Annotated in this window: 50 protein-coding genes and 2 pseudogenes (2 of these 52 cut by a window edge); 35 read left to right on the top strand and 17 right to left on the bottom strand. The window is 46.9% G+C overall.

Going from position 1 to position 57,671, the window contains the following annotated elements; translation table 11 throughout:
• Positions 1 to 576, bottom strand: the 5' portion of a protein-coding gene (locus L5M11_RS14465; RefSeq protein WP_263192575.1) for a sulfotransferase. It extends 258 nt beyond the left edge of the window; 576 of the gene's 834 nt are visible here — the first part of the coding sequence; it begins with the start codon at positions 574 to 576; its stop codon lies off the left edge, out of view.
• A 408-nt stretch (positions 577 to 984) separates the two neighbouring features.
• Between L5M11_RS14465 and L5M11_RS14470 the strand changes: the two genes are divergently transcribed.
• The 3 genes from L5M11_RS14470 to L5M11_RS14480 all read left to right on the top strand — a co-directional run bounded on the left by L5M11_RS14470 (position 985) and on the right by L5M11_RS14480 (position 4,788).
• The gene (locus L5M11_RS14470; protein WP_263185215.1) at positions 985 to 2,106 is read left to right on the top strand and encodes a Fic family protein; all 1,122 of its coding nucleotides are present in this window, start codon (positions 985 to 987) and stop codon (positions 2,104 to 2,106) included.
• 499 nt (positions 2,107 to 2,605) lie between these two features.
• Positions 2,606 to 2,836, top strand: a complete 231-nt coding sequence (locus L5M11_RS14475; protein WP_076497128.1) for a helix-turn-helix domain-containing protein — start codon at positions 2,606 to 2,608, stop codon at positions 2,834 to 2,836.
• Positions 2,833 to 4,788, top strand: coding sequence for a DUF2075 domain-containing protein (locus L5M11_RS14480; protein ID WP_263185214.1), 1,956 nt, complete (start codon positions 2,833 to 2,835; stop codon positions 4,786 to 4,788). Before L5M11_RS14475 ends, L5M11_RS14480 begins: the two co-directional genes overlap by 4 nt.
• Before the next feature lie 35 nt (positions 4,789 to 4,823).
• On the opposite strand, the gene L5M11_RS14485 is transcribed toward L5M11_RS14480, so the two are convergent.
• From L5M11_RS14485 to L5M11_RS14505, 5 genes and pseudogenes are all read right to left on the bottom strand, one after another.
• Entirely contained in the window at positions 4,824 to 5,300 is a 477-nt protein-coding gene (locus L5M11_RS14485) for a PD-(D/E)XK nuclease superfamily protein (RefSeq protein WP_259566514.1), read from the bottom strand.
• 103 nt (positions 5,301 to 5,403) lie between these two features.
• Positions 5,404 to 5,646 (bottom strand): annotated as a pseudogene (locus L5M11_RS14490) (LysR substrate-binding domain-containing protein); the annotation flags it as partial.
• Complete coding sequence (locus L5M11_RS14495; protein ID WP_263192577.1) at positions 5,647 to 6,954, bottom strand: type II toxin-antitoxin system HipA family toxin; 1,308 nt, start codon at positions 6,952 to 6,954, stop codon at positions 5,647 to 5,649.
• Entirely contained in the window at positions 6,954 to 7,220 is a 267-nt protein-coding gene (locus tag L5M11_RS14500) for a helix-turn-helix domain-containing protein (protein WP_219234683.1), read from the bottom strand. The genes L5M11_RS14495 and L5M11_RS14500 overlap by 1 nt, the downstream gene beginning before the upstream one ends.
• A 291-nt stretch (positions 7,221 to 7,511) precedes the next feature.
• Positions 7,512 to 8,408 (bottom strand): LysR family transcriptional regulator, encoded by an 897-nt coding sequence (locus tag L5M11_RS14505; protein WP_263192580.1) that lies wholly within the window; start codon positions 8,406 to 8,408, stop codon positions 7,512 to 7,514.
• Between the two features lie 296 nt (positions 8,409 to 8,704).
• Here L5M11_RS14505 and yjjG point away from each other — a divergent pair, with 296 nt between their 5' ends.
• The gene (yjjG, locus tag L5M11_RS14510) at positions 8,705 to 9,385 is read left to right on the top strand and encodes a pyrimidine 5'-nucleotidase (protein WP_263192581.1); all 681 of its coding nucleotides are present in this window, start codon (positions 8,705 to 8,707) and stop codon (positions 9,383 to 9,385) included.
• A gap of 148 nt (positions 9,386 to 9,533) precedes the next feature.
• Here the strand turns inward: yjjG and L5M11_RS14515 are convergent, their stop codons facing one another.
• Positions 9,534 to 10,397, bottom strand: coding sequence for a YicC/YloC family endoribonuclease (locus L5M11_RS14515; protein ID WP_263192584.1), 864 nt, complete (start codon positions 10,395 to 10,397; stop codon positions 9,534 to 9,536).
• A gap of 212 nt (positions 10,398 to 10,609) precedes the next feature.
• Between L5M11_RS14515 and rph the strand changes: the two genes are divergently transcribed.
• Together rph and pyrE are read left to right on the top strand one after the other, a co-directional pair.
• Entirely contained in the window at positions 10,610 to 11,323 is a 714-nt protein-coding gene (gene rph / locus L5M11_RS14520) for a ribonuclease PH (protein WP_006079862.1), read from the top strand.
• 176 nt (positions 11,324 to 11,499) lie between these two features.
• Entirely contained in the window at positions 11,500 to 12,141 is a 642-nt protein-coding gene (pyrE, locus tag L5M11_RS14525; protein ID WP_006079863.1) for an orotate phosphoribosyltransferase, read from the top strand.
• A 226-nt stretch (positions 12,142 to 12,367) separates the two neighbouring features.
• Here pyrE and folE read toward each other — a convergent pair whose 3' ends face one another.
• The 5 genes from folE to coaBC all read right to left on the bottom strand — a co-directional run bounded on the left by folE (position 12,368) and on the right by coaBC (position 17,727).
• On the bottom strand, positions 12,368 to 13,018 hold the full coding sequence (gene folE / locus L5M11_RS14530) for a GTP cyclohydrolase I FolE (RefSeq protein WP_006079864.1): 651 nt from the start codon (positions 13,016 to 13,018) through the stop codon (positions 12,368 to 12,370).
• A gap of 270 nt (positions 13,019 to 13,288) precedes the next feature.
• Complete coding sequence (locus tag L5M11_RS14535; protein ID WP_263185191.1) at positions 13,289 to 15,289, bottom strand: alpha/beta hydrolase family protein; 2,001 nt, start codon at positions 15,287 to 15,289, stop codon at positions 13,289 to 13,291.
• A 134-nt stretch (positions 15,290 to 15,423) separates the two neighbouring features.
• Positions 15,424 to 16,017 carry a nucleoid occlusion factor SlmA gene (gene slmA / locus L5M11_RS14540; protein WP_113941097.1) on the bottom strand — a complete coding sequence of 198 codons (594 nt, stop codon included), beginning with the start codon at positions 16,015 to 16,017 and terminating at the stop codon, positions 15,424 to 15,426.
• Positions 16,018 to 16,051: 34 nt separating this feature from the next.
• Positions 16,052 to 16,510 (bottom strand): dUTP diphosphatase, encoded by a 459-nt coding sequence (gene dut / locus L5M11_RS14545; RefSeq protein WP_105251173.1) that lies wholly within the window; start codon positions 16,508 to 16,510, stop codon positions 16,052 to 16,054.
• Positions 16,507 to 17,727: a bifunctional phosphopantothenoylcysteine decarboxylase/phosphopantothenate--cysteine ligase CoaBC gene (coaBC, locus tag L5M11_RS14550; protein ID WP_263185244.1), complete on the bottom strand. Its 1,221-nt coding sequence runs from the start codon at positions 17,725 to 17,727 to the stop codon at positions 16,507 to 16,509. The genes dut and coaBC overlap by 4 nt, the downstream gene beginning before the upstream one ends.
• A gap of 122 nt (positions 17,728 to 17,849) precedes the next feature.
• On the opposite strand from coaBC, the gene radC reads away from it, so the two are divergent.
• The 5 genes from radC to L5M11_RS14575 all read left to right on the top strand — a co-directional run bounded on the left by radC (position 17,850) and on the right by L5M11_RS14575 (position 21,345).
• Positions 17,850 to 18,527: a RadC family protein gene (radC, locus tag L5M11_RS14555; protein ID WP_263185190.1), complete on the top strand. Its 678-nt coding sequence runs from the start codon at positions 17,850 to 17,852 to the stop codon at positions 18,525 to 18,527.
• Between the two features lie 121 nt (positions 18,528 to 18,648).
• The gene (gene rpmB / locus L5M11_RS14560) at positions 18,649 to 18,885 is read left to right on the top strand and encodes a 50S ribosomal protein L28 (protein ID WP_006079870.1); all 237 of its coding nucleotides are present in this window, start codon (positions 18,649 to 18,651) and stop codon (positions 18,883 to 18,885) included.
• Between the two features lie 6 nt (positions 18,886 to 18,891).
• Positions 18,892 to 19,065, top strand: coding sequence for a 50S ribosomal protein L33 (rpmG, locus tag L5M11_RS14565; RefSeq protein WP_006079871.1), 174 nt, complete (start codon positions 18,892 to 18,894; stop codon positions 19,063 to 19,065).
• A gap of 322 nt (positions 19,066 to 19,387) precedes the next feature.
• Positions 19,388 to 20,707 (top strand): amino-acid N-acetyltransferase, encoded by a 1,320-nt coding sequence (gene argA, locus L5M11_RS14570; RefSeq protein WP_105251176.1) that lies wholly within the window; start codon positions 19,388 to 19,390, stop codon positions 20,705 to 20,707.
• A 119-nt stretch (positions 20,708 to 20,826) separates the two neighbouring features.
• Positions 20,827 to 21,345: a PH domain-containing protein gene (locus L5M11_RS14575; RefSeq protein WP_263192586.1), complete on the top strand. Its 519-nt coding sequence runs from the start codon at positions 20,827 to 20,829 to the stop codon at positions 21,343 to 21,345.
• A 49-nt stretch (positions 21,346 to 21,394) separates the two neighbouring features.
• Here the strand turns inward: L5M11_RS14575 and rarD are convergent, their stop codons facing one another.
• Both rarD and L5M11_RS14585 read right to left on the bottom strand, forming a co-directional pair.
• Positions 21,395 to 22,279 (bottom strand): EamA family transporter RarD, encoded by an 885-nt coding sequence (gene rarD / locus L5M11_RS14580; protein WP_198572571.1) that lies wholly within the window; start codon positions 22,277 to 22,279, stop codon positions 21,395 to 21,397.
• A 205-nt stretch (positions 22,280 to 22,484) separates the two neighbouring features.
• A complete protein-coding gene (locus L5M11_RS14585) occupies positions 22,485 to 22,949 on the bottom strand; it encodes a thioesterase family protein (RefSeq protein ID WP_006079875.1) in 465 nt (154 codons plus the stop codon).
• Positions 22,950 to 23,276: 327 nt separating this feature from the next.
• Here L5M11_RS14585 and recQ point away from each other — a divergent pair, with 327 nt between their 5' ends.
• Complete coding sequence (gene recQ / locus L5M11_RS14590) at positions 23,277 to 25,100, top strand: DNA helicase RecQ (protein ID WP_263176766.1); 1,824 nt, start codon at positions 23,277 to 23,279, stop codon at positions 25,098 to 25,100.
• On the opposite strand, the gene L5M11_RS14595 is transcribed toward recQ, so the two are convergent.
• A complete protein-coding gene (locus L5M11_RS14595; protein WP_263192587.1) occupies positions 25,082 to 26,863 on the bottom strand; it encodes a diguanylate cyclase domain-containing protein in 1,782 nt (593 codons plus the stop codon). The two genes, recQ and L5M11_RS14595, sit on opposite strands and share 19 nt — an antisense overlap.
• A gap of 512 nt (positions 26,864 to 27,375) precedes the next feature.
• Here L5M11_RS14595 and leuA point away from each other — a divergent pair.
• The 6 genes from leuA (at position 27,376) to glpK (ending at position 35,719) form a co-directional block, all read left to right on the top strand.
• On the top strand, positions 27,376 to 28,944 hold the full coding sequence (gene leuA / locus L5M11_RS14600) for a 2-isopropylmalate synthase (RefSeq protein WP_263192588.1): 1,569 nt from the start codon (positions 27,376 to 27,378) through the stop codon (positions 28,942 to 28,944).
• A gap of 70 nt (positions 28,945 to 29,014) precedes the next feature.
• On the top strand, positions 29,015 to 30,109 hold the full coding sequence (gene leuB / locus L5M11_RS14605) for a 3-isopropylmalate dehydrogenase (protein WP_263192589.1): 1,095 nt from the start codon (positions 29,015 to 29,017) through the stop codon (positions 30,107 to 30,109).
• 23 nt (positions 30,110 to 30,132) lie between these two features.
• Positions 30,133 to 31,533, top strand: coding sequence for a 3-isopropylmalate dehydratase large subunit (gene leuC / locus L5M11_RS14610; RefSeq protein ID WP_263185243.1), 1,401 nt, complete (start codon positions 30,133 to 30,135; stop codon positions 31,531 to 31,533).
• A gap of 27 nt (positions 31,534 to 31,560) precedes the next feature.
• Positions 31,561 to 32,166 carry a 3-isopropylmalate dehydratase small subunit gene (leuD, locus tag L5M11_RS14615; RefSeq protein ID WP_263185184.1) on the top strand — a complete coding sequence of 202 codons (606 nt, stop codon included), beginning with the start codon at positions 31,561 to 31,563 and terminating at the stop codon, positions 32,164 to 32,166.
• 525 nt (positions 32,167 to 32,691) lie between these two features.
• Entirely contained in the window at positions 32,692 to 34,041 is a 1,350-nt protein-coding gene (locus L5M11_RS14620; RefSeq protein WP_263185183.1) for an outer membrane protein transport protein, read from the top strand.
• Between the two features lie 193 nt (positions 34,042 to 34,234).
• Entirely contained in the window at positions 34,235 to 35,719 is a 1,485-nt protein-coding gene (gene glpK, locus L5M11_RS14625) for a glycerol kinase GlpK (RefSeq protein WP_173247352.1), read from the top strand.
• Positions 35,720 to 35,889: 170 nt separating this feature from the next.
• Here glpK and L5M11_RS14630 read toward each other — a convergent pair whose 3' ends face one another.
• Complete coding sequence (locus tag L5M11_RS14630; RefSeq protein ID WP_168826581.1) at positions 35,890 to 36,225, bottom strand: hypothetical protein; 336 nt, start codon at positions 36,223 to 36,225, stop codon at positions 35,890 to 35,892.
• A 663-nt stretch (positions 36,226 to 36,888) separates the two neighbouring features.
• Between L5M11_RS14630 and mraZ the strand changes: the two genes are divergently transcribed.
• The 15 genes from mraZ (at position 36,889) to lpxC (ending at position 53,979) form a co-directional block, all read left to right on the top strand.
• Positions 36,889 to 37,347: a division/cell wall cluster transcriptional repressor MraZ gene (mraZ, locus tag L5M11_RS14635; protein WP_105251188.1), complete on the top strand. Its 459-nt coding sequence runs from the start codon at positions 36,889 to 36,891 to the stop codon at positions 37,345 to 37,347.
• A gap of 31 nt (positions 37,348 to 37,378) precedes the next feature.
• Entirely contained in the window at positions 37,379 to 38,320 is a 942-nt protein-coding gene (rsmH, locus tag L5M11_RS14640; RefSeq protein WP_131525721.1) for a 16S rRNA (cytosine(1402)-N(4))-methyltransferase RsmH, read from the top strand.
• Positions 38,321 to 38,330: 10 nt separating this feature from the next.
• The gene (gene ftsL / locus L5M11_RS14645) at positions 38,331 to 38,645 is read left to right on the top strand and encodes a cell division protein FtsL (protein WP_105251190.1); all 315 of its coding nucleotides are present in this window, start codon (positions 38,331 to 38,333) and stop codon (positions 38,643 to 38,645) included.
• Positions 38,646 to 38,658: 13 nt separating this feature from the next.
• On the top strand, positions 38,659 to 40,413 hold the full coding sequence (locus L5M11_RS14650) for a penicillin-binding transpeptidase domain-containing protein (protein ID WP_105251191.1): 1,755 nt from the start codon (positions 38,659 to 38,661) through the stop codon (positions 40,411 to 40,413).
• A complete protein-coding gene (gene murE, locus L5M11_RS14655; protein WP_263192592.1) occupies positions 40,410 to 41,912 on the top strand; it encodes a UDP-N-acetylmuramoyl-L-alanyl-D-glutamate--2,6-diaminopimelate ligase in 1,503 nt (500 codons plus the stop codon). The genes L5M11_RS14650 and murE overlap by 4 nt, the downstream gene beginning before the upstream one ends.
• 76 nt (positions 41,913 to 41,988) lie before the next feature.
• Positions 41,989 to 43,371, top strand: coding sequence for a UDP-N-acetylmuramoyl-tripeptide--D-alanyl-D-alanine ligase (locus L5M11_RS14660; protein ID WP_212601187.1), 1,383 nt, complete (start codon positions 41,989 to 41,991; stop codon positions 43,369 to 43,371).
• Positions 43,372 to 44,454 (top strand): phospho-N-acetylmuramoyl-pentapeptide-transferase, encoded by a 1,083-nt coding sequence (mraY, locus tag L5M11_RS14665; RefSeq protein ID WP_006079891.1) that lies wholly within the window; start codon positions 43,372 to 43,374, stop codon positions 44,452 to 44,454.
• A gap of 6 nt (positions 44,455 to 44,460) precedes the next feature.
• Positions 44,461 to 45,780, top strand: a complete 1,320-nt coding sequence (gene murD / locus L5M11_RS14670; RefSeq protein WP_263179005.1) for a UDP-N-acetylmuramoyl-L-alanine--D-glutamate ligase — start codon at positions 44,461 to 44,463, stop codon at positions 45,778 to 45,780.
• Complete coding sequence (ftsW, locus tag L5M11_RS14675; protein ID WP_113941076.1) at positions 45,770 to 46,981, top strand: cell division protein FtsW; 1,212 nt, start codon at positions 45,770 to 45,772, stop codon at positions 46,979 to 46,981. Before murD ends, ftsW begins: the two co-directional genes overlap by 11 nt.
• Positions 46,981 to 48,069 (top strand): undecaprenyldiphospho-muramoylpentapeptide beta-N-acetylglucosaminyltransferase, encoded by a 1,089-nt coding sequence (gene murG / locus L5M11_RS14680; RefSeq protein WP_263179059.1) that lies wholly within the window; start codon positions 46,981 to 46,983, stop codon positions 48,067 to 48,069. Before ftsW ends, murG begins: the two co-directional genes overlap by 1 nt.
• Positions 48,070 to 48,071: 2 nt before the next feature.
• Positions 48,072 to 49,538, top strand: a complete 1,467-nt coding sequence (gene murC / locus L5M11_RS14685; RefSeq protein ID WP_105251197.1) for a UDP-N-acetylmuramate--L-alanine ligase — start codon at positions 48,072 to 48,074, stop codon at positions 49,536 to 49,538.
• Positions 49,539 to 49,689: 151 nt separating this feature from the next.
• On the top strand, positions 49,690 to 50,439 hold the full coding sequence (locus L5M11_RS14690; RefSeq protein WP_168826587.1) for a cell division protein FtsQ/DivIB: 750 nt from the start codon (positions 49,690 to 49,692) through the stop codon (positions 50,437 to 50,439).
• Positions 50,420 to 51,655, top strand: a complete 1,236-nt coding sequence (ftsA, locus tag L5M11_RS14695; protein WP_006079897.1) for a cell division protein FtsA — start codon at positions 50,420 to 50,422, stop codon at positions 51,653 to 51,655. The genes L5M11_RS14690 and ftsA overlap by 20 nt, the downstream gene beginning before the upstream one ends.
• A 33-nt stretch (positions 51,656 to 51,688) precedes the next feature.
• On the top strand, positions 51,689 to 52,876 hold the full coding sequence (gene ftsZ / locus L5M11_RS14700; protein WP_106648312.1) for a cell division protein FtsZ: 1,188 nt from the start codon (positions 51,689 to 51,691) through the stop codon (positions 52,874 to 52,876).
• A gap of 182 nt (positions 52,877 to 53,058) precedes the next feature.
• Entirely contained in the window at positions 53,059 to 53,979 is a 921-nt protein-coding gene (lpxC, locus tag L5M11_RS14705; protein ID WP_011845621.1) for a UDP-3-O-acyl-N-acetylglucosamine deacetylase, read from the top strand.
• A gap of 12 nt (positions 53,980 to 53,991) precedes the next feature.
• On the opposite strand, the gene L5M11_RS14710 is transcribed toward lpxC, so the two are convergent.
• Complete coding sequence (locus L5M11_RS14710) at positions 53,992 to 54,438, bottom strand: DUF721 domain-containing protein (protein WP_106648311.1); 447 nt, start codon at positions 54,436 to 54,438, stop codon at positions 53,992 to 53,994.
• Between the two features lie 27 nt (positions 54,439 to 54,465).
• Between L5M11_RS14710 and L5M11_RS14715 the strand changes: the two genes are divergently transcribed.
• Both L5M11_RS14715 and secA read left to right on the top strand, forming a co-directional pair.
• Positions 54,466 to 55,365: a M23 family metallopeptidase gene (locus L5M11_RS14715; protein ID WP_105251201.1), complete on the top strand. Its 900-nt coding sequence runs from the start codon at positions 54,466 to 54,468 to the stop codon at positions 55,363 to 55,365.
• A gap of 60 nt (positions 55,366 to 55,425) precedes the next feature.
• Positions 55,426 to 57,671 (top strand): annotated as a pseudogene (gene secA, locus L5M11_RS14720) (preprotein translocase subunit SecA) (it continues 473 nt past the right edge of the window).

Raw genomic sequence — 57,671 nt, forward strand, 5'->3', positions numbered from 1 at the left:
AGCGAATACTTCTTGCTGATGCTTTTGATAACAAGCAATTAAGTGCTCACTGCTGGCAGGTTCCGCCACTTTATCTATGGCGAAAGTATGCCTAAAACTGCGCTTTAATATTGGATGGAAACGGCCCGTTTTTTCATCTAAATGGGGTGCCATTTTACCAAGTAACATCTGCATTGAAGGCAACCAAGTATTGATATCGCGGTCGAGATAGACAAACACAGCCTCGGGAAATAATAAATCCAACTGCTGATAATCGCTGAAACAAGGCGTGTCAGACACTGCATCGGCCAGCATAAATGCCTGTTTAGTAAAGGCCATGTGTGCCACTTTTAGCCCTTGCTCCAACAGCGCCACACTTACACTCGTGGTGCCCGTGCGTGGCAAACCTATGATAAAGACTTTCTGCTTTTTCACCTTTATCTGTTCGTCACTGAGCGCATTCGACTGGACTGGATGCATTGCATCTTGCGTCGCAATCGGTGAATGACCAGTAGGTTGAACATTGCCGATACGCTGTGCATTAGCAGTACATTGTACGTGAGTAGAGGTTGGTGAATTGTTGGCGTTATCAGGCATAGGTTAGGCTCAGAATGTGTGTCAGCGGTGCAGTAAAGCCGTAAGTTATCACCTCGGCGTTTCACATTGGCGTGTCAAATCAGCGGCGGTATTATATCTCAGCGCGAAGGCTTTGTCGGTGGCTATACATAAAAGTCACGCACCACTGCAATGCACCCAGTAAAGGCGCACCGTATTGCGTGATAGCTGAAGCATCGCTGCACAATAATAGTAAGTGTGGAAGCCCATAAGGCTTAGAAACGAGATCCCGGATTACCAACAAGGCTCATTTCCCTGCATTGTATAACCATATTGGAATTGATGAGGCGATTATTAGCGCTATTCGACTCATAATGTGAGGCGAATAGGTTTGTTAATCGCCTCATTATGTGAGTAGAATAGGCTTGTTATTCGACTCATGGGGTAGATATGTGGATTTGGCAGCAAGCCGATTGGCCTAAGTTTCATTGGAACACCAGCAACATTGATGCCTTGCTGCGTCAGGTCTATTTCAATCAGGGCCAGTTACTTGGCAAGCAAATGCTAAGCCACGACGATAGCTTATTAACTTCAGACGCTGCACTCGAAACTTTACTCGCTAACATTATCCATTCCAGTGCCATCGAAGGTGAAAAGCTCAATGCTGCTTCGGTACGCTCATCCTTGGCTAAAAAACTCGGCGTGACTGAAGATAAACCGTATCCGACAACAGCGCAAACCGATGGTTTAGCTGACATTATGCTCGATGCTTTAAAAAATTTAGAGACTGAATTAACCCTCGAACGGATATTGGGCTGGCATAAACAGTTATTTCCCCAGGGTTATACATTGTTTAACCCCGTTATTGGTGGAACGCTGCGTGGCGATACACCTATGCAGGTTGTCTCTGGCCGCATTGATAAACCAACAGTACATTTTGAAGCACCCTCTAGAGCGTCATTGGATGCTGAACTCTCGCAGTTTATCGAATGGTTTAATGCTTCACGGCAAGCGCAGGTTTTAGATCCGCTTATCCGTGCGGCGATAACACATCTTTGGTTTGTTACTCTGCATCCACTTGATGATGGTAATGGGCGCATCACGCGTTTATTGACTGATTTGGCTTTGGCGCAAGCGGAGAAACGCTCGATTCGTTTTTACGCTATGTCGGTCAGTATTCTTGCCCGTCGCCAAGCTTACTATGACATTTTAGAGTCTACCCAAAGGGGTGATGTCGATATTACTCCTTGGTTAGTATGGTTTTTTGAAACCCTCAATGATTGCTTACTCAATGCGATGGCAGATGTGAGCAGAACGCTGTTGAAAACTCAGTATTGGCAAAGTGTCGACCAACCTTTATTGAGCCAGGAGCAAGCCAAAGTGCTCAATCGGATGTTAGATGGCGATTTTGAACTAGGGATTAATAGTAGCCAGTATCAAAAAGTCGCGAAGGTGAGTCGCGCCACCGCCACCCGTCATCTTGCGCAAATGGTCGAACAGCACTTTTTAGTGAAAGCCGACGCCGGCGGCCGCAGTACCAGATACTTATTGCCACTTAGTTTGAAACGATAAGGGTTAGGCATGTTATCAAGCACTTGCATTCCAGTGACTCGGTGAATAGAAACCTAGGGTTTCTAAGTTTATGAACGAGAGCCATGGAAGGCGAACTGGCAGTTAAATAGGGAAGTTGTTCAAGTCCTTGGATGCTCAACCGTGACGTCCTGTCACGGATGGTCGCTTCCATGCGAGTGCCTAATCCTGTTAGCCTTCGCGCATATCTGTTAGCTATTAGAACCAATCGCTTAATAGAAATTTGAGATAGATTCTGGCTCAAAGTCGACGTCGGCGGCCGAAGTACAAGGTACTTATTGCCGAGTGGTTGGTAAGTAGATTGCGGAATTTGCCGTCTAAATGTAATCAGCGGCAACAATCATTTTGCATTTTGTGAGTGATTACCCTGTGCGATGTTATGTTCAAATCATTAAGTGCTAGGCATTTGATGTGACTCATAGTCCGTAGACGTATTGTCTACAAGTAAAGATCATCATGAAAACTCTTCAAAGGATTATTCATGGAAGATCATTTGCTTACCTCATTCGGTACTCATCTAAAAAGTTTGCGACTTGAGAGATCTTTTTCTCAGGAGCAGCTTGCATTAAAAGCTGACATGGACAGAACCTATGTCAGCGGCATTGAACGTGGGCAACGCAATGTTAGTTTGATTAATCTTTTTAAGCTTGCCAGTGCTTTAGATATCCCGGCGAAACAACTTCTTGATTTTACCGTTGAGGGATCATTATGACTCAACGAGCATTTTATTCGGCGAGTTTTAAAGATTTTCTATCTGCTGAGCCCGATGCGATTACCGGGCAGATATCACGTTTCCATACTCAGCATTTATTGCATGCACAAACTCGTGCTTGGTGTGCTGAAATTGAAGTTCTCAAACGCTCCTTGGCCGAGAGCGTTGAGCGAGAAGGGCATATTTTCATTGAGTTTATGATCCCACGAATGGGACGACGTGCCGATGTCGTGATTATATTTAAAGGGATTGTTTTTGTTGTAGAGTTTAAAGTTGGCGCAAAAGTATTTACTGCTGCAGATATGAGGCAAACTCATGGATATGCTTTAGATTTAAAAAACTTTCATCGCGGTAGTCATGATAAATATCTAGTTCCTCTGCTTGTCGCCACTAAAGCGACGAGCCAATCGAAAGATCCAGTATTCGCAGGCGATAATGTTGCTTCGACCTTGTGTATTTCACCCAGTGAATTGTTTTCAAGAATGCGCCAAATCGCTGAACGGTTGAATCAACCTACTTTTGACCCAAGCTTGTGGGCTGATTCTGGCTATTTGCCGACACCAACAATTATCGAAGCGGCGCAAGCGCTATATGCGCAGCATAAAGTCGAAGATATAGCTCGTAGTGAAGCCGACACTCAAAATCTTGGACAAACGAGTCAGCAATTACTTCAGTTGATTCACGATGCTCGTATCAATAAGCGAAAAATAATTTGTTTCGTTACCGGTGTTCCGGGGGCGGGAAAAACCCTTGTTGGGCTTAATATTGCGAGTATTCACGCAAACAGGGAAGAGAACGAGTATTCTGTTTTCCTCAGTGGTAATGGGCCTTTAGTGACGGTATTACAGGAAGCCTTAGCTAGGGATAGATCTTCTAGAACTGGTGATTCTATCAGCGAAACCAGAAAGGAGACTGAATCATTTATTCAGAATATCCATCGCTTTAGGGATGAATATCTGAATGGCGGTGTGCCGCCTGAAAAAGTGGCCATATTTGATGAGGCTCAACGGGCGTGGGATAAAGAGCAGGCAAGCGATTTTATGCGTCGTAGGCGAGGTATTGTCGACTTTGATAAATCAGAGCCTGAGTTTCTCATCGAAGTAATGGACCGTCGTCAAGACTGGGCGTTTATTATTGCACTAGTTGGTGGTGGGCAGGAGATTAATAAAGGTGAGGCAGGCCTAGCAGGTTGGTTGGACGCACTTAAGGACAGGTTCTTAGATTGGGATGTCTATTTTTCCACCGCTTTATTGTCTGGTGAGTATGTCTCAATGGGCGTAGACCTGAATGCGGTTTCAAGGGCGAATATCTTACCTAACTTACATCTTGCCACATCCATGCGATCTTTCCGTGCTGAAAAGTTATCGAGCTTTGTTCATTACTTGGTTTCTGGGCAATGCGGACTTGCAGTTAGCCTCTATAAAGAGATAGAGCATGTCTACCCAATCAAAGTCACTCGGGATATAGCTAAAGCCAAAGCTTGGGTTAATCTGCACAAACGAGCCAATGAGTCTATGGGGCTGCTTGCTTCTTCTAACGGCATTAGGCTTAAAGCTGAGGGTATTTTCGTTAAGAACGAGATAGACCCTGCTAAGTGGTTTTTAAGTGGTGCTGAAGATATTCGTTCTGCCGAATTTTTAGAGGATGTTGCTACTGAATTTGATGTACAAGGGCTAGAGCTAGACTGGTGCGTTGTGGCTTGGGATGCAGATTACCGTTTCAATGCTCAAGCATTTGAGCACTGGCAGTTTGTAGGAACCAAATGGCAAAAACGAAGCCAATTAGTTCGGCAAAAATACCTTGAAAATGCTTATCGCGTATTGTTGACGCGGGCTCGTCAGGGCATGGTGATATTCGTTCCTAAAGGCGATAAATCAGATGAGACTCGAGATCCCAATTTTTATGATCATACTTATAAGTACTTGATAGATTGTGGGATTGGTGTGATTTAGTAAAAGAAAGGGTCGGAATTGTTCGACCCTTTTGGTTATTTTGAAACGAAAAAACTAATAAATTCATCAAGGTCACTAAAGACCTTGATTTGTTTGTCTTGAATATTACTTGCAGCAGTTTTTATCCAGTCAAAAGCTTTTTGTTTATAGCCTTTCCCACCTAGTAAAATGACTAAATTGTGCTCTGGCGCGAGGCGAAGAGACTCTAGGAAAAAAGGAAATTTTTGATCGACAGAGCCGCTTTGCTCTTGCTTATGAGCTTCAATTCGGACTGCTCCTAGTGTTTGATGTTGTACTAAGAATGCCGCCTTTCGAATTCCACCATACATATCTGTATAAGGCACACTTTTAAGGAACTCGTTTTGAGACGGAACACCTTGTACTTCACGGAAGCCAAGCGCCACAAGGGATTGTTCTACTTGATCACAAAACTTCTGATTGGATAACATGCTTGCTTCATATTTACCTGAGTCGACTTCAGGTAGATCTTCAAAAAGTGATTCTTGGTTCATTCTCCATCCTTGGTTATTAAATCGCCCTTTAATGTATCATTGAGAGTGGCTGATTTTCAATCAGTTAGAGCAACTACACAAAATTGTTCTATCACTTTGAAATTTATCTTAACTTGCCACTCCCCAACAACTCCATCAAAAACTCGAGCAATACACTCACCTTAGTCGGCAAATGTTTTCGCTGTGGATAAACCGCATAAATGCCATGTTCGGGGAGGGGATGGTCTGTGAGCAAGGCTTGTAGGCGGCCTGCTTGTAAGTCGGCGTCGATCATGAAACAGGGTAGGTTGGCTATGCCTACACCATCGAGTGTGGCTTGGTGGATGGCATCACTATTTGAGCGCTGTTATAGCAGTCGCCTTACCCTATGCTCTAACCCGTTCAGGATGCTGTGCTGGATATGTGGGGGGAAATCATCTGGCAGTTGCGCTTGTATCCGTTGGATAACCATAGGCGTTTTTTCAACAAACTCCTCAAGAAGCTCGTTCATGGCTTGTTGACTAAAGCCGACTCGATTTGCTGTAGCGAGAAAATGGTGGGGAAAGATTTGTTCAATCTGGTATTTTTTCCCTTTAGTGGCTGTCAGTCCCATGGCCAGTTTCGCATCGCGGATGTTAAGTCCTGTACCACCCAGCACTGGATAAACGGAGATGATGTCGTAGAGTGGGGTAAGCTCGTATTTTCCTTCGGGCCTGATAAATAGCGAAAAGTTTTTAGCGTGGCCGTCTGTCGCCGCCAGTAACCAAAATAACACTTGTGCTTTCATGAAGATGCGCCGATCTCTTTCTGGGGCAAGCGATCCCATCAATACGTACATTATCTCGCTAATGCCTGGTCCGTCTTGGTTCTCGTATTTCCTTGCTGAGGGGATATTGAGGGTTTGGCAAAAATCTTCCTGTGGTAGACGCATCAGCCAACTATTGTCCGCTGCGTAGCGGCGATCGAAGCGTTCAACCGCGAGCGCCTTGATATTCCCAACCTTAAGGATTTCGCAATCGGGAACTGGTAAACCATATTCTCGAGCAATAGACATGCACAGGTACTCGTTTTCGACACTGTCCGATAGATCTAAGGTGTGGGAATGGGTGATTATCTGGCCGATAGGGAGTTTGATTATGTGACTGGTTGGCGTTGAACCATGGGGTAAACACCACTGACCATCATATTTCAGCAGGGCGGTTTTTTCCTGTGCTCCAGCAACTGAGATCCGAAAATCGTCATATTCTTCGAGCATGCCTAATGGGATCTTGGATTGGTAACCTGCTAAGACCCGTACTAGGGCTGCGTCATCCAGTGGTTCACATTCAATTTTTTTAATGTCTTCGGGTTCAATACCTTGTGGTACCAGTTGCAAGGCTCCGACACTATCTTGGCCGACTTTCGTCAGTAAATCGAAGGGTTGGGTTGAACTAGCTTGATAGCGTGCGAGGATACGCTGGCGAATTTCCGGTGAGTCAGGCAGTAAGTTATCAAAGAAGTTATAAACTTCATTGCCCTGATAGTGGCGTTGGCGTAGAGGCATAGACAACGATATGGGGCGATTTCCTAGAATAGTCAGCCAGTCGCTATTGTATTGAAATCGATGGGCTCCTGTCTCTTCTTTAGAGAAAGTACCGACTAGAAAGCCATTCATATAAACGTCAAGTGCTGCCATTACCACTCCTGAGCCCATTGCTTATTGTCAGCTGAGCCTGTATCACTGTCACTCGCGTTGCGAGGTTTGAGTTCTATTTCGAGTTCGAGGGCTGATAAGAGTTTGAAAAATGTATCAAGTTTAGTGCTGTCGGGATTCTGTTCGAAGTTGGAAATAGTGCCTTGGCGTAAGCCAATTTTCTCACCAATTTTTGCCTGGGAGAGTCCCTGTGATTGGCGAACATCTTGTATATAAGCGCTAAGCTGTTTGGTTGTGGTGATCTTCATCTTGAATTCCCATTATTTCCCAATACGCTTTAAAGTATAAACATAACTTAACACGCTATAGCGTATAGTCAATGTTTAAGACGTTACAGCGTATAATTTTTATATACGTTGTAGCGTATAAATAGTGGCTAAAAATGCAAGTGTAGTATTGATTAAAAACATAAATCGGATTATTCAAATGATTCGCTATCAGCCGCTCGAGAGAGTCAGTCAGATGGTCTCTGGTCTATTGTTTATTTTTCATAGGGGGTGAAAGGGAGTTGTCCTTCCTCATTACTGACAAGTGAAAATTTACCCTAACTTGCCACTTGCCAGCTTCTCCATCAAAAATTCAATCAATACACTCACCTTCGTCGGCAAATATTTCCGCTGCGGATAAACCGCGTAGATGCCATGTTCTGGGAGGGGATGGTCTGCGAGCAAGGCTTGTAGGCGGCCTGTTTGTAAGTCGGTGTCGACCATGAAATGGGGTAGGTTGGCTATGCCTACACCATCGAGTGTGGCTTGGTGGATGGCATCACTATTGTTGACTTGATAGTTACCGTTCGGCTGAATGCGAGTGGAGCCCTGCGGGCTTAAGAAGGTCCATTCAACACCATCACGAAAATATGAGTAGAACAAACAGTTATGTTGGCTGAGTTGCTGCGGCGTGTGTGGCGCAGCGTGGCGAGCAAGATACTCGGGTGACGCGCAAATCACACTTAAACAAGGGGCAATTTTACGGGCAATCAGGCTGGAATCTGGCAGTTCGCCGATGCGAATCGCCAGATCGAATCCGCCAGCAATTAAATCGGTGGTCTTATCATCCATCTGCATTTGCAGCTGTATTTTTGGATAGCGGCGCAGAAACTCGGGGATCAAAGGGGCGATATGCAAGCGGCCAAATACCATAGGGGCAGCGATGAGCAGACTGCCCTGAGGCGCTTGCTGTAGCTCTGAAATAGCATCCAAGCCGTCTGCTGCGAGTTTAACTGCAGGGCGAACGTAGTCGAAGTAGCGGGCGCCTGCCTCGGTAAGACTTAAGCTGCGAGTGGTACGGTGCAAAAGTTGAATACCCAGACTTTGTTCTAATAGGGTAATGCGTTTACTCACCGCCGATTTACTCAGCCCAAGCTTTTGACTTGCCAGCGAAAAGCTACCGCATTCCACTACAGTGACAAAGATAGGTAGTGCCGAAAAGTGCTCCATGGTGTCCTTAGATTATCGCAATCCCCTGTCATTATTGTTGATGATACCTCAACAGTCAGTTTTTATTATCGTGGTTATCATTGCCCTTGATGCAAGGTAGACTAATGCACTTGCTGATTGCGGGTGTCGACTGTGAAGCCTCGTTATTTTCGGGCTCATCGCTCATGTTTATCGCTTATCTTGATTACTGCTAGGCAGCTAGCCACAGCATTGCCGCAATCGCCGATGTACCATTCTCGATGCCACTGAACGGCATGGGGATGGGTCTTAGCTATTTTGTCAGAAAGAGAGTTCCTATGTCCTTGCCTTACCAATGGATTTTGTTCGATGCCGATGAAACCCTATTTTATTTCGATGCTTTAAAAGGGCTTAAGTTGATGTTTAGTGAGTTTGGGGTCGATTTTACCCAAGCCGATTTTGACGAGTATCAGTTAGTTAACAAACCACTTTGGGTTGATTATCAAGATGGCAAGATAACTGCCGCAGAGTTGCAAACCATACGTTTCGAACCTTGGGCAGCCAAATTATCTGTCACGGCCATGACGCTCAATAGTGCATTTTTATCAGCAATGGCCGAAATTTGTGCGCCGTTACCCGGTGCCCGCGAGTTATTAGCCGCGCTGCAAGGTAAAGCCAAGTTAGGCATTATCACCAACGGTTTTACTGAGCTACAAACCGTGCGATTAGAGCGCACGGGCTTGCAGCATCATTTTGATATTTTAGTGATTTCAGAAAAAGTCGGTATCGCCAAACCTGATGTGGGTATCTTCGAGCACGCCTTCGAACTCATGGGCCATCCTGAGCGCGAGACTGTGCTTATGGTCGGTGATAATCCGCATTCAGATATCCAAGGCGGTATCAATGCCGGTATTCATACTTGCTGGTATAACGTCCACGGCCATGATGTACCTACCGGTATCACCCCGCACTATCAAGTGAGTTCCCATCAAGAACTGCAAAAAATCCTGTTACTGTAAAGGCTTGTTCACTGAGCCTAGCTCAGCACTTTGCACTCGATATTTTTGGCTAAGAGTGAGTGCTTTAACTGATATTCCCTCAGTGCCATAAAATACAAAAAGCCCTTACATTAAGGGCTTTTTGGTATCTAAAACGCGTTAAAAATCATTACTCAACGTTTTGGATCTGCTCGCGCATTTGCTCGATGAGAACTTTAAGTTCCACTGCGGCTGAGGTGATTTCAGTGCTGATGGATTTAGAGGCGAGCGTGTTCGATTCGCGGTTAAATTCCTGCATCATAAAATCTAAACGGCGACCTTCGCTACCGCCTTTCTTGAGGATACGGCGGGCTTCGGCGACATGGGCTTCGAGTCTGTCCATTTCTTCGGCCACATCTTGTTTCTGAGCCAGAAGCACCATTTCTTGCTCGATGCGGGCAGGATCCAGTTCACCTTTAATTTCTGCAAGTCGGTTGGTGAGCTTTTCGCGTTGATACAACATCACTGTAGGCATGTGCTCGCGTACGACGGCGATTTGCTCGCTGACTCCATCTAAGCGGCTTAATAACATGTCTTTGATGGCTTCGCCTTCGCGGCCACGGGCTTCGATGAATTGATCTATGGCTGAATCGAAGGCTGTCATCAGATCTGCGCCGATGGCATCCATATCTTGTTCACCGCTCGCTAGTACGCCCGGCCAGCGCAGGATGTCGGTAAGATTGACTTCGCCTTGTCCCGCTTCTTGCTTGAGCCAATTGGCAGCGCCTAATAGCTGTTTTGCTAGCGCTTGATTCAACTGCAGCTCGTTGTTGCTGTTGTCTGCCAGTTCGTAGCGCAGATTGACTTCAACTTTGCCGCGGCTTAAGCGTTTACGTAGGCGGTCGCGCAGTACGGGTTCGAAACTGCGGAATTGCTCGGGTAAACGTAGGTAAGTTTCGAGATAACGTTGATTGACTGAGCGAATTTCCCAGGAGGCAGTGCCCCATTGTGCTTTGTGCTCGATGCGAGCGTAGGCTGTCATGCTTTGGATCATGGGTTGTCCTAATGGTTTAATCGTCATAATGAGAGGCGATTATAGAGTCAATGGCTTTAGGATTAAAGGCATACAGTATAAGACCGCAAGTTAATGAGTACTTTGCCTAGATGAGTTTGCCAGAGAATCACCCTAAGCATGGCATCCTAAGGCTCAAGCCCTTATAATATGCAGCCAAAATCGGTCAATGACTCAGAATACAGGAATCTCGCATGCGTCCAAGTAACAGAACGCCAGCACAAACTCGTCCCATCACTATTACTCGCCAGTTTACGGCCCATGCCGAAGGTTCTGTGTTAGTGGAATTTGGCGAAACGAAAGTGCTTTGTACCGCCAGTTTTACTGAAGGTGTGCCACGTTTCCTTAAAGGTCAGGGTCAAGGCTGGGTGACGGCGGAATACGGCATGTTGCCACGTTCGACCCATAGCCGTATGGATCGTGAAGCCGCTCGCGGTAAGCAATCTGGGCGTACGCAAGAAATTCAACGTCTTATCGGCCGTGCTCTACGCGCTTGTGTGGATATGAAAGCCCTAGGCGAAAACACTATCGTGATCGATTGTGATGTGATCCAAGCTGACGGTGGCACGCGCACTGCCTCTATCACTGGCGCTTGTGTGGCCTTAGTGGATGCGTTGAACTGGGCGCGTGGTAAAGGCATCATTAAATCTAACCCGCTTAAATTCCTTATCGCTGCAGTCAGCGTCGGTATTTACAAGGGTGAAGCGATCAGCGATCTAGAATATATCGAAGACAGCGCCGCTGAAACTGACATGAACGTGGTGATGACGGAAACGGGCAAGATCATCGAAATTCAAGGCACCGCCGAAGGCGAGCCATTCAGCCATGAAGAATTACTCGAACTGTTGGCATTGGCGAAGAACAGTATTCGTGAAATCGTCGATGTGCAGAAAGCCGCACTGAACTAATAGTGTGGTGATGAAAAAGCCCCGTCATGTTATAGAGTGCGGGGCTTTTTATTAGCTGCAACTTTTTATCTGCAGCAAGATGCTAGTGTTAGACAAGCCCTGTACCGAATTAAATGTTGTCCAATAAAACATTACCTAATAAAAACCAATAAAAGACAAAGCCGTAAGGAGATATTGTGAAAGCCTATCAACGTGAGTTTATTGAATTTGCCTTAGAACGTCAGGTGTTGCGATTTGGCGAATTCACCCTTAAATCGGGCCGTATCAGTCCTTATTTCTTCAATGCGGGTTTGTTCAATACTGGCCGTGATTTAGCACGTTTAGGCCGTTTTTATGCCGCTGCGTTAGTGGATTCAGGCATTGATTACGATTTGCTGTTTGGCCCAGCTTATAAAGGTATTCCAATTGCGACCACTACGGCGGTTGCTCTGTGTGAGCATCACGATATCGACATTCCTTACTGCTTTAACCGCAAAGAGAAAAAAGATCACGGCGAAGGTGGCAGCTTAGTTGGTAGCGAGCTGAAAGGCCGCGTGATGTTGGTAGACGACGTGATCACTGCCGGTACGGCAATTCGTGAGTCTATGGAAATCATCGAAGCTCATAAAGCACAATTAGCGGGCGTGTTGATTGCTTTAGACAGACAAGAGAAAGGCAAGGGCGAGTTATCGGCTATTCAAGAGGTTGAGCGTGATTTTGGTTGTGGCATAGTGGCAATCATTAAACTAGCCGACCTAATCAGTTATTTGTCTGAAAAGCCTGGGATGGAAGTACAACTTGCCGCTGTAAGCCAGTACCGCGAGCAATACGGCATTTAAGTCTAGTGTTTGGCAGCTTGTATTGAGCAAGCAGCTATTGCTGGCTTGGTGAAATTAGTTAATCAGCCAGCATTGATCTTAGCTAGGTTGAGAAGGGTTTGATTGAGTGGGTATAAAAACAAAAAACGCTGCGATTCTTTAGAAGGAATCGCAGCGTTTTTTTATTGAGTTGTATTGATTGCTATTGATTTCGACACGTTTTAAATAGCGTTAAGTTTCAATACATTTATTTAGACTGGTGCAAAAACTCGGCGCGGGTCGCGGGGTTAGATTTGAAAATGCCGCCCAGCGCTGTGGTAGTGGTCGAACTGGTGGAGTCCATCACGCCACGGGATTTTACACAGTAATGCACGGCATCCATTTTAACGGCAACGTCTTTGGTTTCGAGCAAGGTTTGCAGCGCGACTAACACTTGCTGAGTCAAACGCTCTTGCACTTGTGGACGTTGAGCGAAGAAACGTACTATACGGTTAATCTTTGATAAACCAATGATTTTTTTGCGTGGCAGATAAGCTATGGTGGCAGTGCCATCGATCGTCACTAAATGATGTTCGCAGGTACTGGTGAGGCTAATGTCTTGCACTCGCACCATTTCATCGAAGCCCATCTTATTGTCGATAACCGTGATCTTAGGGAAGTTCGCATAATCTAAGCCGGAGAAGATTTCATCGACGTACATTTTAGCAATGCGGCGCGGCGTATCGGCAAGGCTGTCATCTGACAGATCCAATGACATTAATGTCAGGATTTCTTTCATATGATGTTCAATCTTGTCTTTACGTTCTTCACTGCTGTAAACGCTTGGGAGCATTGGGGTTTCAAGCCCACGTTCTAATAACGCGGCTTGTACTTTTACTGCTGCTTCACTTAATGCCATCTTATCCTCCACTACGTCGTAGCGGCTATAACAGAAAACCTATGCTGAGCATCGAGTGGTACTTGGGCTGTTCAGCATCAGATACAAATTATTGTTATTCTCGCTATGGCAAGAATAGGGGGAGGAGGATAGCGCGAATTGCAGACAATTCATACCGAAAAACGCGTATAGGCCACATGAAAAAGCCGATAGTCCTTATCGGATATCGGCTTTAAATCTGCCACTGCCAATCGAGTTTAGCCTAGTAGTGTCGGCCAGTTTGAGTCAATTCTAAAGTTTCAGATTGGTTTTTAGGAAACTGAGCATTTGTTCATAGTATTTCGCTCTATGCTCATCGTTATAAAAACCGTGGCCTTCATTGTCCATCACCAGTTTTTTGTAAGGATAATCGTGAGCTTTTAGGGCTTTTTCGAGGGATTCGAGTTGAGTTATTGGGGTTCGCTCATCATCTCCACCATGAACTAGCAACAAGTTCGCTTTGAGTTTGTTGACATTATAGCTTGGTGACATTGCTTTAAGTGTCTCTAAATTGTTTCCAAGCACATCTGCTTGATAGCTACTTCCAGATGCTGAGTTTGCAACATCACTGTCATCTTTCCATAGTGGTAAATCGTAGATACCAGCCATACCTATGGCACATTTAAACATATCTGGCGCTAATACCGCGCTTTGCAGGGCACTATAACCACCAAAGCTGCCGCCAGCGATACAAACCCGTTCCTTATCGGCAAAACCTTGGTCAATCACATACTGAGTCGCATCGATAATATCAAATTGAATATCACTGCCCCATTTTTGGTATCCCGCTATCGTAAAATCTGCTGCATAGCCTCCAGAACCGCGAAAGTTAACTTGTAATACTGCTATACCTTGGTTGGCGATCATTTGGGTTTCAGGATTAAATTCCCACCAGTCTCTTCCATTTTTGGGGCCTGTATGAGGGCCACCATGGGGATTGACCACTAGCGGTAGATTTTTAGCTTCTTTTCCATAGGGTAATGTAAGGTAACCATGGATCGTTTTACCATCGCGGCTGGTAAAACTGATGGGTTTGACCTCAGCCATTTGCTCGGGATCGAGCCACTTTCTGGTGGCGGCGAGATACTCGAGTTTAAGTTTTTTCGTATCAAAGACGTAGTAGTCACCAGGATTTCGGTCGTTAAATGCAATGACCACGAGCTTCTCGCCATCCCTAGTTTCGCTGACAATCCGTACTTGGTGACCCGGCAGCGCGGCAAGCAAATCCTTCAGCAGCTTGGCATGGCTGTCTTCGTTATTAACGAAGGCATAGCTTGGGTAGCCATTTTCAAACTCAACGGCGTAGAGTTGTTTATTAGTGCCATTGATCCAAAAATTACTCGGATCGACTTTTTCATCTTGAATAATCTCGGTTTTATCGCCAGTTTCAAGGTTGATTCTGTACACGCCTAAGGTCTCACCTTGGGGGCGGCCAGCGGCATAAATGGTGTTTTTATCATCGGCGAAGGAGATGGGATGAAAATCATTTAAGCCCAGATTGAGTTTGTCGGTATTTACCCATTCGCCATCTTTGCGGTAAAACACTTTAGTGGTGTTTTTACTGTCTTCACCGGCAACGAAGCGAACTTCACCCTGATGGTCTGTCATAAAACGTGCTTGGCCTATGGGTGAGCCAGTGATGCGTTTGCGCGTGCCAGTAAATAAATCGACGCGATAAACATCCTGTGTTAACTCAACATCGAGATTGACCTTATCATTCCAAGGGATGGCATTAACCAGCATATAACGTTCATCATCGGGCAGGGGATCGAGGATAAATGCGCTCGCCCGCATAGGGGTGTTTTTCTTGATATTAGAACCCGTTTGCTGTTCGCCACTATTGTAACCGAATAGGTAAGCCTTACGTGAGCCATCGGCATTTACCGCCATCAATTCTCCGTAATAGATGGGGGTGTCGTGCCAGCCTTTTAGGTATTCCTTCGCTAAAACGATGCGTTCACTGTTAGCCCATTCATAGGTGCCAACCTGTGCGTTACCCGGGAAACGTATCGCATTGAGCAATTTTTTTGTCTGAGCGTCTAAGACTAACAGTACATTTTTACCCTCGACACTGGTAATCGTACTTAAGTATTTGCCTGTTGGAGATATTTTAACATTGGAATATTCATCGCCTTTGCTAAATAACTGCGCCTGCGATAATGCATTCGCGGCTGAAGTAGTGGCAGCAAACGAAGATATAGGCAGCATAGGTAAGCAAAGAGCAGCCAAAGTGGCTAATCGAAAGAGTTTCATCCGACATCCCTGTAAAATTATTGTGATTTTTGTTTCTTAAATGATTTTTGAGAATAAAACAAAAGTGAGAGCGAAACAAGGACGGGCTATAAAAATAAAGGACGCTAAATAGCATCCTTTATTTAAGTAAATCATTAACTTTGCAAAAGCTGGTGTTGGATAAATCGCCACTGTTCATCGAAGTGTGTGGTTGGTTTGAGTTTGAATTCACTTCGTACAAATTGAGCGATGCGGCCTTCGGCAAAGGCTAACAGTAAATTGGCTAATATGGCTTCGTCTAAGTTGAAGCCTTTACCTTCTCGTAGGGTTTTTTCCCGTAAAATTTGCTTTAACTGGGTTTCAATTTTGGCAAATAAGTTACCAATACGACTTCGCAGGCGTTCATTTTCACCGAGTAGAGCATCACCGTTGAGAACGCGGGAAATTCCTGGGTTACGCTCGGCAAAGATCAGCAGCAGTTGCAGTACCAACTGGCAGCGCTTCATGGTGTCTTTTTCGTCATCCATGATTAAATTGATGCGCGACAATAACGACTCTTCGATAAATTCGATTAGGCCTTCGAACATCCGCGCTTTACTCGGGAAGTGGCGATACAGTGCGGCTTCCGATACACCGACTTCTGAGGCCAGTTTCGCTGTGGTGATCCTTTGTCCTGGGTTGGTTTCTAGCATCTGCGCTAGACATTGCAGAATGTGTTCACGACGATTAATTTTTGGGCTTACAGCCATTGCAGTATCCTTGGCTCAATAACGACTTAGGGGATTATTTAGTGCCTGAATGGCCAAATCCGCCTTCACCACGGTCTGAGCTGTCGAACTCATCAACGAGTTTGAATTGTGCTTGTACCACAGGAACAAACACCAGTTGCGCGAGACGATCGCCCATTTCTAAGGTGAATGGACTGTCACCACGATTCCAACAAGATACCATTAAGGGGCCTTGGTAATCTGAATCTATGAGTCCGACTAGATTCCCCAGTACGATACCGTGTTTATGGCCAAGGCCTGAGCGCGGTAAAATCACCGCTGCAAGTCCTGGGTCGGCCACATGAATGGCAATCCCCGTGGGAATGAGCACTGTTTCACCCGGTGCTATGGTTAAAGCCGTGTCTATCATGGCGCGAAGATCCATGCCTGCACTGCCTGCGGTGGCGTAAGCGGGCAAGGGAAATTCTGAGCCGATACGGGAGTCGAGAATTTTTAATTCAATCGGTGTTTTCATGTATTTGTTTTTTCTTTCACTATCAACGAAAGTAATTGCCGTGCCAACGTGAGTTTGTCAGTAGCAGGCAAATCTTGACTGCCGTGCGGCCAGAAAACACGCAGGGCATTAGCATCGGCATTAAAGCCTAGGCCAGCAATGGAAACGTCGTTTGCGGCGATCATGTTCAAGTTTTTACGTTTGAGCTTATCGCGCGCATAGGCTTCTACATCATGGGTTTCGGCGGCAAATCCCACCACAAAAGGACGGTTAGGTAAGCTCGCAACCGTGGCTAAGATATCAGGATTCCTCACCAGCGCAAGTTGCATTTCTTCGGTCGATTTTTTGATCTTACAGGTAGCAATATCACTAGTGCGGTAGTCTGCAACGGCGGCGCAGCCAATAAAAATATCTTTTTTATCAACGTTATCCATAACAGCATCGAGCATATTTTGCGCCGATTCAACATCAATCCGTGTCACGCCTTCTGGGGTGCTGAGATTTACTGGGCCTGAGACTAAGGTGACTGCTGCACCCATATCTGCCGCGGCTTTGGCGAGTGCAAAGCCCATTTTTCCAGAACTGTGATTTGAAATGTATCTGACGGGATCAATTGCTTCACGGGTTGGTCCGGCGGTAATCAGCACCGACTGGCCTGCAAGAGGCTGCGCAGAGACTTCTTTTGTTGCAAAAAAATCACTGGCTAGCTCGGCAATTTCTAGCGGTTCGAGCATGCGTCCAGGACCCACTTCACCACAGGCCTGACTGCCACTGGCGGGTCCCCAAAGTGTCAAACCACGTGATGCTAGGCTAGTTAAATTCGCCTGCGTAGCCAGATTGCGGTACATCTGCTGATTCATTGCTGGACACAGGGCAATTGGCGCCTCAGTGGCAAGACATGTGGTGGTGATTAGCTCATCGGCCATGCCTGCATTAATCCGCGCCAATAGGTTTGCGGTTGCAGGGGCTATGATGACGAGATCTGCCCAACGAGCAAGTTCTATGTGGCCCATGGCTGCTTCTGCTGCAGGATCGAGCAGGCTAGATGCCACTGGATGTCCAGATAAGGCTTGCAGCGTCAGAGGCGTGATAAATTCCATCGCACTTTGGCTCATCACCACACGCACATCAAAGCCACGCTCTTTTAAGCGACGGACTAAATCAGCACTTTTATAGGCCGCAATACCGCCGCCAATGCCCAGCAGGACGTTTTTATTTGTCAGACTCACAGACATCATCCGAGATAGAAATAATGCCGGCAACAATATCACAAAGCGGTGAATTTTAGTGACTCTCCCAGTTCAAAAAATCTCGTCCATACTCAGTAAAGTGAAAATATGTGAGATGACAGGGAGGTCGCATGGGCATTAAAGATTGGCCTGAGGGGGAAGGTCCCAGAGATAAACTGTTACAAAAAGGAGCTGCGCAGTTGTCGGACGCTGAATTACTGGCAGTATTACTGCGTAACGGTTTAGCCGGATTAAACGCGGTTGACCTTGCTAGGTCGCTTATTAGCGAGTTTGGCGGCCTCAGAAACCTGCTCTGTGCCCCAAGAAATCAGGTGTGTCGACTTCCGGGCGTAGGACCTGTAAAATACGCCCAGCTTCAAGCTGCGGCCGAATTAGCGCGGCGTGTAGCGCAGGAAAATCTGCAAAGAGGTCAGGTTTTGACAAATCCCGATTTAACTCGGGACTATTTAATGCGACAATTGGCCGATCGCTCCTATGAAGTGTTCGCAGTTTTACTGCTGGATAGCCAGCATAGAGTGATTCAATTTGTCGAATTATTCCGCGGCACAATAGACTCAGCCTCAGTGTATCCACGTGAAGTGGTGAGCTTAGTGCTGGAGAAAAAGGCCGCAGCAGTTATAGTTTGTCATAATCATCCGTCTGGTATTGCCGAGCCCAGTCAGGCTGACCGACGAATAACTGAGCGATTAAAAAATGCGTTAGCAACCATAGACGTATCCTTGTTGGACCATATGGTTGTAGGTGATCGAGAGATAGTTTCTTTTGCAGAACGAGGCTGGATTAATTAATCTAACACTTGATCTTCACTCTGTGATCGTGTATAAAATGCGCCCTCTTTGTGCCTCGGGCGACGGCCATACGAGGCACATTAATGCTCGAGCGTTAAAATTGTTTTTGGAGAAGATTGACATGTCAAGAGTATGCCAAGTTACTGGCAAGAAGCCGATGGTTGGTAACAACCGTTCGCATGCAAAAAACGCGACCCGTCGTCGTTTTTTACCTAACCTACAAAACCACCGTTTTTGGTTAGAAGAAGAAAAGCGTTTCGTACAGTTACGTGTATCTACTAAAGGTATCCGTCTGATCGACAAAAAAGGTATCGAAGTTGTTGTTGCTGAACTTCGTGCCCGTGGCGAGAAGGTATAATAGATCATGGCTAAAGCTAAAGGTAATCGTGAGAAGATCAAATTAGTTTCTACAGCTAAGACTGGTCACTTCTACACAACTGAAAAAAACAAGCGTAACATGCCTGAAAAAATGGAAATCAAAAAATTTGATCCAGTTATTCGTCAGCACGTTATCTACAAAGAAGCCAAAATCAAGTAATCCTTGGTTAGTGTTTCGAGAAAAGCCCCTTATTTAAGGGGCTTTTTTTTGCATTTTTTTAGTGGCTAGTCATCAAGTTGAGATAATTGCCTCGCAAACTTAAGCCGCTGAATCATCCCCTGTGAAGTTAAAAAAGTGTGAACACTTGCTGAAAATATAAAATAGTGCGGTTCTAAGCACTTTAAATCATCAAATCTGCACTTTAGTGAGAATAAATTCTTTATATGTGAATTAAAATGCAATACCATACGCGAAAGTTAGCGATTCATTCCTGGTGTGTCATAGTGACGCTGCCAGCTCAAAAATGAGGTGTAAATAACGCGTGCGTACCACTGAACTGGTTGATGGATTTCGTCATTCTGCCCCCTATGTTAATGCTCACAGAGGTAAAACTTTTGTGGTCATGCTTGGCGGTGAAGCTTTGGCTCAAAATCAATTCCGCGCCATCTTAAATGATGTCGCCCTGCTGCACAGTTTAGGGATCAAAGTGGTGTTGGTATATGGCGCTAGGCCGCAGATTGATGCTGCATTAGCCGCCAACGGTATTGCACCTGCCTACCACGACGGTGTGCGTATCACGGATGAAGATTCGCTCAAAGTGATTAAGCAAGTTGCGGGTGCACTGCAATTTGATATCACAGCGCGTTTATCCATGAGTTTAAGTAATACGCCGATGCAAGGGGCGCAAATTAACTTAGTGAGCGGCAACTTTGTTATTGCTCAACCACTGGGTGTGGATAATGGTGTGGATTTTTGTCTGAGTGGCAAAGTGCGTCGTATTGATGTGCAAGGCTTAAAACGTCAGCTAGATAATCACTGCATCGTATTGATGGGGCCGATTGCGGCTTCGGTTACTGGTGAAAGCTTTAATCTCACCGCCGAGGAAATCGCGACTCAAGTGGCAATTAAGCTTAAAGCAGACAAGATGATCGGCTTTAGCTCACAGAACGGTATTCTCGATCGTAATGGCGATGTGATTGCCGAGTTGATGCCAAATGATGCGCAAAACATCATGAACAAGCTGGCCGAGCAAGGGTCAGCTTGTGTTGGTACTATGGCGTTTCTCAAAGCCAGTATCGATGCTTGCCGCAATGGCGTACCGCGTTGTCATTTAGTTAGCTACCTCGAAGATGGCGCCTTGTTGCAGGAACTGTTTTCTCGCGAAGGGATAGGCACACAAATCGTCACTGAGAGTGCTGAGCGTTTACGCTGTGCGTCGATCGCTGATATTGGCGGTGTGTTGAACCTTATCCGTCCATTGGAGGAGCAAGGCATTCTGGTGCGTCGTAGTCGTGAGCAGCTTGAGATTGAAATCGAACAGTTCATGTTGATTGAGCGCGACGGTTTAGTGATTGGTTGCGCTGCGCTCTATCCTTTTGAAGAGGACAATGCGGGTGAGTTTGCTTGTTTAGTGGTGCATCCCGATTATCGCGATGCCGACAGAGGGAGCTTACTGCTGAAGAACATTATCAATCAGGCCAGAAACCGTGGTTATTCACGCTTGTTTGCATTGACAACTCGGAGCATTCATTGGTTCTTAGAGCATGGTTTTGTGATTGAAGATGTTGAAGCACTGCCACAGAAGAAGAAGCAGTTGTATAACTATCAACGCCGCTCAAAAATTCTCGCGCTCGATCTCTAAGCCGTTCTAACTCAATCTAATCAATGCCAGCCTAGTACTCATATTAGCGCTGGCATTTTTATTGACATAATATGTCTTTATTGGCAGATTAAGGCTTCACTGCACGGGAGATACTGCCAATGAGTCCTCAATTTTTTGAACTCGCCCCTTTAACCCAAACCTCTATCTTCAGCTTTATCGTCTTATTGCTCGGTTTAGCGGGTATCTTGCTGATGTTATGGCTAAAAAATATGCCTAAGATAGCGAAATCGGCGAGTCTAGGCATATTGTTGGTGATGATGTGCGGATCTTCTTGGGTCTTCTATCAATCTAATAGCGCCGAATTAGTGTTAACCGATACAGAGCTCACATTGGATGTTCCCTTCTATAAAGTGCAGTTATCCCGTGTGGATTTATTGCCCGCCGAGGCACGCATAGTCGATTTGCAACAAGAGGCAGATTTAACGCCGAGCTTTAAAACCAACGGTATAGGCATGCCAGGATTTCAATTGGGCTGGTTTAAGTTGCAGGGGAAAGGCAGGGCATTTTTGGCGATAACAGATAAATCGCAGTTAGTGTTAGTGCCAACGACTAAAGGCTACAGTTTATTACTAACAGTGCCGCAAGGGAGTGAGTTTTTAGCACAATTACAGAAGTAACCATCATATGTCATCACTTCTGCCACTGTGTTTATCGGTGTGATAATGCTTACGCCGTTTTGCGTTTATAGGCCATATCTAAGGTAAAGACGAGCAGCGCGCTCCAGATAAATCCGAAGGTCACGCCTTTTTCGGCATCGAAGGGCTCATTGAATAGACTCACCGCGAGGATGAACATAATACTCGGGCCAATATATTGGAAAAAGCCGAGCATAGACAATGGAATACGTACCGCTGCCCCTGCAAAACACAGCAAAGGAATGGTAGTCACTATCCCAGCCGCCATTAACATCAGATTCAGTTGCCAATCGTTTGTCAGCATGCTTGCTGTCGCTGTGTCTAAGGTTGCGACGAGATAAATCAGCGCTACCGGTAATAACACTGCGGTTTCGACCAATAATCCGGCCTTAGCATCCACATTGACCTTTTTTCGCAGCAGTGCATAGAAACCAAAGGTGCCCGCGAGTGCCAGTGAGACGATGGGAATCGAGCCAAAAGAGATTAACTGGATCAATACGCCAGCGCTGGCGAGTGAAACCGCAAACCATTGCAGTTTACGCAACCTTTCGCCTAGAAATAACATACCGAGTAAGACGTTGAGTAAAGGATTGATGAAGTAACCTAGGCTGGCATCGAGCATGTGATCGTTATTTACCGCCCAGATAAATAGTAGCCAGTTTCCCGCGATCAATATGGAAGTAATGGTGAGAACCATCAACTGTTTAGGCTGTTTAAACAGTAAGCGTAAGCGAGAAAAACCGCCGATAAACTGCATAATGATCAGCATAAACACGAATGACCAAATCACTCGATGGAGCAAAATTTCGGTGGCGGAAACATGGTTGAGTAATTTGAAATATAAAGGCGCAAAACCCCACATACAGTAAGCACTGACGGCAAGTAGGATCCCTTTGCGGTATTCAAGATTTGGCATGAGACATCTTCGAAGAACAACAAGGTGGCGATTGTAGGTGTGTCTGACCGCTGACTCAAGGGTATCGCCGTGTTCTTTTCGTTACAGAATATCTCCGCAATAGATTGAATGGGCGATTAAAGTGAGTAAACATCCTGTTGATCAAGACGTTTACCTTAGTCAATTTTGAGCCCTAAGGCAGTAATACACATCTAAATTTAACCGCCTAACCCACCATATAAGTCCCTGTTCCAAAAGCGATATGGGTGCCTTGCTCATTATGTAGTTCCATGCGGCATACTGAAACTCGATTACCCGCACGAATGACGCTGCCCGTGCCCGTAAAGGTGAGGCCGCGTCCCGGCCGCAGATAATCGACGCGCATATCAATTGTCCCTAGGGTTTGCAGGCGTTGCTGCAGCTCTTCGACCGTCCAATCATCACGACTGGCGACCAGTCCTGCAAAGGCCGTGAGTCCGCCAACCACATCGAGTACCGTTGCTGTCACACCGCCGTGGAGGATTTGCTGGTGGATATTGCCAATCAGCTCAGGCTTCATGTTGATCACGACTTCGACGCCATCAATGTCATAACGCTTGATATCGAGTCCGAGTAGATTATGGAAAGGGACATGTTGATCAAATACTGCTGCGACTCTTCTCAAAGCTTCGGCTTGGATTGGGCTGGTCATTTTGGGGTCCTTGTCACTGAGTGACGGTATTAGGCGTAATTGGATTTGTTATCAACACTGAGATAAACAAAGTGCGGCTTAGAGCAATTAATCTACAGTGAAGCTTACGGCTAATGCAACTCCGTCGCTAAAATGACGACACAGTTTCGGCAGTTTTTAAAGTATTTTACCCCGCGTTCGTTATTTTTGGCTTAGCCCACTAGGGTTAAAATAGCTGCAATCGTGGTGAATTGCCTCGTCTAAAACGCTTTAAATTACCGTTGAATCCTGCATTTTGAACTAGTTTGGGTATAGAATAGGCCCCCTCACTTTTGACATAGAAGATCCATGGAAAAGCTCGTACTCGACACGCATGATGATCCGCTCTCGCAACGCCTCGCACAGGTGTTTGGTTACCGTGACTTTAGGGACGGTCAGCGGGAGGTGATAGAACGTGTCTGTGGCGGGCAAGATTGCTTAGTGATCATGCCAACGGGCGGCGGTAAGAGTCTTTGCTATCAACTCCCCGCGTTGCTGATGAATGGCATCACTATTGTCGTATCTCCATTGATTTCTTTGATGAAAGATCAAGTCGATAGCTTGTTGCAAACCGGTGTTGCAGCGGCTTATCTCAATTCTTCATTGCCGCGAGAGCAGAGCGCCGAAGTATTAAGGCAGCTGCGCCACGGTGAGTTAAAACTACTTTATGTGTCACCTGAGCGCTTATTAACCGCTGATTTTATTGAGCGTATGCAGTCGTTGCAGTTGGCGATGTTTGCCATCGATGAGGCGCACTGTATCAGTCAGTGGGGCCATGATTTTCGCCCTGAATATGCGGCGCTTGGCCAGCTAAAACAACTCTTCCCCTATGTGCCCATGATGGCGCTGACGGCAACGGCGGATCAGGCGACTCGGCAGAGTATTTGCGAGCGACTTGGGATTGACCCGTTCCGTTTACTTTCGAGTTTCGATCGGCCCAATATTCGCTACACAGTGGCGGAAAAGCTCAATGCTGCGAATCAGTTACGGCATTTTTTAACCCAGCAAAATGGCACTAACGGGATTATTTACTGTAGCAGTCGCCGCCGTGTCGACGAGGTTGCCGATCGTTTATGTCTGCAAGGTTTTAATGCTAAGGCCTATCATGCGGGAATGACGCAGGAAGATCGTGGTGCCGTGCAGGACAGTTTCCTTAAGGATCAAATCGATATTGTTGTCGCCACTGTGGCTTTCGGTATGGGGATCAATAAATCGAATGTGCGCTTTGTGGTGCATTACGATATCCCTAAAAGTATCGAAGCCTATTATCAGGAAACGGGCCGAGCAGGACGTGATGGGCTCGATGCAGAAGCTTTTATGTTGTTCGATCCCGCCGATATTGGTCGGGTGCGACATTTGATTGAACAGTCCGAGCCAGGGCCGCAGCAACAGGTCGAATTCCACAAACTTAATACTATGGCCGCCTTTGCCGAGGCGCAGACCTGTCGCCGCCAAGTGTTGCTGCATTACTTCGATGAGAGTGCATTAGAGCCCTGTGGTAACTGCGACATTTGCCTCGACCCGCCTAAGCGTTATAACGGCACCGAAGATGCGCAGAAGGTGTTGTCATGTATTTTCCGTTTAGGCCAGCGTTTTGGTATCAATCATTTAATTGAAGTGTTGCGCGGTTCGAAAGGCGCACCGATAGTCGATCGAGGGCATGACAAACTCACGACTTGGGGGATTGGTAAAGACAAGAGCCATGAGTATTGGCTGAGTGTGATCCGTCAATTGATCCACTTGGGACTGGCGAGTCAAGATGTGACTCGTGGCTCCTCTATTACCTTAAACCCATCGGCACGGCCTGTGCTCAAAGGGGAAGTGGCGCTAATGCTTGCTGAACCGCGTATTCAGTTAACAACCACAAAACGTAAGGCGAGTCAGTCTAAAGCACCGTTGAATTATGACCGTAAGTTGTTCGCACGGTTGAAGTTATTGCGTAGAACCATTGCCGAGCAGCAGGATGTGCCGCCGTATTTAGTCTTTAACGACGCTACCCTCGCAGAAATGGCAGCCATGATGCCAACGAGCGCGGGGGAAATGCTCGCAGTCAACGGAGTGGGCGAGCGTAAACTGAGCCGTTTCGGTGACGCTTTTCTCGATGAAATCGCGGCTTATTTAGCGGGAGAATAATAGTTTGGATTATTCTCATTGACTTTAACCTTGCCCAATTGATTGATACTGGCTCGCTTAATTAAAGACTCTAAGGTATCAAACTGTTGCATCGCCGCTATACCAATATTGACCTTACTTGAACCCTGCCAAGGCTGAATGCAAGCAACTAACTGACTAACGACTCTTTTAGCACCAGTTGCCGAGGTATGCGGCAGGATAATGACAATTTCATCCATAGAATATCGGATTAACTTATCTTGCTCCCGTAGTCTGTGTTGTAGCTCATCCTGTAAGAGAGGTAGGTCAACTTGACGGATCTGACTCGCATTAAACAATAATAAAGACAGTGGGTAATTACCTTGTTTGGCACTGTTTAATGCTGATGTGACTTGTTGGAGCAGCGTTTCCGCAGGTTCATTACCTTCAAGATGTGGGGCACGATTATTCTGTTTATCAATCAAATACCAAATAGCTCCGCCCAATAATGCCATCGCGATTAAGAACAGTGTGCTATAGGCCCAATCGACATTTAGCTCTTGTAAGATTGAATCTTTTTCTGGTGCAGTGCTATTTGGCTCCTGCTGCAGATCTTGTTGATTTAGACGGGCCTTAAACTGCAATATCCGAGCATTATTCATCGCTTGATTGGTGAGCTCGGCCGCTCGATAACGTTTGAGCAAGAAAGAATAGGCTTGTTTAAAATCCCCTTTTTCTAAGTAGTGATCGCTCATGATCCCGTAAAACCCTTTAAGATCTGAGTATTGTTTTAGGTTTTCAGCTTGCTCAATAGCGTGATTCATGAGGATTAAAGCGGCATCTTCTTGATGCTGAGCAAAACGAATTTGGGCGAGTAGGCGAGTTGAACGCATTGTCGCTAATTGTTGATTTTGTTTTTTAAACGTATTAATCGCGATAGAAAGATATTCTTCGGCATTATCGATGCGGCCTTTATCGAGCGCGATTGAGGCCAAAATGGCATAACTGTAGGCGAGTTCAAGTGGCGAACCGAGCTCAGGTAAAAGCGCTTTAGCTTGTTGTTCGAGTTTATCACTGTAATCAAACTCTTGATTATCAAGCGCTATCCGAGCTGCATTGCGTAAAATAAAGTGTAAAACTTTCCCTTTTGCATCGGCACTTTGTATACCTAAGTTGGTGTAATACATGGCTTGGGGGAAATCATGGGTGGCATAAAGTAAATTTCCCATCGCGGCATACACATAGGCCTGTGGTGGCCAAATCCAATTTTGGGTTTGAGCATGAATATCCGGATAAATATCAATCGCGAGGCGTAAATCTTCGATAGCAGAGGAGAAGTTATCAGTGTCAGTATCGAGTTGGCCACGTAAGCGTAAAGCATCGACTAAGGCTTGTGGTTGCTGGTAACGTCGCGCTAGGTTAATGGCTGAATCAAGCAAAGGTAGGGCATTTTGAACATTGTTATAGCTAAGGTTGGCGTCGGCTTGGCAGATCAAAAAGTAAGGTCGTACTTGATCTAGCTTAAGTTGTTTAGCGCTTGCTTCGCCTAATTGAGCGACGTTGATAGCGGCTTCATTTTCCCCTATTTGTAGTAGGTTTTGGCATTTCAACACACTTAATCTGAGTCGATTGATATCTGAGCTTACACTGGTCGCAAATTGTTTTTCTAACGCTGTTATTTGAGTGAGTGCTTTACTGGGATATTGGTAGACGAGTTCAGTGAGTTCATCTAATTGGTCTATAGCACTGGCCCCAAAGGGAAACAGCCATAACAACAGGCTCAGTACCAAGACGCGAAAATCCATTTTGTGCTCCATATAAAATGCGTAAGTTCTAATATCCCTAATCACTAAGGCGGGATTATAACTTTTCTTAATCGTTTTTTGCATAAAAAACTATTTTTTTCTAAGGGGAATAAGTTAACACATCCCAGTGATTTCTGAATCCAAACAGCTGGTTAATTCTGTGGTATCGATCACTAATTTGGGGATGAAACTCACCGTTATTAGCCTTAAGACAGGTTGAATGAGTGGAACATGAAAAAATTAGGGTTGACACTATCGGCTAGGCAAGTTAAATATTAACCGTCCTCAATAATTCAAACAGAATAAATATACAGATTAAATGAATATTATTAGCCGCAAACTCGACCTCCTCCTCCTTCTCTCTCTCGCGGTTTATACGCGGAGGTCTTAGTGTTGCACGCTCGATAAAGAGGCAAAGCATTCACAAACCCCGCACCGATGTTGCGGGGTTTTTTGTATCTGAATACGGCAAAAATTAACTAACGAACGGTGACGTTCCATGGAGAAGCGAGATGTCTAACAGAGTCATAATATTTGATACTACCTTGCGTGATGGTGAGCAGGCGTTAGCCGCAAGTTTGTCGGTCAAAGAAAAACTACAGATCGCTATGGCGCTGGAACGTCTGGGTGTGGATGTGATGGAAGTGGGTTTTCCGGTTTCTTCGCCCGGTGATTTTGAGTCAGTGCAGACCATAGCGCGTACCATCAAAAATAGCCGCGTTTGTGCCTTATCCCGCGCATTGGAAAAGGACATAGATGCTGCGGCGCAGGCCTTGTCTGTTGCAGATCAATTCCGTATCCATACCTTTATCTCGACCTCGACGATTCACGTTGAGAGCAAGTTGAAGCGTTCTTTCGATCAAGTGTTAGAGATGGCCGTAGGCGCGGTGAAGTATGCCCGCCGTTTTACCGACGATGTGGAATTTTCCTGTGAGGATGCGGGGCGTACGCCCATCGATAATCTATGTCGTATGGTAGAAGCCGCTATTCGTGCGGGCGCGCGCACCATTAATATTCCCGATACGGTCGGTTACACAGTGCCCAGCGAGTTTGGCAATATCATTCAAACTTTGTTTAATCGGGTACCGAATATCGACCAAGCGGTGATCTCAGTGCATTGCCACGATGACTTAGGTTTGTCTGTGGCTAACTCGATAACTGCAGTGCAACACGGTGCGCGTCAAATTGAATGTACGATCAATGGCATAGGTGAGCGTGCGGGTAACTGTTCACTGGAAGAGATCGCGATGATTTTAGCGACGCGTAAGGGGATGTTGGGATTAGAAACGGGCATTAATGCCAAAGAAATTCACCGTACTTCTAATTTAGTCAGCCAGTTATGCAATATGCCAGTGCAGGGAAACAAGGCGATTGTCGGTGCCAATGCCTTTACCCATTCGTCGGGCATTCATCAGGATGGCATGTTAAAAGCACAAAATACCTATGAAATCATGACGCCAGAAAGCATAGGTTTGAATCGTAACAACTTGAATATGACCTCGCGCTCGGGTCGCCATGTGATCAAGCATCGCATGGAAGAAATGGGCTATAGCGAGCACGATTACAATATGGATACTCTGTACGAAGAGTTTCTAAAATTGGCAGATAAAAAAGGCCAAGTATTTGATTATGATTTAGAAGCCTTAGCCTTTATGGAAGCGCAGGCCGAAGAAGACAATCACTATCAATTGCAGCAATTAGTGGTGCAGTCTGACTCAACTGAAGGCGTAGCTACGGCGACTGTGCGTATCGAAGTGGGCGGCGAAATTAAAACCGAAGCCGCAACGGGTAATGGTCCTGTCGATGCTGCCTATAACGCGATTGCCCGCGCAACCGATCGCCGAATCGATATCATCAGCTATAAGTTAGGTGCTAAGGGCGTAGGTCAAAATGCCTTAGGCCAAGTCGACATTACCGCGGTTTACCACGAGCAGAACTTTCACGGCGTAGGTTTAGCGACCGATGTGGTTGAAGCCTCGGCACGCGCTTTAGTGCATGTGATGAACTTAACGTGCCGCGCAGACAAGGTCGCCGATTACAAACAAAGCATGCAAAAAAACCGAGAGCTAGGCGGCGTCTAGTCGCTAAAAGCATCCAAAGAATAGCAAGGTCGAGCATAAAGCATTTACATTTAAAGGAGTTGGCTGGCGTATGAGTTATCAAATAGCAGTATTAGCAGGGGATGGGATCGGCCCAGAAGTGATGGCAGAGGCGCGTAAAGTGCTGCGTGAGGTTGAAGCGCGTTTCGATTTGAATATCGAATACACTGAATTCGATGTTGGCGGTATTGCCATTGATAACCACGGTTGTCCCTTACCTGATGCCACGCTAAAGGGCTGTGAAGCGGCTGATGCGATCCTGTTTGGTTCGGTAGGTGGCCCTAAGTGGGAAAAGTTACCACCAAATGAGCAACCTGAGCGCGGCGCGCTATTGCCACTGCGTGGTCACTTCGAACTGTTTTGTAATCTGCGCCCAGCAAAATTGCATTATGGCTTAGAACATATGTCACCGCTGCGTAGCGATATTTCCGCCCGTGGCTTTGATGTTTTATGTGTGCGTGAGTTAACCGGCGGCATTTATTTTGGTAAGCCAAAGGGCCGTCAAGGCGAAGGCGAGAATGAAGAAGCCTTCGATACCATGCGTTATAGCCGCCGCGAAATTAGCCGTATCGCCCGCATCGCCTTTGAAGCCGCCCGTGGTCGCCGTAAAAAAGTAACCTCAGTGGATAAAGCCAACGTACTGGCTTGTTCAGTGTTGTGGCGCCAAGTGGTTGAAGAAGTAGCGGTTGATTTCCCCGATGTTGAGCTGGAACACATCTATATCGATAATGCGACCATGCAGTTGCTACGTCGTCCCGATGAGTTCGATGTGATGCTATGTTCTAACCTGTTCGGCGACATTTTATCCGACGAAATCGCCATGTTAACGGGCTCTATGGGCTTGTTGTCATCGGCGAGCATGAACAGCACTGGCTTTGGTTTATTCGAACCAGCGGGTGGCAGTGCGCCGGATATCGCGGGCAAAGGCATTGCAAACCCTATCGCCCAAATTCTGTCGGCGGCATTAATGCTGCGCCACAGCTTAAAGCAAGAAGAAGCCGCCTGTGCGATTGAGCGTGCCGTCAGCAAAGCATTAAATTCTGGCTACTTAACCGGTGAGCTATTGAGCAGCGACAAGCGTAGCCAAGCTAAATCAACCGCCGAGATGGGTGACTTTATCGCCAATGCTATAAAGGAAGGTGTGTAATGACGACTGTGCCAAAAAACGCGGTGGCAAAAACGCTGTATCAAAAAGTATGGGATGCCCACGTTGTAGCGACTCCAGAAGGTGAAGCGCCGATCATTTATGTCGACAGACATTTAGTCCATGAAGTGACTTCTCCGCAAGCATTCAGTGGCTTAAAAGTGGCGGGCCGCAAACTGCGTGCACCGGAAAAAACCTTTGCCACTATGGATCACAACACTTCGACCCGTAGCGCCAGCTTAGATGCTTTAAGCCCTATGGCACGCACTCAGGTGGAAACCCTAGCGCAAAACTGTAAAGACTTTGGTGTACGTTTATACGACATTCATCATCCTAATCAAGGAATTGTGCATGTGATGGGCCCTGAGTTGGGTATTACCTTACCCGGCACTGTGATTGTCTGTGGTGATTCCCATACCGCGACCCATGGCGCCTTTGGTGCGCTGGCGTTTGGCATTGGCACATCTGAAGTTGAGCACGTTTTAGCGACGCAAACCTTGCGTCAGTTAAAAGCTAAAACCATGAAGATTGAAGTGCGTGGTCATGTCACCGATGGCGTGACCGCCAAAGATATCGTACTCGCTATTATTGGCAAAATCGGCATGGATGGTGGCACGGGTTATGTGGTGGAGTTCTGCGGTGAGGCGATTGAAGCCCTGTCGATGGAAGGCCGCATGACAGTGTGCAATATGGCGATTGAGATGGGTGCTAAGGCGGGCATGGTCGCGCCGGATCAAACCACTTTCGACTACTTAGCAGGCCGCGAGTTTGCACCCAAGGGCGAAGATTGGGCTGAGGCTGTCGCTTACTGGCAAGCCATTAAGACCGATGACGGCGCCGTGTTTGATGCTGTCGTTGAGTTAGATGCCGCCGATATCGCACCGCAATTGACTTGGGGTACTAACCCTGGCCAAGTCGTAGCGATCGATGGCAAAGTGCCTAATCCTCTTGATGAAGCCAACCCAAGTACCCGAGCTAGTATGGAAAAGGCCCTAGAATATATTGGCCTGAGTGCGGGTACGCCTATGACAGACATCAGCATCAACAAGGTATTTATCGGTTCATGTACTAACTCGCGGATTGAAGATTTACGCAGCGCCGCCGTGCATGCTAAAGGTCGTAAAGTCGCGAACGGTGTCACTGCGATTGTCGTACCTGGTTCTGGGCAAGTGAAAGCGCAAGCCGAAGCCGAAGGCTTAGATAAAATCTTTATCGAAGCGGGATTTGAGTGGCGTTTACCGGGTTGTTCCATGTGTTTGGCGATGAACGATGACAGATTAGAGGCGGGCGATCGTTGTGCTTCGACCAGTAACCGTAACTTCGAAGGTCGCCAAGGCCGTGGCAGTCGCACCCATTTAGTGAGCCCGGCGATGGCCGCCGCCGCTGCGGTGGCAGGGCATTTTGTCGATATTCGTAAACCTTACTAATTACCGTAAACCCAAGAGGAGAAGTTTATGCAACCTTTTACGACCCATACCGGGCTTGCGGTCATGATCGACAGCACCAATATCGATACGGATCAGATCATTCCGAAACAGTTTTTGTCTAAGGTGACGCGCGATGGTTTTGGCGTGCACTTATTTCATGATTGGCGTTATTTAGATGATGCGGGCGATGTGCCCAATCCTGAGTTTTCATTGAACCAGCCTCGTTATAAAGGCGCTTCAATTCTTTTGTCGCAGGAAAACTTTGGTTGTGGTTCAAGCCGCGAACATGCGCCTTGGGCGCTGGCAGACTTTGGTTTACGCGCCATTATAGCGCCCAGTTTTGCCGACATTTTTTACGGCAACTCAATCAATAACGGCCTATTGCCTGTGGCGTTAACCCACGCGCAGGTGTGTCAGTTGATGGATGAAGTGGCGGCAGAAGAAGGCGCGCAAATCACGGTTGATCTCACCAGCTGTAAAGTGATTGCACCGTCAGGTGCCGAGTTTAGTTTTACGCTGGCAGAGTCGGCAAGGCATAAGTTACTCAATGGGTTAGATGCAATTGGGCTGACCTTGTCCCATGCTGCGCAAATCCGTCAGTACGAAACTCAAATCCAAGGTTGGCGCCGCTAAACTTTCAGCGCACATTTGTACTCGTGTTGAGTATATATTTAAGCGCCTAGGTTAATACCTAGGCGTTTTTGTTTTGAATCTCAAAACTCTCTTAATTTAATTTATTGTATTTAAAAGCATAAATTTTTATTGTCGTTTTGATACTAGAAAATTTTATTCTCTGCAGTGATTTATGCTGAATTTGTCGAGTTTAAATGATTTACACGTGTTCCAAAGTTTTAATTTTTATCTTGTTGTTTAATATTGATATTTTTTGGTTTATTAATTTAAATCTCACGACTGTTGTGAATGATTTTTGAGTGCTTAAAGGTTAGTCTTTGTTTGAATGGTGATGTGCGTCACTAAATCTGTTTTAAACTTGTATTTCTTTAGAGTTTTTATCTGTTTTATCTCCTTTGGTTGCAAACATCTTCTGCATAAGTAAACTGCTGCGCATTCAATATGGAGTGTTTGCTCTATTTTGCCTGAACGCCGCAGTACTCATCTAAGTAGTACAGATAACAATAATATGATTAGAGAATAACAATGCAAAAACGTCTTCTGACTTTGGCTGTCACTGCAGCCTTGTTAAGTTCAACGACTCAACTCCATGCCGCGGGTTTTCAACTTGCGGAATACTCTGCTACAGGTTTAGGTCGCGCCTTTGCGGGTGAAGCCGCTATGGCGGATAACGCTTCGGCTCAAGGTCGAAATCCTGCAATGCTCACTTATTTAGAAGGACGTCAGTTGTCCGCGGGTGGCATTTACGTTATGCCAAACGTCGATGTGACAGGTGATGTGAGCCTTAGCTCATCGTTAATTGGTCCTAATCCTGTTGTTATGAAAGGTGGCGATGCACTAGATGTAGCTGATGACGCACTTGTGCCAAATTTTTATTATTCAAATCAGCTAAATGATCAATGGACTTGGGGCCTAGCGGTAAACTCTAATTATGGTCTAGCCACTGAATTACCCGCGACCCACGCAGCGGCTATTTTTGGTAACAAGACTTCGGTTACGACCGTTGAATTTAATCCAAACATCGCTTATCGCATCAATGATGCTGTTAGCGTAGGTGCTGGTGTACGTATCGTTTATGGTGAAGGCGAAATCGGTGCCTCATTACCAGGTTGGGTCGATGGTATCAAACCTGCTCTGCCGGCTCCTGTGCAGGCTATGTTACCTCCAGGTGGCACTGAGCTGAAAAGCATGAAGGGTGATGATGTGGGTTACGGCTGGCAGTTAGGTGCGAGTTGGCAAATTAATCCGGCTCACCGTTTGGGTTTTGCTTATCACAGCGGCGTGCAACTGGACTTGGATGGTCATGCCTCAGGTGTGTTGTACACTGGCGGCCAAGATGTGTCCATTGAAGGTTATTTACCGCTTGAATTGCCCGCTTTTGCAGAGATAGCTTCCCATCACCAATTGACCGATAACTGGGCCATGCATGCGAGTGTGAACTGGACCGATTGGAGCGTATTCGATCAACTAGTGGCTTATTTCCCTGGTGAAGTTAAACCTAAGGGCGGTTTAGAGTCTGATTTAGTTAAAGAAGAGCACTTCGAAGATAACTGGCGCTTCGCGCTAGGGACGACTTATCAAGTGAATAACGACTGGTTAGTGCGTGTCGGTGTTGCTTTAGATAAAACGGCGGCAAATGACGAGTGGCGCACAACCACAATTCCAGACTCTGACCGTCTGTGGTTCTCTGTCGGCGCAGGTTATAAGGCAACTAAGAACCTGAACGTTGATTTTGCTGTGACTTATATTAAAGCGACTGGCGATGCGCCAATCAACGAACAGCAAAACCTATTGAACCTCGCGACTGTTAACTTTAACGGTGAAGCAAGCGGTGATGTATGGCTTGCGGGTATCCAAATGAGCTACAAGATGTAAGTTCAGTATGTTAAAAAAAGCCCTGAATCTTCAGGGCTTTTTTATGGCTATAGCATGGTGGAGTGATCTTGTTTTACGGCTTGCTTGCTGGTCACGGCGGTAAATTCCGAATATATTCACTGCATAAGTCGGTGGATCATGTTAATTCTCCCTAGCATAAAAAGGCGGCGGAGAGTTCAGATAGGATAGTAGCGTGCAGAAAAAATACGTGGTGGCCTTAGATCAAGGCACAACCAGCTCAAGGGCGATAGTGTTCGATCACGACGCAAACATTGTCAGCGTGTCCCAGCGGGAATTTACCCAGTTGTACCCTAATCCGGGTTGGGTCGAGCATGATCCCATGGAGATTTGGGCAAGCCAAAGTTCAGTGTTAATTGAAGTATTGGCGCGTGCGGGTATTCACAGCGATGAAGTGGCCGCCATTGGCATTACCAATCAGCGGGAAACCACTGTTATATGGGAGAAGGCCACAGGTAAACCTATTTATAACGCGATTGTGTGGCAGTGCCGTCGCAGCGCTGAGATTTGTGAGCAACTCAAAGCTCAAGGGTTAGAAGAATATGTGCGTGAGAATACCGGTTTATTACTCGACCCTTATTTTTCAGGCACTAAGATCAAATGGATTCTAGATAATGTGCCCAATGCCCGTGAGCAAGCCGAGCGTGGTGAGTTGTTGTTCGGCACTATCGATACTTGGCTCGTGTGGAAGTTAACCGAGGGCAAGGTACATGTTACCGATCCCACCAATGCTGCCCGCACTTTGCTATTCAATATCCATAGCCTGACTTGGGATAATAAGTTACTCGAAGCCTTAGATATTCCCTTGTCTATGTTGCCTGACGTTAAACCCTCCTGCAGCGTGTATGGTACGACACGGATTGCGGGTGAAGGCAGTGAAATCCAAGTTGCAGGAATGGCGGGCGATCAACAGGCTGCGCTTTTTGGTCAGTTATGTGTCGAGCCCGGCATGGCGAAGAATACCTACGGTACTGGTTGTTTTTTGTTGATGAATACAGGGACAAAAGCGGTGCGCTCAAACCATGGCTTATTGACTACAGTTGCCGTGGGGCCTAAGGGTGAAGTGAACTATGCCCTTGAAGGTTCAGTCTTTATGGGCGGCGCGACCATTCAATGGTTGCGAGATGAACTGGGGCTTATTCGTGATGCCAGTGATACTGAATACTTTGCCTCTAAGGTCGCCGATACTAATGGCGTGTATCTGGTGCCCGCTTTTGTGGGACTCGGTGCGCCCTATTGGGATCCCAATGCCCGTGGTGCGCTATTTGGTCTGACACGCGGGGCGAATCGTAATCATATTATTCGGGCAGCGTTGGAATCTGTCGCTTACCAGAGTAAAGATTTACTCGATGCTATGACCAAAGACAGTGGCGTCAGCCTTAAGCGTTTAAAGGTGGATGGCGGCGCGGTCGCTAATGATTTTTTGATGCAATTTCAAGCCGACATTACCGATGTCGAAGTGTTAAGGCCAAGCGTTTGTGAGACAACCGCTTTAGGTGCGGCATTTTTAGCTGGGTTGGCAGTGGGCTTTTGGGAGAGTGTGATAGAGCTTGAGCACAAAGCCTGCATTGATAAGCATTTTATCCCTAATATCGATGCCCAGACTCGAGTACAGCTATACGAAGGTTGGCAGGACGCGGTGGCCAGAACTCGAACTTAAACAATACGCCTTGAGGCGGCATTGGTTTGAGATAAAACTTAATTTGAGGTATCGCATGATTCGAAATCTGGCCTGATTTCAGACATGCTCGATAGTGCTGCTAAAAGAGGCTAATAAAAAGGCGCTAATCCAATGGGATTGCGCCTTTTCCGTTTTATATCAGTACGGATTTATACTTCTACATCAATGATATGTTGGCTCGGTGGCTTCTTGATTTCTGCGGAATCATCGGTCACTTCAAGTACGACACCTTCTTTTAGTTTTAGCGTTTCGGTTTCATCCGATGCACGGCGTTTCTTATTTTTATTGTTATCTGATTCTTTGCGTCTTTCCCTGACTTTAGTATTGCGGCTTTCTAACGCTGGAGGTAACTGCGACTGCGGTGTTTCATGGCTATCGGGGGCATTTGCGCTTGCACTGCTGACTTGGTCAACAACCCGTTTAGGGTGAAACACGGCTTTTACTGGCTGTGCCAGCATGGCATAAATGCTATCCAATCCACTCATAACGCCTCCTTGTTATTACACCTCTTAATATGATATCGGCTGAAGTAGGTCAATATTTAGACTATACGCCGTTTAACTTGTTAAGGCGAATAAGGCGAGCCATTAGGTAGCTAGTGCTGGTATAAGGTGAATGTATAGGGAGAAAGTGGTTCTTTTGGTGGATTTTACGTGGGATTTTTGATCTTTCTCGCAATCGCGACATTAATATTCAGCCATTAGTAAAAAGATGAACGTCTTTATTTGGAATAAAAATTTAGATTTTTATGCTGATTTCAACTCTTTTTTGACTGTCGAATAAGGATGGACGTAAGTTTGTTTTGTTGCGTTTTTGAGTTTGACGTTATTTCTCGACCCGTAAAATCCCACAAATACAGAAATAATTCCCTATTTTTTTCATCGCAAGCACCTGAAAGCAAAAGGTTGCTGAATATATCGGCGCTATTTATTCCTGTTGTTTCCTCTGTTTAGTCAATCTCTAATGGTTTTTCTTGTCAAAAGTTTGTCGCGAGGTTAAGTGCTCAACATGCGGCTAACCCGCTTGCCGACTGGATTTATAAAAGGATCCCATCCCTTGACAATGCTTGTCGACTGTCCCTAAACTTAGCAGTTGTGGGAAATAGTGGATATTTGTGGATCAAAAATCAAAGGATAGGATGAATTAGCGTGTTTCGTGGGGCCAGTGCTATCAACTTAGATACAAAGGGACGGATCGCTATTCCAGTGCGATACCGCGAACCTTTGCAGCTTGAGCACCAAGGCCGCATCGTGATTACCGTCGATATCCAATCCGCCTGTTTACTCTTGTATCCCATTCACGAATGGGAATTGATCGAAGCTAAGTTGTTGAAGCTTTCAGATACCGATAAAACCCAGAGATCTTTAAAGCGCCTGTTACTCGGCTACGCCCACGAAGTGGAGCTCGACAGTAATGGGCGCATATTACTGCCGCCACCGTTAAGGCAATATGCCAATTTAGATAAGCGCATCATGCTGGTGGGGCAATTGAATAAATTTGAGCTGTGGGATGAGCAATCTTGGCTGCAGCAAATTGATGAATGTCAGGAAACGATTCGAAGTGAGGATCTCGTTAATAACGAGCGCCTCGCGGATTTTTCACTTTAACGAGTCGCGATAACTAAATAAGAAGAGAGTAATGAGTCAAGAATTTGCCCATTTATCCGTACTGCTAGCAGAAACGGTTGGCGGTTTAAACATCAAAGACGATGGCATCTATATCGATGGCACGTTCGGCCGCGGTGGTCATTCAAGACAAGTATTACAACAACTCGGTGAACATGGTCGATTGATCGCCATCGACCGCGATCCTCAAGCGATTGAAGCGGCCAAACAATTTAGCGATGATCCACGCTTTCAAATCGTGCATGGTGGCTTTGGCCAATTAGCCGATTATGTCGAAGAGCTTGGGCTTGTGGGCAAAATTGATGGCGTATTACTCGATTTAGGTGTGTCTTCGCCCCAGCTAGACGATGCTGAACGCGGTTTTAGTTTTTTGCGCGATGGTCCACTCGATATGCGTATGGATAACAGCCAAGGCCAAACGGCTGCGCAATGGTTGGCTCGTGCCGAAATTGAAGATATGGCTTGGGTATTTAAAACCTACGGTGAAGAGAAAAATGCTCGCCATATTGCCCGTTGTATTGCTGCCGATCGTGAGAAAACGCCGTTTTTACGTACCAAAGATTTAGCCGATTTAATTGCGCGTATCACTAAAAATAAAGAACGCAATAAGCACCCTGCGACTCGGGTTTTTCAAGCGATCCGCATTTATATCAATAGTGAATTAGATCAAATTGATCAGGCACTTGAAGGAGCAGTCAATGTGCTCGCTCCCCAAGGACGTTTGTCGGTCATCAGTTTTCATTCTTTAGAAGATCGTATCGTGAAGCGTTTTATTCGTCGTCATAGCCAAGGCGAGAGTGTACCGCACGGTTTTCCGGTGACTGAAGATCAAATTAACAAGTCGCGTAAGTTACGTGCCGTGGGCAAGGCGATTATGCCATCCGACGAAGAAATCGAACGCAATGCCAGAGCTCGCAGCTCAGTGTTACGCATTGCCGAGCGTTTAGATTACTAAGGGGCGCACTGTGAGTAAGCCCTCGATTAATCTGCCACGGATCGTTTTACATGATTTATGGCTGCACAAATGGATCTTGTTATTAGCCTTGCTTGTGCTGAGTAATGCGGTTGCCGTGGTTTATGGCAGCCATGTTAGCCGTCAACTGACAACCCAGTGGGACCAGTTACTGCAGGAGCGAGATAGATTAGATATTGAGTGGCGCAATTTATTATTAGAAGAGCAATCGCAGACTGAGCACAGTCGTATTACGCGTATTGCCTCTAAGGAACTCAACATGAGTCGTCCGTTACCCAGCGAAGAAGTTGTGGTAAAGGTGCCGTGAGTATAGGGAAGATATGACTAGGCAAGCGAAAATCAAACGGGTAAGCAAACCGCAAAAACCTCAATTGATCCACTGGCGTTTATACGTAGTGGTCGGGTTTGTGTGTGCGTTGTTTTGCAGCCTAGTGGGACGCGCAGCTTACATTCAAATTATCGAGCCTGACAAATTACGTCACGAAAGTGACATGCGAACATTGCGGACCACTAGTCGTGAAGTGCAGCGTGGCTTGATCACCGACCGTAATGGCGACATGTTGGCCGTGAGCGTACCTGTACGAGCCGTCTGGGCCGATCCAAAACAAGTCAATGATAGTAATGGTTTTGCCGATATGCGCCGCTGGCAAGCCTTAGCAGATGTGTTGCATGAGCCCCTCGAAGATTTGTTAGAGCGAGTGCGCAGTAACCCCACCAAACGCTTCACCTACTTGAAACGCCAAATTACCCCTGCGGTTGCGGACTATATTACTCAGCTTAAATTACCCGGTGTATTTCTAAAGTCCGAATCTCGCCGCTATTATCCTGGTGGTGAAATCACAGCTCAATTAATCGGCATCACTAACATAGATGATGTTGGGATTGAAGGTGTTGAAAATGCTTATAATAGTTGGTTAACAGGTACGCCTTCCAAACAAAAAGTGCGTAAGTCACGCGATGGTCATGTCGTCGAGCGTCTCGATATAGTGCAGGAAGGCGAGAGTCCAAATGATCTCGTGCTGAGTATCGATCATAGGATCCAACAATTAGCCTATCGCGAACTAAAACGCACCACTGAGATGAACCAAGCGACTTCGGGTTCGATTGTCGTCCTCGACATTCACACGGGTGAAGTCTTGGCTATGGTGAATACGCCTTCGTATAACCCCAATGCGCGCGACAATCTGCAAACCTTCAGAATGCGTAACCGTGCTATGACAGATACCTTTGAGCCGGGTTCGACCATTAAGCCATTTGTGGTAGCCGCAGCGCTTGAAGCTGGCACAGTTAAATCGACCGATATTATTGCCACTTCACCGGGTTGGATGCGTTTAGGTGGTCGCCAAGTACGTGACCCCGCGAACTACGGCGATATGAGTTTGGCGCGTATTTTGGCTAAATCCAGTAACGTCGGCATCAGTAAATTGGCTTTGTCTATTCCGGTGCAGCAACTGCTCGGTACTTATCAATCCATGGGACTTGGCAGCTTTTCGGGAATTAACCTCACGGGTGAAAGCGCTGGCTTGATTCAAGATCGCCACCGTTGGTCAGACTTTGAACGTGCCACCTTGTCGTTTGGTTACGGCTTAACGGCAACAACACTTCAACTTGCGCGCATGTACGCCACCTTAGGCAATGGCGGTACTTTGTTCCCTGTCTCGATAATGAAACTGAAAAAGCCACCTGTCGGTGAGCGAGTCATTTCTGAAAATGTGGCCCACGATGTAATGCAAATGCTGGTCGGTGTAACGGAAAAAGGCGGCACTGGCACCTTAGCGCACATCGACGGTTATCCAGTTGCAGGTAAGTCTGGCACAAGTCGTAAGGCAGTTGCTGGTGGTTATGGTGATGATTATGTTGCTTTATTTGCGGGTGTTGCGCCTGCGAATAATCCTAGATTAGCGATAGTGGTGGTAGTGAATGAGCCTAAGGGCGATCTCTATTATGGTGGTTCAGTGGCGGGGCCTGCATTTGCCAAAGTCATGTCTGGCGCACTGCAAATGTTAAACGTTGAACCCATTACCGATAAAGAACAAGTGCAATTGGCGGGAATCGCCGCTGGGAGAGCAGAATGATGTTATTACGGGATTTGCTAGCGTCTTGGCTACATTATGCTGGCGCGCAGTCCTTCAATGATCTGACCTTAGATAGCCGCGCAATACGTAGCGGCGATGTGTTTTTGGCGCTGCCAGGACATAAGGTCGATGGCAGACAGTTTATTGAAAAAGCCTTAGATTTAGGTGCCGCAGGCGTAATAGTTCACACGGATGATGCTGACCAACATGGCAAAGTGTTGCTGGGCGATAATGCCGAGCACGGTGTGCAGATTTATTTCTTTCAGTTAAGTCGTCAGGTATCGGCAATTGCCGCCCAGCGTTATCCCTTAGCGCACAAGTCTGCCGTTATGCCATCCCTTGGGGTTATCGGTATTACTGGAACTAACGGTAAAACCTCTACGAGTCAACTCATTGCACAACTGGTGACTTCATTGGGGCGCAAAGCCGCCGTCATGGGCACCCTTGGCAATGGTCTCTGGGGCGAGCTTGTTGATAGTGGTAACACCACAGCCGATGCGATTACCTTAATGCGTCAGTTGCATGAGTTTGAAGCCCAAGGCGCGAACGTCTGCGCCATGGAAGTGTCGAGCCACGGCTTAGTGCAAGGCCGCGTCGACGCAGTACCATTTGATGTTGCCGTGTTCACTAATCTGACGCGCGATCACCTCGATTACCACGGCGATATGGAAAGCTATGCCGCCGCTAAACAAAGCCTATTTCGTTTCAGCACTTTAGGTCACGGTTTATTGAATCTCGATGATGCAGTTGGCGCGTCTTGGTTGACTGAGCTTAAGCCTGCGCCTGCGCAGATTTGGGGTTTTAGTATTGAAGGTCATCAAGGTGCGGCTTTTTATACCAAAAATGCCAAGTTTGACGATCAAGGTGTCAGTGCAACCTTAGTGTGGCCCGAGGGCGAGACTCAAATCCACTCGCCACTTCTTGGTGCCTTTAATCTCTCTAATTTACTCGCGGCGTTATCGGCCCTGTATCTGCTAGGTTTTGATATGAAAGCGTTAGCCGAGCAGGTGCAATATTTAACGCCCGTTGCAGGTCGTATGGAGCGTTTCACTACAGCGGATAACATCACCTTAGTGGTCGATTATGCCCATACACCCGATGCGATCGAACAAGCGTTAAACGCGCTACGTCGCCATTGTGCTGGTGATTTATGGTGCGTGTTTGGTTGTGGCGGCGACCGTGATAAGGGCAAGCGTCCTTTGATGGGCCAAGCAGCTGAACAGTTTGCCGACCGCATTATGGTGACCAGCGACAATGCGCGCAGTGAAGACCCCGCGCAAATTATTACCGATATTATCCAAGGGCTTGCAACACCAGAGCAGGCATTGACTGAGGTTGACCGTATCGCAGCAATTAAAGAGGTTGTGGCATTGGCTAAACCTGGCGATGTGATCTTGCTGGCGGGCAAGGGCCACGAAACTTACCAAGAGGCGGCAGGTGTGCGTCATGATTATGATGAACGCGCCCTGGCACGCCAGTTATCGGAGCAATCAAGATGATCCCTCTTTCTCTCGAGGCCCTAAGTCAACACTATGATGGATGTGTATTGGCACACCGGTCATTGGAGCAATCAAGATGATCCCTCTTTCTCTCGAGACTCTAAGTCAACACTTAGGCGTGTATCGAGTCGGTGACGACGTCACCATCCAAGATTTAAGCAGTGATAGCCGTAAAATCGGCGCTGCAACCCTGTTTGTTGCCTTAAAGGGTGAGCGCTTTGACGGCCATGATTTTGCAGCAACAGCTATTGCGAACGGCGCAGCGGCGTTAATGGTTGAGCGTGAGTTAGCTTTTGATATCCCGCAGCTCATAGTGGCTGATTGTCAAAAGGCCATGGGTGCGATTGGTGCTTATGTTCGTGACCAGATCAATCCGATTTGTGTTGCTTTGACTGGCTCAAACGGCAAAACCAGCGTGAAGGAAATGATCGCGACCATTCTGTCGGCAAAGCATCAAATCCTCTATACCGCTGGCAATTTTAATAATGAGATTGGTGTGCCGCTCACTTTGCTGCGTTTAACGCCAGAGGATGAGTTTGGGATATTCGAGCTCGGCGCTAACCATAAAGGTGAAATCGATTACACCTCGGGACTCGTGCGTCCAAACGTCGCGCTGGTGAATAACGTCGGCAGCGCCCATTTAGAAGGATTTGGATCGCAAGCGGGTGTCGCACAGGCGAAGTCAGAGATTTTTAATCATCTGCAGGCTGATGGCACTGCCATCATCAATGCCGATGATGCCTTCGCTGATTTTATGAGCGTTAAGGCAAGACCTTATAAGCAACTGAGCTTCTCTCAGCAAGATGGCGCCGCTAAACGTCATATCGACGTGATAGCGACAGGCCATAAGACTAATGCGGATGGTTGCTATCGTTTTATGCTCAATTATTTAGGTGAATCTTGCCAAGTGGTATTGCCGTTGGCGGGTCGTCATCAAGTGAGTAATGCACTCGCCGCTGCAAGTGTTTGTATTGCTTTGGGATTGAGTTTGACTGAAATATCTGAAGGCTTGAGCCAATTAACGCCAGTGAAAGGACGTATGCAGCCGAGTCAATTGGGACGCGTGCGTCTAATCGACGATAGCTATAACGCAAATCCTGTGTCCGTTGGCGCTGCTATCGCTTGGTTAAAGGAAATTTCTGAAAATCGCTGTCTGGTACTGGGAGATTTAGGAGAATTAGGCGACAATGCGCCCCTTTTACACGCTGAACTAGGGCAACTGGCCAAGCAACAGGGGATTGATGCCTTGTTTTGTACCGGAACTTTAAGTCAGCACACGAGCCAAGCTTTCGGTGCGGAGCACTATGACAGTGTGGCGACGTTAGTAGAAAAACTTATAAAGCATATAAACCAGTTGCCGGGACAGGTAACGGTTCTCGTTAAAGGTTCACGTAGCGCCGCCATGGAGCGGGTCGTGGATGGCCTAACAGTAGCCTTCGGGCGTGGGGAGTTAGTGTAAATGCTGGTATATCTGGCCGAGTATTTAACCCGTTTTCATACCGGGTTTAACGTGTTTTCCTATGTGACATTTCGAGCCATTTTAGGCTTATTGACCGCATTGGTTTTTAGCTTATGGTTTGGCCCTAAACTGATTGAACGTTTGCAATTACTGCAAATTGGTCAGGTTGTGCGTAACGATGGTCCAGAATCACATTTTAGTAAGCGTGGCACGCCGACTATGGGTGGCTTGCTGATATTGGCTGCTATTTTCATCAGCGTATTGTTGTGGGGTGATCTGGGTAGCCGCTATGTGTGGGTCATGCTGTTTGTGCTCGGCAGTTTCGGTTTGATCGGTTTTATCGACGATTATCGCAAAGTGGTACGTAAAGACACTAAAGGCTTGATCGCGCGCTGGAAGTACATTCTGCAATCTTTGGCTGCGCTGCTTATTGCTTTTTTTCTGTATGCCACGGCGGCCAATCCAGGCGAAACCCAATTAGTGGTGCCTTTCTTTAAAGACGTGATGCCGCAACTCGGCGCCGTATTTATCGTATTGGCGTATTTCACTATTGTGGGTTCGAGCAATGCGGTGAACTTAACCGACGGCCTCGACGGTTTGGCGATTATGCCGACGGTAATGGTCGCGGCGGCGTTTGCGTTGATTGCTTATTTGTCGGGTCACGCTCAGTTTGCGAATTACTTACATATCCCGCATTTACCCGGTTCGGGTGAGTTAGTGATCGTCTGTACCGCCATTGTCGGTGCGGGTCTGGGCTTTTTGTGGTTCAACACTTACCCTGCGCAAGTCTTCATGGGCGATGTGGGTTCACTGTCATTAGGTGCTGCACTTGGCACGATTGCAGTGCTCGTTCGCCAAGAGATTTTGTTAGTGATCATGGGCGGCGTGTTCGTGATGGAAACTCTGTCGGTGATCCTGCAGGTGGGTTCGTACAAGTTACGTGGACAGCGTATTTTCCGCATGGCGCCGATACACCATCACTATGAGTTAAAAGGTTGGCCTGAACCTCGAGTGATAGTGCGTTTTTGGATTATCTCGATATTCCTCGTCTTACTTGGCTTAGCCACGTTGAAGTTAAGGTAATTGGTTATGCAAAATCAGTATTCACACATAGTGTTAGGTTTAGGGGCAACGGGCTTGTCCGTGGTGCGCTATTTGTGTGGAAAGGGCATTACGCCATTGGTGATGGACAGTCGTCGGCAGCCTCCGGGTGCTGAAACGTTAGCAACGTCTTTTCCTGATGTGAAGCTGATTTCTGGCGGATTCGATTGCCGTTATCTTGTGCAAGCGACGCAGATCATTATTAGTCCCGGCATTGCTACTTATACCCCAGAGGTGCGTGCCGCTGTGGATATGGGCATTGAGGTGATTGGCGATGTGGAGCTATTTGCCCGTGAGATTGCTGACCGTAAACCTTGTGTGATTGGTATTACTGGCTCTAACGGAAAATCGACCGTCACTACGTTGGTGGGCGAGATGGCAAGGGAAGCGGGTATTGCTGTTGCCGTCGGAGGTAATATCGGTGTGCCTGCGCTGGATTTACTGCATGAAAATACGGACTTATTTGTGCTTGAGTTGTCGAGCTTTCAATTGGAAACCACCCACAGTCTTAAGTGTGTGGTGGCGACCTGTTTGAATATCAGCGAAGACCACATGGACAGATACAGTGACATCGATGCCTACCGCGAGGCTAAATTACGCTTATACAAACAAACCCGTGCCGTACTCTTTAATCGTGACGATAAACTGACCGTACCGCCAGAACCAATGAACCAAAACAGTTTTGGTTTAGCGGCGCCAGAAGCGGACGAATGGGGCATCAGCGACAGCAAGATTTATCACGGCAGCAGCGAAATAATGCCGATTACTGAAGTGTCACTGATTGGCAGTCATAACCATGCCAACCTACTTGCGGCGATGGCGCTTGTGGATGTCGTCGGTGTCGATAAGCACGTTATGGCAAAAGTGGCGCGTACTTTTACTGGCTTATCCCATCGCTGTGAAGTGGTTGGTGTTAAGAATGGCGTGACCTATGTCAATGACTCTAAAGCGACAAATGTCGGTGCCACAGTCGCCGCGCTCGATGGCTTGAGTGACCACTTAGGCGATATTATTTTGATTGCTGGCGGTGACGGTAAAGGGGCTGATTTTAAGCCTTTAGCTGTGGCTTTAGCTAAAGTCACACACCTCATCACCTTAGGCCGCGATGGTAAAAAGATTGCTGCATTGAAAGACGGCTCGATAAGAGTCGACACTATGGCTGCTGCGGTAGCGAAAGCCGCTGAATTGGCAACCTCTGGTGATATCGTTTTATTATCGCCAGCCTGCGCCAGTTTAGATATGTACAGTAACTTCATGGCTCGAGGTGATGATTTTAGAAACCTCGTGGGACAACTTAATGGCGAGTGATGCAAGACAACTTAGCCTATTTGGGCGTTTGCGTTTAGCAATACCCAATTGGCAACGTGATACCGAAGTCCCGGGCGTGCAATTGTACGACCGTGCTTTGCTCGCGGCTGTGTTGTCTTTGATTAGCTTCGGCTTTGTAATGGTGATGTCAGCCTCTATGCCTGAAGCGCAAACGCTCACGGGGAACCCATTTTATTTTATGACTCGCCATGTGGGTTATTTAGTGGGTTGCTTATTCATTGCGGCATTTGTGCTAAGAGTAGAGATGCAGACTTGGCAGCGCTGGAGCCCCATGTTGTTGTTGATTGTGGGTTTGATGTTGTTGGCTGTATTGGTGGTTGGCACTACGGTAAACGGTGCAACGCGTTGGTTATCCATAGGCCCTATTCGCATCCAGGTGGCGGAAGTCGCTAAATTTGCCTTCGCCATCTATATGGCGGGTTACTTAGTGAGGCGTCATCAGGAAGTGCGCGAGAATGCTAAAGGCTTCTATAAGCCGATTGCAGTATTTGCGATTTACGCTGTGCTGATTTTGATGCAGCCCGACTTAGGTACTGTGGTGGTGCTATTTGTGGGAACGGTTGGTCTATTGTTTTTAGCCGGTGCGCGTTTACTCGATTTCTTTGCCTTGATTTTTGCGGGCGTATTGGCGTTCGTGGCCCTAGTGCTATTGGAACCGTATCGTATCCGCCGAGTGACTTCCTTTATGGATCCTTGGCAAGATCCCTTCGGTAGCGGTTACCAGTTGACTCAATCTTTGATGGCCTATGGTCGAGGTGATTGGTTTGGCCAAGGGCTCGGAAATAGTATTCAAAAATTAGAATATTTACCCGAAGCGCACACTGACTTTATCTTTGCCGTGATCGGGGAAGAATTGGGCTTTATCGGCATTATTGCCGTGTTATCTGTACTGCTATTTGTGGCGCTGAGATCGATTCGTTTAGGTAATTTGTGTTTAGCCATGGATAAGCCATTTGAAGGTTATTTAGGTTATGCCATCGGTATTTGGATTTGTTTCCAGACTGTGGTGAATGTCGGCGCGAGTATCGGCATGTTGCCAACCAAAGGGCTGACATTACCTTTTATCAGTTACGGTGGTAGTAGTTTATGGGTCATGACTGCGGCAGCTATGATGTTGTTGCGCATTGATTACGAGCGGCGCATGACATTAGTTCAGGCCGTGCAAGGGAGATTGAAGTGATGACTCCAACAGGAAAACGTATTTTAGTCATGGCGGGTGGTACGGGAGGACATGTGTTCCCGGCACTGGCGGTGGCTAAGTATTTAGCTCAACAGGGTTGGCAAGTGCGTTGGTTAGGCACGGCAGATCGTATGGAGGCGCGTTTAGTGCCCCAGTATGGATTTGATATTGATTTCATCGATATCAAAGGTGTGCGCGGTAATGGTTTGATCCGAAAACTTGCGGCGCCCTTTAAAGTGGTGCGTTCAATATTGCAGGCTAAGGCCGTGATTGCTGAGTTTAAACCCGATGTGGTCCTTGGCATGGGCGGATTCGCCAGTGGCCCAGGTGGTGTTGCGGCAAGATTAGCTGGAATTCCACTGGTGCTGCATGAACAAAATGCCATCCCAGGGATGACAAACAAGTTGTTGTCGCGGATTGCGACGCAAGTGTTATGCGCCTTTAAAAATACCTTTACCACAGTGAAGGCCAAGGTCGTTGGTAATCCGATTCGCCAAGAACTGATTGCCTTAGGTGCAGAACCTAAGCATGAGGCTGATAAAGCCTTAAAAGTGCTCGTGGTCGGTGGCAGCCTTGGCGCCAAAGTATTTAACGATCTTATGCCAGAAGCGGTCGCGATACTGAGTCAGCAGCAGTCTGTGACGGTTTGGCATCAAGTGGGTAAAGATAATCTTACGGGCGTGAAGGCGGCATATCAGCAACAAGGACAAGATGGTGGCGTGAATATCGCTGAGTTTATCGACGATATGGAAGCCGCCTATCGCTGGGCTGATGTGGTATTGTGCCGAGCTGGCGCCTTGACTGTGTCTGAGTTAGCAGCGGTGGGGCTACCGAGTATTCTGGTACCTTATCCCCATGCAGTGGATGATCACCAAACCCGTAACGCTCAAGTATTGGTTGAGGCTGGCGCAGCTTTCTTATTGCCACAGGCCATCTTGGATGTGAATAAACTGGCGAACAAATTACAGTTGCTCGCCAATGACAGAACAGAATTAGCCCGTATGGGCCAAAGAGCGAGAGACGTTGCGGTACTGGATGCGACTGAACAAGTTGCCGCAGTGTGCATCAGCCTTGCTGAGAAAGGATAAGCATGACTAAGACAGAAAGATACGCACAACTGAGAAGCATGATCCCGGAAATGCGCCGTATTAAGCGTATTCACTTCGTCGGCATTGGCGGCGCGGGCATGGGCGGGATCGCCGAAGTGTTAGTGAACGAAGGCTATCAGGTGAGTGGTTCGGATATTGCGCAAAATGCCGTGACCGACAGATTGTGTTTACTCGGAGCCAAGATCCAAATTGGTCATGCCGCGGAAAACGTGCAGCAAGTGGATGTGGTCGTCATATCAACCGCGATTAATCTGGAAAATCCAGAAATCCTTGCCGCTAAAGAATTACGTATTCCTATTGTACGTCGTGCTGAGATGTTAGCCGAGTTGATGCGTTATCGACATGGTGTGGCGATTGCGGGCACGCATGGTAAAACCACGACAACGAGTCTTATCGCCAGCGTTTATGGTCAAGCTGGGCGGGACCCAACCTTTGTGATTGGTGGTTTGCTCAACAGTGCCGGTACCAATGCCAGATTAGGCACCAGCCGTTATTTGATTGCCGAAGCCGATGAGAGTGATGCGAGCTTCTTGCATTTGCAGCCTATGGTCAGTGTGGTGACCAACATCGAAGCTGATCATATGGATACTTATGGCGGTGATTTTGAAAAACTGAAATCGACTTTTGTGGATTTTCTGCACAACTTGCCGTTCTACGGTGTTGCTGTGGTGTGCATTGATGATGCCGTCGTGCGTGAGATTCTGCCGCGTATTGGCCGTAAACACGTGACCTATGGTTTCAGTGACGATGCGGACGTGCAAGCACTTAATTTTAGTCAGCAAGGTCATCAGTGCCGTTTTACTGTCAGACGTAAAGCTAAAGAAGATCTCGATCTGGTGTTGAATTTACCGGGTCAACATAATGTGCTCAATGCGTTAGCGGCCATTGCGGTGGCGACTGAAGATGAAATCGACGATAACGCTATTACTCAGGCTCTAGTGGAGTTCCAAGGTATAGGGCGTCGCTTCCAGCATTTAGGCAAATTTGCTACGCCGAAGGGCGAAGTCATGTTAGTGGATGATTATGGTCATCATCCCAGCGAAGTTGCGGCGACCATTAAAGCTGCGCGTGCAGGATGGCCTGATAGACGTTTGGTCATGGCGTATCAGCCGCACAGATACACTCGTACCCGTGATTTGTATGAGGATTTTGTGGAAGTGTTATCGCAAGTGGATTGCTTATTGTTACTCGATATTTACAGTGCGGGGGAAGCGCCGATCACAGGTGCGGATGGTCGCGCATTATGTCGTTCAATTCGCTTGCGTGGTCAGCTAGATCCGATCTTTATCGCAAGCCCAGATCTGCTTGCAGAAGTGTTGCCCGATGTATTGCAGGACGGGGATTTATTACTCACCCAAGGTGCGGGTAATATTGGCGCCCTGTCACGACAGTTAGCGTCGTCTGGATTAGGGTTTGCTGTGGTGGAATTACCTGCGCAAGCAAGCTGATCTTTAGCGCTTGATCTGCGAGAAAAAGGAAATTTTGACCAAAGGATTTTGGTCTATATAATGGCCGGTTTTCTGTGGTTTTTAATGGGTGTCGTTAAAGGTGGGATGAAGCGTGTCTTGGAGTGATAAGAGGCGGCACTGGCGGGCAAGAATGTCACGGTTTAATTGGTATCAGTGGAGCGGGGCTGGCTTTTTATTCTTCATCGTAGCCAGTTTTGTATTTGGTGGCTATCAGTTACATAAATTTTTGAATGATGCCAGCAACTTGCCGATTGAGGCCGTTGCCATCAAAGGTGAGCGGGTTTACACCACAGATAAAGATATACAAGTAGCACTACAGCATTTAATGCAACGCAGTTTTTTTAGTGCTGACATTACCTTAGTGCAGCAGGCACTAGAAGCCTTGCCTTGGGTATATCGCGCATCGGTAAGGCGTGAGTGGCCAGCGAAACTCAGGGTGTATTTGCAAGAGCAGCAACCCGCAGCCCATTGGAATGGTGACTTGTGGTTGAACGTGCATGGAGAAGTATTCGAAGCGCCATCGCACCCAGAGCTTGAGCATTTACCGCAGTTATCTGGACCAAATGATATGGGCCTTGAGGTGTTGACTGTCTATGCACAGATCAACTCCCTACTAAAGATTAATGGCTTTACCTTAGCCAGTTTGAATTTAACGCCACGACATGCGTGGCACGCGACCCTTGGAAACGGTATCGTTTTAGATTTGGGTCGAGAAGATAAAATTGCACGGATACAACGATTTATTACTGTTTATCCGGTTTTGGCGAAACAAGAGAAATCCGTTGCCAGAGTAGATTTGCGCTACGACACAGGGTTGGCCGTAGGCTGGGGCGATGCACAAACAAGAGAGCCGATAATTAATGATCAAAAACCAAGATAGAAACCTTATCGTCGGATTGGACATAGGAACCTCTAAGGTCGCAGTGATCATAGGCGAAGTTCTGCCCGATGGTGAAATCAGCATAGTCGGCCTTGGTAACCATCCCTCAAGGGGAATGGATAAAGGTGGCGTGAACGATTTAGATTCAATAGTTCGCAGTGTGCAACGTGCGCTCGATCAAGCGGAATTAATGGCGGATTGCCAAGTGTCATCGGTTTACTTGAGTATTTCGGGTAAACACATCGCCTGCCAAAATGAAAACGGCATGGTATCGATCAACGATGAAGAAGTGACACAGGAAGATGTTGATAACGTGATCCATACGGCTCGCTCGGTGAAGATACCGACCGAACGTCGCATTTTACACGTGCTGCCGCAGGAATATGCAATCGACGTTCAAGACGGTATTCGCAGCCCAATCGGTATGTCCGGTATGCGTATGGAGGCCAAGGTGCACATAGTGACCTGCGCCAATGATATGGCGAAGAATATTACTAAGAGCGTTGAGCGTTGTGGCCTTAAGGTTGACGACTTAGTGTTCTCGGGGATTGCCTCAGCCGATGCTGTGTTGACCTTCGATGAGAAAGATTTAGGTGTGTGTATCGTCGATATCGGCGGTGGCACTACAGATATTGCGGTATATACCAATGGCGCTTTGCGTCATTGTGCGGTTGTACCGGTTGCAGGTAACCAAGTGACGAACGACATTGCGAAGATTTTCCGCACGCCGTCGTCACATGCTGAACAAATTAAAGTGCAGTTCGCCTGTGCTCGCAGTTCTATGGTGAGCCGCGAAGACAGTATTGAAGTGCCATCGGTAGGTGGTCGTCCATCGCGTAGCATGTCACGTCACACGCTCGCCGAAGTAGTAGAACCAAGATACCAAGAGCTGTTTGAGCTTGTGCTCAAAGAGTTGAAAGACAGTGGTTTAGAAGATCAAATCGCCGCAGGTATTGTGCTCACTGGTGGCACAGCGTCGATTCAAGGTGTGGTCGATATTGCGGAAGCGACTTTTGGCATGCCAGTTCGCGTAGCGTCACCGCTACCGATCAAAGGTTTATATGAATACGTGGACCAGTCTATTTACTCCACAGGAGTCGGACTGCTTCATTACGGCGCACGACGGGTGATCGAACGTCAGTTCGAACGTCCTGAGCGCCAAGGGGTAACTAGCGCTTGGAATCGGGTCCAAAGCTGGTTTAAGGGCGAATTTTAATTTTCATAACGCAGGCAACACGGAGATCAGACAATGTTTGAGATCATGGATACTCACTCAGACGACGCGGTGATTAAAGTCATCGGCGTTGGCGGCGGCGGTGGTAACGCTGTCGAACATATGGTCAAACACAACATTGAAGGTGTTGAGTTTATCGTTACCAATACAGACGCTCAGGCCCTGAGAAAATCAGGCGCTGGCTCAACAATTCAATTAGGACGCGATGTCACTAAAGGTCTTGGAGCAGGGGCAAACCCAGATGTGGGTCGTGCTGCAGCTGAAGAAGACCGCGAAAACATTCGCGCGGCAATCAAAGGTTCTGACATGATCTTTATCGCTGCCGGTATGGGCGGTGGTACAGGTACAGGTGCTGCACCTGTTGTGGCTCAAATCGCACGCGAAGAAGGTATTCTCACCGTTGCGGTTGTGACTAAGCCTTTCCCATTCGAAGGGAAAAAACGTATGGCTTACGCTGAGCAAGGTATTGCTGAGCTGGCTAAGCACGTGGATTCGTTAATCACGATCCCGAACGAAAAATTATTAAAAGTATTGGGCCGTGGTACTTCTTTACTCGATGCGTTCGCCGCAGCGAATAACGTGTTACTTGGTGCGGTACAAGGTATTGCCGAGCTTATCACTCGTCCTGGTCTGATTAACGTCGACTTTGCCGACGTGAAGACTGTGATGTCTGAAATGGGTAATGCCATGATGGGTACTGGCGTCGCTCGCGGTGAAGACCGCGCTGAAGAAGCGGCCGAAGCTGCTGTTGCCAGCCCATTATTAGAAGACATCGACTTAGCCGGTGCGCGTGGTGTGTTAGTTAATATTACTGCGGGTATGGACATGAGTATCGAAGAATTCGAAACTGTCGGTAATCATGTTAAGGCTTATGCCTCTGACAACGCAACTGTCGTGGTTGGTGCTGTCATCGACCCAGAAATGAGTGATGAGCTGCGTGTAACGGTTGTTGCTACTGGTATCGGTGCTGAAAAGCGTCCTGATATCCAATTGGTTTCTAAACCTGCACCTCGTCCAGAGCCTGTAGTTGTTGAACCAAAAGTCGAAGCCTATGTCGAAGAAGCTGCACATGTGAACTATGCAGCGCCAAAAGGCAACGTGTTGCCAGCGGCTCCGCAGCCAGCTCCTACGCCTGCACCATCGACAAAGCATGAATTGGATTATCTTGATATTCCAGCATTTTTGCGTAAGCAAGCCGACTAGCGAGAGCGTTTGAGTCCAGCGTAATATGTGAGGTGTTGTTCGTTTTGGGCAATACCACAACATAGCTGCATTTGTGTGACATAATAAAGTTATGTTATTATGTTGGACCAGTGCGGCTCGATTTGCCGACGCTGAGTGTACAAATATTAGGCTTTATAATTGGCATATAAACGGGTAACTGAATGATATTTCAACGAACTGTTCAGAAAATGGTGAAAACAACTGGTGTCGGATTGCATTCTGGCAACAAGGTCACTTTGAGCATTATGCCCGCGCCCGTTAATTCAGGGATCGTACTCGTGCGCACCGATTTGAGTCCTGCCGTCGCCATCCCAGCGAAGGCGGAGCAAGTTCGTGAAACCACTATGTGTACGGCACTTGTCAATGACGAAGGTATTCGTATCTCGACCATTGAGCATTTATTTGCAGCACTTGCGGGTTTAGGCATAGATAACGCTGTAATCGAAGTGGACGCGCCTGAAATTCCTATTATGGATGGCAGTGCAAGCCCATTCGTCTTCTTGTTGCAGTCTGCGGGTATTAAAGAGCAGGCCGCGCCTAAGAAGTACTTAAAGATTAAGCGCCCTGTGCGCGTTGAAGATGGCGATAAATGGGCCGAGTTAAAACCGTTTAAAGGTTTTAGAGTCAATTTTAAAATTGATTTTGCGCATCCAGAAATCGCTCGTAGCCAACAGCATGTGGTGATGGACTTTTCAACTTCTGCTTTTGTGAAAGATATCAGCCGCGCCCGTACTTTTGGGTTTATGCGTGATATCGAATATTTGCGAGCCAACAACCTAGCGTTGGGCGGCAGCATGGAAAACGCTGTTGTACTTGATGAATATCGCGTCCTTAATCCCGACGGCCTGCGTTATGAGGACGAATTTGTTAAGCACAAAATTCTAGATGCGTTTGGTGATTTATATGTAGCTGGGCACGCTATTTTAGGTGAGTTCACTGCGTATAAAACTGGTCATGCGTTGAACAACCAATTGGTGCGTGCTTTACTCGCGCAACAAGATGCGTGGGAGTTGGTCAGCTTCGAAAAAGAAGCCGATGTCCCCGTCAGCTTTACCGTACCAGGTGGCGCTGTATTTGCTTAAAAAGCGGTAAGATTATTTATTACGGCTGGCCAATGAGGCCAGCCGTTTTAGTTTTTCACCCAGTGAACCGCCAATATTTTCCGCTAATGCTGCAATGTGCTCCGCTGCTGCTGGGCTTAATTCTTTATGTCCCTGTTTAGGCTTTGCGTCATACATTGCTAATCTCGGGTTGACTTTAACTTCAATTGCGGTAAGGATTGGGAGCGTTTCTGCTTGAAGCTGGGTTAATAGCTTCGGCTTTTGGAAATTAATTCGCGCAGCCCAGGCTGCCGAAGTGGTTTCAACCACAAGAACACCCTGGCGGAAATTAGCGACTTTTAGTTGCTCCGCAACAGGACCTGCAATAATCTGCTTCACATGCTGATCCAGATACATAAGTAGTTCCGCTTTCTCAGCAAGGTCGGGTAATTTTCCCGATTGATGCAGTAATTGGCTGAGATCTTGAGGGGGCTTTTTCATATGATAATAAGATGGCTGAATTAGGCTATGAGTGTAACAGTATTTATTCAAGGTCGGAATGGCGTCACACGCTGGCAGCCCAGTAAACGCTGGTTGCTACTTCCAATACTATTGTTGGCCACTGGGTCCGGTATTTATCAACACAACTCCGCTCGATTTCAAGATCAGCAAGCCAGTGTCGATAACGATCGTCTCGTGCGCGAACAACAAAAGAAACAAGTCTTAGAGCTTAAAAGTGCTACTGAGTCTCAACTGGCTATGCTTGTGACTCATGTTGCACGTATGCAAGCCAAGATCACCCGTCTCGAAGCTTTAGGTCAACAGGTCGCCCAGCAGAATAAGTTGGATGAAGATTTTGATTTTTCATCCGAGGTTGGTGTGGGTGGTTTGAGCGAACTAGGCACTAACATCGAGCTCGGACAGCTTATCGACGATATGGATAAGTTGGCATCACGAATTGACAATAATAATGTTCAGCTTTCACTACTTGAAACAGTGTCATCTAACCACCATATAGATGATGAACGTTATATATCAGGTATCCCGCTCGATAAAGGTTGGTTGTCGTCGCCCTACGGATTACGTAATGACCCTTTCAACGGTCGCAGGTCTGTGCATAAGGGGATTGATTTTACCGGTCGAGAAGGAGCTAAAGTTGTTGCGACTGCTGCAGGCGTGGTGACTTTTGCTGGAAATATGTTCGGTTATGGCGAATTGGTTGAAATCGACCATGGTAACGGTTTGCATACGCGTTATGGCCATAATAAAGCTTTGTCAGTGACTGTAGGTGATGTGGTCGCAAAAGGCGATGCTATCGCCAGTATGGGAAGCACTGGGCGCTCAACTGGGGCTCATGTGCATTATGAAGTGTTGCGCGGCGGACAGCAGATAGATCCACAAAAGTTTGTCTACCGCAAAGCAAGTTAATTGAAACATTGGCTTCTAGTTTCCATCATGGACTTGGCCTACAGAGAATAAGTGATTCAGATGTTTGGTAAATTACTGACAAAAGTATTTGGTAGTCGCAACGACCGCACCCTTAAAGGGCTTCAAAAGATCGTTATTAGCATTAACGCATTAGAAGCTGATTATGAAAAATTAACCGATGAAGCATTAAAGGCGAAAACCGCAGAGTTCCGTGAGCGTTTAGCTGCTGGAGCTTCATTAGATAGCATCATGGCTGAAGCCTTTGCGACAGTACGCGAAGCGTCTAAGCGTGTATTTGATATGCGTCATTTCGACGTACAGTTACTCGGCGGTATGGTACTCGACAGCAACCGTATTGCTGAAATGCGTACGGGTGAAGGTAAAACCTTAACGGCAACCTTACCCGCCTACTTAAACGCATTGACAGGCAAAGGCGTCCACGTGATTACAGTGAACGATTACTTGGCACGTCGTGATGCCGAGAATAACCGCCCACTGTTTGAGTTCCTTGGTTTAACCGTAGGAATCAACGTCGCAGGCATTGGCCAACATGAGAAGAAATCTGCCTATAACGCCGATATCACTTATGGGACCAACAACGAGTTTGGTTTCGATTATCTGCGCGATAACATGGCGTTTTCACCGCAAGAACGGGTTCAACGTCCGTTGCACTACGCCCTAATCGATGAAGTGGATTCAATCTTAATCGACGAAGCGCGTACGCCGCTGATCATTTCTGGCGCTGCCGAAGATAGCTCTGAGCTATACATCAAGATCAACACCCTGATCCCCAATCTTATCCGTCAAGATAAAGAAGATACGGAAGAGTTTGTGGGTGAGGGCGACTACAGCATCGATGAAAAAGCCAAACAAGTGCATTTTACCGAACGTGGTCAAGAAAAAGTAGAAAACCTGTTGATCGAGCGCGGCATGTTAGCCGAAGGCGATTCACTCTATTCTGCAGCTAATATTTCCCTGTTACACCACGTCAACGCGGCGCTTCGTGCGCACACGCTGTTTGAACGTGATGTGGATTACATAGTACAAGACAACGAAGTCATCATAGTCGATGAACACACGGGTCGTACTATGCCAGGTCGTCGTTGGTCAGAAGGCTTACATCAAGCTGTCGAAGCCAAAGAAGGCGTACACATTCAAAACGAAAACCAAACATTAGCTTCGATCACTTTCCAGAACTACTTCCGTCAATACGAGAAGCTGGCAGGTATGACAGGTACAGCTGACACTGAAGCGTTTGAATTCCAACACATCTATGGATTAGACACAGTCGTTGTGCCTACTAACCGTCCAATGGTGCGTAAGGATATGGCGGATTTAGACCGCCGATGAAAAATATCAAGCGATCATTAAAGACATTAAAGATTGCCGTGAACGTGGTCAGCCAGTATTGGTGGGTACAGTATCAATCGAACAGTCTGAACTGTTAGCGCGCTTAATGGTGCAGGAAAAGATCCCGCACGAAGTTTTAAATGCTAAATTCCACGAACGAGAAGCAGAAATCGTCGCGCAAGCTGGCCGTACTGGCTCTGTGACTATTGCGACGAACATGGCAGGTCGTGGTACCGATATCGTGCTTGGCGGCAACTGGAACATGGAAATCGATGAACTCGATAATCCAACAGCAGAGCAAAAAGCTAAGATCAAAGCCGATTGGCAAATTCGTCATGATGAAGTCGTTGCTGCGGGTGGTTTACATATCCTAGGCACAGAACGTCACGAATCACGCCGTATCGATAACCAGTTACGTGGTCGTGCGGGTCGTCAAGGTGACGCGGGTTCATCACGCTTCTACCTGTCGATGGAAGATAGCTTAATGCGTATCTTCGCCTCGGATCGTGTTTCTGGCATGATGAAAAAGCTGGGTATGGAAGAAGGCGAAGCGATCGAGCATCCATGGGTGTCACGCGCAATCGAAAACGCTCAACGTAAAGTTGAAGCCCGTAACTTCGATATCCGTAAGCAATTACTCGAATTTGATGACGTCGCTAACGATCAACGCCAAGTGGTTTACGCCCAGCGCAATGAGTTGATGGATGCGGAAAGTATTGAAGATACTATCCAAAACATCCAAGACGATGTGATTGGCGCAGTAATTGATCAGTATATTCCACCGCAATCAGTAGAAGAGCTGTGGGATATCCCAGGTTTAGAGCAACGTCTACACCAAGAATTTATGCTCAAATTACCTATCCAGGAATGGTTAGATAAAGAAGACGATCTGCATGAAGAGAGTCTACGTGAGCGTATTATTACTGCTTGGGGCGATGCGTATAAGGCAAAAGAAG

The organism is Shewanella sp. SM87 (genome assembly GCF_025653705.1).
GTDB lineage: Bacteria > Pseudomonadota > Gammaproteobacteria > Enterobacterales > Shewanellaceae > Shewanella > Shewanella oncorhynchi.

What these genes read in the sequence shown, in the direction of transcription:
- leuB (WP_263192589.1), top strand. Translation starts at nt 29,015, where the DNA reads ATGAGTTATCAAATAGCAGTATTAGCAGGGGATGGGATCGGCCCAGAA.
- L5M11_RS14500 (WP_219234683.1), bottom strand. Translation starts at nt 7,220, where the DNA reads ATGAAGATCACCACAACCAAACAGCTTAGCGCTTATATACAAGATGTT.
- L5M11_RS14515 (WP_263192584.1), bottom strand. Translation starts at nt 10,397, where the DNA reads ATGATCCAAAGCATGACAGCCTACGCTCGCATCGAGCACAAAGCACAA.
- L5M11_RS14595 (WP_263192587.1), bottom strand. Translation starts at nt 26,863, where the DNA reads ATGGATTTTCGCGTCTTGGTACTGAGCCTGTTGTTATGGCTGTTTCCC.
- slmA (WP_113941097.1), bottom strand. Translation starts at nt 16,017, where the DNA reads ATGGCTGTAAGCCCAAAAATTAATCGTCGTGAACACATTCTGCAATGT.
- lpxC (WP_011845621.1), top strand. Translation starts at nt 53,059, where the DNA reads ATGATATTTCAACGAACTGTTCAGAAAATGGTGAAAACAACTGGTGTC.
- yjjG (WP_263192581.1), top strand. Translation starts at nt 8,705, where the DNA reads ATGTCCTTGCCTTACCAATGGATTTTGTTCGATGCCGATGAAACCCTA.
- radC (WP_263185190.1), top strand. Translation starts at nt 17,850, where the DNA reads ATGGGCATTAAAGATTGGCCTGAGGGGGAAGGTCCCAGAGATAAACTG.
- murC (WP_105251197.1), top strand. Translation starts at nt 48,072, where the DNA reads ATGACTAAGACAGAAAGATACGCACAACTGAGAAGCATGATCCCGGAA.
- L5M11_RS14715 (WP_105251201.1), top strand. Translation starts at nt 54,466, where the DNA reads ATGAGTGTAACAGTATTTATTCAAGGTCGGAATGGCGTCACACGCTGG.
- murE (WP_263192592.1), top strand. Translation starts at nt 40,410, where the DNA reads ATGATGTTATTACGGGATTTGCTAGCGTCTTGGCTACATTATGCTGGC.
- L5M11_RS14575 (WP_263192586.1), top strand. Translation starts at nt 20,827, where the DNA reads ATGAGTCCTCAATTTTTTGAACTCGCCCCTTTAACCCAAACCTCTATC.
- L5M11_RS14475 (WP_076497128.1), top strand. Translation starts at nt 2,606, where the DNA reads ATGGAAGATCATTTGCTTACCTCATTCGGTACTCATCTAAAAAGTTTG.
- L5M11_RS14505 (WP_263192580.1), bottom strand. Translation starts at nt 8,408, where the DNA reads ATGGAGCACTTTTCGGCACTACCTATCTTTGTCACTGTAGTGGAATGC.
- leuA (WP_263192588.1), top strand. Translation starts at nt 27,376, where the DNA reads ATGTCTAACAGAGTCATAATATTTGATACTACCTTGCGTGATGGTGAG.
- dut (WP_105251173.1), bottom strand. Translation starts at nt 16,510, where the DNA reads ATGAAAACACCGATTGAATTAAAAATTCTCGACTCCCGTATCGGCTCA.
- rarD (WP_198572571.1), bottom strand. Translation starts at nt 22,279, where the DNA reads ATGCCAAATCTTGAATACCGCAAAGGGATCCTACTTGCCGTCAGTGCT.
- ftsW (WP_113941076.1), top strand. Translation starts at nt 45,770, where the DNA reads ATGGCGAGTGATGCAAGACAACTTAGCCTATTTGGGCGTTTGCGTTTA.
- mraY (WP_006079891.1), top strand. Translation starts at nt 43,372, where the DNA reads ATGCTGGTATATCTGGCCGAGTATTTAACCCGTTTTCATACCGGGTTT.
- L5M11_RS14660 (WP_212601187.1), top strand. Translation starts at nt 41,989, where the DNA reads ATGATCCCTCTTTCTCTCGAGACTCTAAGTCAACACTTAGGCGTGTAT.
- murD (WP_263179005.1), top strand. Translation starts at nt 44,461, where the DNA reads ATGCAAAATCAGTATTCACACATAGTGTTAGGTTTAGGGGCAACGGGC.
- L5M11_RS14620 (WP_263185183.1), top strand. Translation starts at nt 32,692, where the DNA reads ATGCAAAAACGTCTTCTGACTTTGGCTGTCACTGCAGCCTTGTTAAGT.
- ftsA (WP_006079897.1), top strand. Translation starts at nt 50,420, where the DNA reads ATGATCAAAAACCAAGATAGAAACCTTATCGTCGGATTGGACATAGGA.
- recQ (WP_263176766.1), top strand. Translation starts at nt 23,277, where the DNA reads ATGGAAAAGCTCGTACTCGACACGCATGATGATCCGCTCTCGCAACGC.
- L5M11_RS14630 (WP_168826581.1), bottom strand. Translation starts at nt 36,225, where the DNA reads ATGAGTGGATTGGATAGCATTTATGCCATGCTGGCACAGCCAGTAAAA.
- murG (WP_263179059.1), top strand. Translation starts at nt 46,981, where the DNA reads ATGACTCCAACAGGAAAACGTATTTTAGTCATGGCGGGTGGTACGGGA.
- rsmH (WP_131525721.1), top strand. Translation starts at nt 37,379, where the DNA reads ATGAGTCAAGAATTTGCCCATTTATCCGTACTGCTAGCAGAAACGGTT.
- leuD (WP_263185184.1), top strand. Translation starts at nt 31,561, where the DNA reads ATGCAACCTTTTACGACCCATACCGGGCTTGCGGTCATGATCGACAGC.
- rph (WP_006079862.1), top strand. Translation starts at nt 10,610, where the DNA reads ATGCGTCCAAGTAACAGAACGCCAGCACAAACTCGTCCCATCACTATT.
- L5M11_RS14470 (WP_263185215.1), top strand. Translation starts at nt 985, where the DNA reads ATGTGGATTTGGCAGCAAGCCGATTGGCCTAAGTTTCATTGGAACACC.
- rpmG (WP_006079871.1), top strand. Translation starts at nt 18,892, where the DNA reads ATGGCTAAAGCTAAAGGTAATCGTGAGAAGATCAAATTAGTTTCTACA.
- L5M11_RS14710 (WP_106648311.1), bottom strand. Translation starts at nt 54,438, where the DNA reads ATGAAAAAGCCCCCTCAAGATCTCAGCCAATTACTGCATCAATCGGGA.
- rpmB (WP_006079870.1), top strand. Translation starts at nt 18,649, where the DNA reads ATGTCAAGAGTATGCCAAGTTACTGGCAAGAAGCCGATGGTTGGTAAC.
- folE (WP_006079864.1), bottom strand. Translation starts at nt 13,018, where the DNA reads ATGGCATTAAGTGAAGCAGCAGTAAAAGTACAAGCCGCGTTATTAGAA.
- L5M11_RS14535 (WP_263185191.1), bottom strand. Translation starts at nt 15,289, where the DNA reads ATGAAACTCTTTCGATTAGCCACTTTGGCTGCTCTTTGCTTACCTATG.
- L5M11_RS14495 (WP_263192577.1), bottom strand. Translation starts at nt 6,954, where the DNA reads ATGGCAGCACTTGACGTTTATATGAATGGCTTTCTAGTCGGTACTTTC.
- coaBC (WP_263185244.1), bottom strand. Translation starts at nt 17,727, where the DNA reads ATGATGTCTGTGAGTCTGACAAATAAAAACGTCCTGCTGGGCATTGGC.
- ftsZ (WP_106648312.1), top strand. Translation starts at nt 51,689, where the DNA reads ATGTTTGAGATCATGGATACTCACTCAGACGACGCGGTGATTAAAGTC.
- L5M11_RS14690 (WP_168826587.1), top strand. Translation starts at nt 49,690, where the DNA reads ATGTCACGGTTTAATTGGTATCAGTGGAGCGGGGCTGGCTTTTTATTC.
- L5M11_RS14585 (WP_006079875.1), bottom strand. Translation starts at nt 22,949, where the DNA reads ATGACCAGCCCAATCCAAGCCGAAGCTTTGAGAAGAGTCGCAGCAGTA.
- L5M11_RS14650 (WP_105251191.1), top strand. Translation starts at nt 38,659, where the DNA reads ATGACTAGGCAAGCGAAAATCAAACGGGTAAGCAAACCGCAAAAACCT.
- L5M11_RS14485 (WP_259566514.1), bottom strand. Translation starts at nt 5,300, where the DNA reads ATGAACCAAGAATCACTTTTTGAAGATCTACCTGAAGTCGACTCAGGT.
- L5M11_RS14480 (WP_263185214.1), top strand. Translation starts at nt 2,833, where the DNA reads ATGACTCAACGAGCATTTTATTCGGCGAGTTTTAAAGATTTTCTATCT.